A 55,274-nucleotide genomic window follows, 5' to 3' on the forward strand; every position below is an offset into this window, starting at 1 on the left:
CTGGCCCACGTCTTCCTGATCATGTGGGGCTACGCGGCGCAGGCCGGCAAGGGCCTCGGGGACGTCGTGGCGCAGACGGCCGACTCCGTGAACCAGCTCCCGGACATGGGCAAGGCGGCCATCGGCACCGGCCTGCTGGTCGTCATCGGGCTGCTGTCCATCGGCCCCGTCCGCCGCCGGATCCCGTACGACGCCTGGTACCACGTGCACCTGCTCACCTACGCGGCGGTGTTCCTGACCTTCTGGCACCAGCTGACCACCGGCAACGACTTCGCCGTCGAACCGGCCGCCAAGACCGTCTGGTACGCGCTGTACGGCTCGGTGACCGCGCTCGTGCTCTGGTACCGCGTGCTGACCCCCCTCCGGCTCAACCTGCGGCACCGGATGCGGGTGGAGGCGGTGATCGAGGAGACGCCCGGGATCGTGTCGGTGCTCATCGGCGGGCGCCGGCTGCACCGGATGGGCGCGGAGGCCGGGCAGTTCTTCCGCTGGCGGTTCCTGGCGCCGGGCATGCGGTTCAGCTCGCACCCGTACTCGCTGTCGGCGGCTCCCCGCCCGGACATGCTGCGGATCACCGTGAAGGCGATCGGCGACCACAGCGCGCGGCTCCGTGAGCTGACGCCCGGCACCCGGGTGTGGGCGGAGGGCCCGTACGGCGCCCTGACCGCACAGCGCCGCAGCCGCGGCAAGGTGCTGCTGGTGGCGGGCGGGGTGGGGATCACGCCGATGCGGGCGCTGTTCGAGACGCTGCCCGGCGCGTCGGGCGACATCACGCTGCTCTACCGGGCCAACAGCACCCACGACCTGGCGCTCTGGGACGAGCTGGCCAAAATCGCCGACGAGCGCGGCGCCCGGCTGATGTACGCGGTCAACAGCCCGGACGGGGAGCGCCCGGACATCTCGGCCGAGACCCTGGCCCGGAAGATCCCGGACGTCGAGCGCCACGACGTCTTCCTGTGCGGGCCGCCCGGCTTCGCGCAGTCGGTGTACGAGGCACTGCGCGGCGCGGGGGTCCCCGCTCGCCGTATCCACCACGAGTCGTTCGAGATGTGAGCGACGGACATCAGGAGTCCAGGACAGATGAGGAAAAGCCACCCCGTTCGGCGTGCCGTGCTCGCCGGGGCCGCCACCGTGTCCGGGATCGTGCTGCTGCTGTCGCTGAAACCGGCGTCCGACCCGGGCTCCGCCTCGGCGGCGGGCGGCGCGGTCCCGCCCGTGGCCGCGCAGTCGCCGCAGGGCGGCCGGGGCGCCGGGGCCGGCACGGTCACGGGTGACGCGGCCGGCACGCAGTACGGTCCCGTGCAGGTCCGGCTCACCGTGAGCGGCGGGAAGATCACCAAGGCCGAGGCCGTGCAGGCGCCCACGGGCGGGCAGAGCGACCGGGTCACCGCGGACGCGGTGCCCAAGCTCAACCGGGCGGCGGTCGCGGCCGGCAGCGCCGACATCGACGCGGTCTCGGGGGCCACCTACACCAGCGCCGGATACGTGAAGTCCCTCCAGTCGGCCCTGGACAAGGCGGCCGGGTCCGGCTCCGGCTCCGGAGCCGCCGAGGAGGGCTCGGGCACCGGCGCCGGGCAGGGCACACAGGTGCTCACCGGCGACGCCGCGCAGACCCAGTACGGGCCGGTGCAGGTCCGGGTCACGGTCAGCGGCGGCAGGATCACCGACGTCGAGACCCTCCGGGCGCCCAGGGGCGGCCGCAGCGACCAGGTCACCGCCGACGCCGTACCCCGGCTCGACCGGGCCGCCGTCGCCGCGGGCACCGCCGACATCGACGCGGTCTCCGGCGCCACCTACACCAGCGCCGGGTACAGGCAGTCCCTCCAGTCGGCGCTGGACCGGGCCGGTGGCTGACACCGGCGCCGGGTCCGCCGAGGCTCCCGCCGCGGTGCGCCACGTGGAGGAGGCGATGGGGACCGTCTTCTCCTTCGACGTCCGCGGCGGGGAACCCGCGGCCGTACGGGCGGCGCTGGACGAGGCGGTCGCCGGGCTGCACCGGGCCGACGAGGTGTTCAGCACCTACCGGGAGGGCAGCCAGATCTCCCGGCTGGCGCGCGGGGAGCTGACCGTCGCGGCGTGCGCGCCGGAGGTCGCCGAGGTGCTGGAGCTGGCGGCCGAGGCGGAGCGGGCGAGCGAGGGCTGGTTCAGCACGCGGTACGAGGGGCCGCTCGACCCGACGGGGATCGTCAAGGGCTGGGCCGTGGAGCGCGCCGCGCGGCGGATCGCGGCGGCGGGCGGTGCGAGCGGGGTCAGCGTCAACGGCGGCGGGGACGTACAGCTGCTCGGGACGCCGGGGGCGGCTCGACCGTGGCGGGTCGGGGTGTCGGACCCGCTGCGGCCGGGCGGGCTCGCGGCGGTCGTCTCGGCGGCGGGGGCGGCGGAGCTGGCCGTGGCGACGTCCGGTTCCGCCGAGCGCGGCGCGCATGTCGTCGACCCGCGCACCGGCCGCTCCGCGGTGACCGACCTGCTGTCCGTGACGGTGGTGGCGCCTCGGCTGACGTGGGCGGACTGCTGGGCGACGGCGGCGTTCGCGATGGGGGCGCGGGAGGGGCTGCGGTGGCTGGAGTCGCTGGAGGGCGTGGAGGCGTTGCTGATCACGGCGGGGGACGAGGTGCGGTGTACTGGAGGCCTGGCGGCGTGGCTGGGCTGAACCCGGTCCACGGGTGACCGGCGCCGCCGGGCAGACGTCCGTACGTGGGAGGAGCCCGGGATGGCGCAAGTGCGCGGTATCGAGGTCGTCGTGTGCGACGTGCTCGGCACGATGGTCGACGAACCGGGGGGACTGCGAACCGCGTTGCGCGAGGCCGTGCCCGGCGCCGACGAGGCGTCCGTCGACCGGTGGCTCACGGTGTGGCAGCAGCACGTCGAACACGAGATACGGCGCGTCAACGCCGGGGAGCGGCCGTACGCCGCCTCGGGGGTCCTGGACCGCGAGGCGGCGGAACGGGTCTCCAGGCACGCCGGGCTGACCGACGCGGACGCGGTCGCGCGGCTGGCCGGCGCGGGACGGCGCCTCGAGCCGTGGGACGACTCCGTCTCCGGGCTCGCGCGGCTGGCCGAGCGGTTCCCGGTCGTGGGCCTGTCCAACGCCTCCCGTGCGGCCCTGCTCCGCCTCAACGAGCACGCCGGGCTGCGCTGGCACCAGGCCCTGTCGGCCGAGGACGCCCGCGTGTACAAGCCGTCGCCGGAGGTCTACCGGCTCGCCCTCACCGCGGCGGGCTGCCCGCCCGAGCGGGTGCTGATGGTCGCCGCCCACGCCTGGGACCTCCGCGGTGCCCGGGACGCGGGGATGCGCACCGCCTACGTCGGACGCCCGGTCGGCGACCCGCCGACGCCCACGGACGCCTTCGACTGGGCCGTGGACGGTCTGGACGAGCTGGTCTCGGAGCTGACGGTGGGCTGACCGCCGGGTGGCGCCGTGCTCCCCGCTCAGCCCCCGTTCTGCGCCAACCGCAGCAAGTGGTCGGCCAGCGCCTGCCCACCCGCCGGCTCCCGGCTGATCAGCATCAGCGTGTCGTCGCCCGCGATCGTCCCCAGGATGTCGTGCAGCTCCGCCTGGTCGATCGCCGAGGCGAGGAACTGCGCCGCCCCGGGAGGCGTCCGCAGGACCACGAGGTTCGCCGACGCCTCCGCGGAGATCAGCAGCTCCGCCGAGAGCCGGCGCATCCGCTCCTCCTTGGCCGACTCCCCGAGCGGCGCCCGCGGCGTGCGGAAGCCGCCCTCGCTGGGCACCGCGTAGATGAGGTCGCCGTCGGTGTTGCGGATCTTCACCGCGTTCAGCTCGTCCAGGTCCCGGGAGAGCGTCGCCTGGGTGACGGTGAGCCCGTCGTCGGCGAGCAGCTTCGCCAGCTGGCTCTGCGAGCGCACCGCCTGCCGGTTGAGGATGTCCACGATCCGGCGGTGGCGTGCGGTGCGGGTCTGCGGCAGGGCGGGCCCCGCCGTCTGCTCGTGCTCCTGCGCGTGGCTCATCGTCGTCTCATTCTCCGGATCGTCCGTCCCCGTGGGCCGCGTCGGCGGCCTGGTCAAGGATGCCGGGCAGCGCCCCGAGGAACGCGTCGACCACGTCGTCGCCGAGGTTCAGCGCGGGCATGAGCCGTACGACATCGGGTGCGGGCGCGTTCACCAGGATTCCGGCGTCCTGAGCCGCCTGCTGCACCTGGGCGGCGAGCGGCTCGGTGAGCACGATACCCAGGAGCAGGCCGGCGCCCCGGACGTGGCCGATCAACGGGTGGCCCAGGCCCTCGATGTCACCGCGCAGTCGCTCGCTCTGCCGCTTGACGTTGTCCAGCAGTCCCTCGTCCTCGATGGTGTCGAGGACGGCGAGTCCGGCGGCGCAGGCGACCGGGTTGCCGCCGAAGGTCGTGCCGTGCTGGCCGGGCTGGAGCAGGTCGGCGGCGCGCCCGAAGGCGACCGTCGCGCCCAGCGGCAGTCCGCCGCCGAGCCCCTTGGCGAGGGTGACGACGTCCGGCAGGACGCCCTCGTGGGCCTGGTACTCGAACCAGTGCCCGGTCCGGCCGATGCCGGTCTGCACCTCGTCCAGGACGAGCAGCGCGCCGGTGGCGGCGGTGATGGCGCGGGCCGCCTTCAGATAGCCGGGGGGTGGCACGACGACGCCGTTCTCGCCCTGGATCGGCTCGATGACCACCAGGGCCGTCTCCTCGGTGACCGCCGCGGCCAGCGCCTGCGGGTCGCCGTACGGTACGTGCGTGACGTCGCCGGGCAGCGGCAGGAAGGGCTCCTGCTTGCCGGGCTGGCCGGTCAGCGCCAGGGCGCCCATGGTGCGGCCGTGGAAGCCGCCCTGGGTGGCGACCATGTGCGACCGGCCGGTCAGCCGGCCGATCTTGAAGGCGCCCTCGTTGGCCTCGGCGCCGGAGTTGCAGAAGTAGACCTTGCCCTCCCGGCCGAAGTGCCTCAGCAGCCGTTCGGCGAGGGCGACGGGCGGCTCGGCGATGAAGAGGTTGGAGACGTGGCCGAGGGAGGCGATCTGCCGGCTCACCGCGTCCACCACCGCCGGGTGGGCGTGGCCGAGCGCGTTGACCGCGATGCCGCCGACGAAGTCGAGGTACTCCTTGCCGTCGGCGTCCCAGAGCCGGGCGCCCTCGCCGCGCACCAGGGGCAGGCGCGGTGTGCCGTAGTTGTTCATGAGGGTGCCCTGCCACCGCTCGGTCAGCTCCGTGTTGCTCACGACTCCCCCTGTTCGTCCGGCACGACCATCGTGCCGATCCCCTCGTCGGTGAAGATCTCCAGCAGGATCGAGTGCTGGACCCGGCCGTCGATGACGCGGGCGGTGGTGACGCCGTTGCGTACGGCGTGCAGGCAGCCCTCCATCTTCGGCACCATGCCGGACGACAGGTCGGGCAGCAGTTTCTCCAGCTGGGTGGCGGTGAGGCGGCTGATCACCTCGTCGGAGTCCGGCCAGTCCTCGTAGAGGCCCTCCACGTCGGTGAGGACCATGAGAGTCTCGGCGCCGAGCGCCGCAGCGAGTGCCGCAGCCGCCGTATCAGCATTGACGTTGTAGACATGGTGGTCGTCCTGGGAGCGGGCGATGGACGAGACGACCGGGATGCGGCCGTCGGCCAGCAGTGCCTCGATGGCGCCGGTGTCGATCTCGGTGATGTCGCCGACCCGGCCGATGTCGACGAGCTCGCCGTCGATCTCGGGCTGGTGCTTGGTGGCGGTGAGGGTGTGCGCGTCCTCGCCGGTGAGGCCGACGGCGAGCGGTCCGTGCTGGTTGAGCAGCCCGACCAGCTCGCGCTGCACCTGCCCGGCCAGCACCATCCGTACGACGTCCATGGCGTCCTCGGTGGTGACGCGCAGGCCGGCCTTGAACTCGCTGACGATGCCGTGCTTGTCGAGGGCGGCGCTGATCTGCGGGCCGCCGCCGTGCACGACGACGGGCTTGAGACCGGCGTGCCGCAGGAAGACGACGTCCTGGGCGAAGGCGGCCTTGAGGTCCTCGTCGATCATGGCGTTGCCGCCGAACTTGATGACGACGGTCTTGCCGTGGTGCCGGGTCAGCCAGGGCAGCGCCTCGATGAGGATCTGGGCCTTGGGGAGCGCGGTGTGCTTCCGCGTGGGTCCGTTGCTCATGACGAGTACGCGCTGTTCTCGTGGACGTAGTCGGCGGTGAGGTCGTTGGTCCAGATGGTGGCCGTGGCGTCGCCCGCGGCGAGGTCGGCGACGATGTGCACCTCGCGGTAGCGCATGTCGACCAGCTCGCGGTCCTCGCCGACGCCGCCGTTCTTGCAGACCCAGACACCGTTGATGGCGACGTTGAGCCGGTCGGGCTCGAAGGCGGCGTCGGTGGTGCCGATCGCGGAGAGCACGCGGCCCCAGTTGGGGTCCTCGCCGTGGATGGCGCACTTGAGCAGGTTGTTGCGGGCGATGGTGCGGCCCACCTGGACGGCCTCGTCCTCGGTCGCCGCGTTCACGACCTCGACCTTGATGTCCTTGCTGGCGCCCTCGGCGTCGCGGATGAGCTGCTGCCCGAGGTCGTCGCAGACGGTGCGGACGGCCTCGGCGAAGGCGTCGTACTCCGGGGTGACGCCCGAGGCACCGGAGGCCAGCAGCAGCACCGTGTCGTTGGTGGACATGCAGCCGTCGGAGTCGACCCGGTCGAAGGTGACGCGGGTGGCGTCGCGCAGGGCGCGGTCCAGGGCCTCGGTCTCCAGGTCGGCGTCGGTGGTGATCACGACGAGCATGGTGGCGAGGCCGGGGGCGAGCATGCCCGCGCCCTTGGCCATGCCGCCGACGGTCCAGCCGTCCTTGGTCACGACCGACGTCTTGTGCACGGTGTCGGTGGTCTTGATGGCGATGGCGGCCTTCTCACCGCCGTGCTCGGAGAGCTGACCGGCGGCCGTCTCCACGCCCGGGAGCAGCTTGTCCATGGGCAGCAGCACGCCGATGAGCCCGGTGGAGCACACGGCGACCTGGCCCGCCCCGATCCCGAGCACCTCCGCGACCTTCTCGGCGGTGGCGTGCGTGTCCTGGAAGCCCTTGGGCCCGGTGCAGGCGTTGGCGCCGCCGGAGTTGAGCACCACGGCGGTCACCTCACCGCTCTTGAGGACCTGCTCGGACCACAGCACCGGCGCGGCCTTGACGCGGTTGGAGGTGAAGACGCCCGCGGCGGAGCGTCGGGGGCCGGTGTTGACCACGAGGGCCAGGTCGGGGTTGCCGCTCTCCTTGATCCCGGCGGTGATGCCCGCCGCCGTGTATCCCTTTGCTGCCGTCACACTCACGGCGCAACTCCGATCGTCGTCAGTCCGGTGGTCTCGTCGAGACCGAGGGCGATGTTCATGCTCTGGACGGCACCGCCCGCGGTGCCCTTGGCCAGGTTGTCGATGGCGCTGATGGCGATGATCCGGCCTGCGGCGGCGTCGTACGCGACCTGCACCTGGACGGCGTTCGAGCCGTACACGGAGGCGGTCGCGGGCCACTGCCCCTCGGGCAGCAGGTGCACGAACGGTTCGTCGGCGAGGGCCTTCTCGTAGGCGGCCCGCACCGTCTCGGCGGTGACCCCGGGCTTCGCCTTCGCGGTGCAGGTGGCGAGGATGCCGCGGGGCATCGGCGCGAGGGTCGGCGTGAAGGAGACGGTGACCGGTTCCCCCGCCACCGCGCCGAGGTTCTGGATCATCTCGGGGGTGTGCCGGTGGCCGCCGCCGACGCCGTACGGCGACATGGAGCCCATGACCTCGCTGCCGAGCAGGTGGGGCTTGGCCGCCTTGCCGGCGCCCGAGGTGCCGGAGGCGGCGACGATCACGGCCTCGGGCTCGGCCAGCGCCGCGGCGTACGCCGGGAAGAGGGCCAGGGACACGGCCGTGGGGTAGCAACCGGGCACCGCGATGCGCTTGGACCCCTCCAGCGCGGCGCGGGCACCCGGAAGTTCGGGGAGGCCGTAGGGCCAGGTGCCGGCGTGCGGCGAGCCGTAGAACGCCTCCCAGTCACCGGCGTCCTTGAGCCGGAAGTCGGCGCCCATGTCGACGACGAGGACGTCCGGCCCGAGCTGCTCGGCGACGGCGGCGGACTGCCCGTGCGGCAGCGCGAGGAAGACGACGTCGTGCCCCGCGAGGACATCCGCCGTGGTCGGCTCCAGGACCCGGTCGGCCAGCGGCAGCAGATGCGGCTGAAGCGCACCCAGCCGCTGCCCGGCGTTGGAGTTGCCGGTCAGGGCGCCGATCTCGACCTCGGGGTGGGTCAGGAGCAGACGCAGCAGCTCACCGCCCGCATACCCGCTCGCTCCGGCCACCGCCGCACGTACCGCCATGGGAAACCCTCCTCCTGGAGAGCATGACTATACGTTTCGATGCACGTTTATGCAACGCAGACGGCTGAGACCGTGGCAGCGCGCGGCGCTCCCCGTCTCCCTGTGCGCCCTCGCACTCCCCCTGTGTGGTTCGCCGCGGGGAACACCGACCGGTATCGCCTGGACTTCACCGCCGAGGAGGAGGTCGTCGAGGACATCCCGCTCTTCGGTGGCCGCGACTGGGCGGTCGCCGATCGCGGGACCCTGCTCCGCCGCGCGGTGGCCCAGTACACGGCGGCTCCGGCCGGCGCGGCGCTCGTCGTCCGGATCGCCCGGCGGCGCTCGAAGTACAACCAGGAGCTGCGTTCGTTGATTCGCCGCTGCCGCAGCACTACGCCTTGACGGCCTCCGCGATCCGCAGCGCCGCCTCGGCGGGCGTGAGGTGCGTGGTGTCGACGACCTCGGCCTCGGTGTGCAGCCAGGTGCGGGCCGCCTCGGCGTAGGGCTCGAGGTACTGGAGACGGAACGGCGAGTCCGGCCCCAGCACGGTGTCCCCCGCGATGCGTCCCCGCAGGGTCTCCTGGTCGGCGTGGAGGACGAAGTGCCGCACGGGAATGCCGTGCACGGCGAGGCCGCCCGCGATCTCCCTCCAGTACTCCTCGACCAGGACCGTCATCGGCATCACCAGGGTGCCGCCGGTGTAGTCGAGCACGTGCCGGGCGGTCTCGACGACGAGGGGCCGCCACGGCGCCCAGTGCTGGAAGTTGTCCGTGTCGGGCAGCCCCGGTGTGATGTCCATGAGCGTCTCGCCGACCTTCTCGGCGTCGAACACCCGGGAGTCCGGCAGCAGCCGCTGCACGAGCGCGGCGGTCGTCGTCTTGCCCGCACCGTGGGTTCCGTTGAGCCATACGATCATGCGTCCCCACGCTAGCCCGGACCGACGACACCGTGCGGTGGTTTCGTCGCCGGTCCGGGTCCCGTGCCGCCGGGCTACCGCTCTCTGATCCGCAGGAACGTCACCGAGTTCGCCGGGAAGGTGTACGTGAACTCGCTCGCCGCCCCCGAGAAGGTCGACGTCACCGGGGTCACCGGGGTGTCCGTCTCGGTGTTGACCGCGCCCTGGTCGGCGGCCAGCGTGGTGACGCGGGCCCTGGACACGACCTTGGCTCCGCCGAGGTCGACGGCGGTGCGGGCGGCCGTGTCCTGGGCGTTGACGACCTTGACGATCAGCTCGCCGGTGCGGTCGTCGCGCGTGACGGTCTGACGGAAGGGCTCGGCCGGCTTGTCGTCGGTGAAGCTGCCCCACTCCTCGCCGTCGAGGTAGAGCGTGACCTGGCGGCCCCGGACCTTGACGTCGATGTCGTAGGCGCGGCCCGTCTCGATCGACCCGGCCTTGGACAGGAGCGTCGACTTGCCGCCGTCGGAGGCCTGCTCGACCGCGGACTGGGTGTTGTTCCAGCCGCCCAGGTTCCACCAGTAGTAGGTGCCGGTGTCCTTGACGCCGAAGGCGACCAGGAAGCCCTCCTTTCCGGACTTCTTCGTGGCCTTCACATGCAGGTCGTAGTCGTGCCAGGCCGGGTCGCCCGCCGTGACCAGGGTGTTCTCGGCGGCCGGGTCCGTCTGGACGTACTGGCCGTCCTGGACGGTCCAGCTGCCGGTGCCCGAGTGGGTCCACCGCGAGGCGTCACCGGAGAAGTCGTCGGACAGGAGTGTCCGGCCGTCGGCCGAGGTCACCTTCACGTCGTCGTACGCCGCACTGGTCGCCCACGTCGACAGGCCGACGGCGCCGGTGAGGGGGCCGCTGACGGCGGGGGTGCCGGTGGCCTTCGAGGGGACGACGCGGTCGCCGGTGTTGTTCATGAAGAGTTTCTGGACCTCGTAGTTGGCCGAGCCCCAGGACGCGTGGTTGTTGAACCAGATCAGGTCCGGGCTCCACTGCACGTAGTCCTCGTTGGCGAGCAGCGGGGCGTAGGAGGCCAGCTTGACCACGTCGGCGTTGCGTTCCAGGCCGGTCATGAAGGCGGCCTCGGCGAGGGCGTTCTTCCAGGCGTTGCCCTGGGAGGCGTACTCGCCGAGGAAGACCTTGGGGCCGTTCCTGTCGTACGAGTCGTAGCGGTCGTTGTTCTGGAGGAACCACTGCGGGCTGTTGTAGTAGTGCTCGTCGACCATGGCGACGCCGGCGTCGCGGTTGAGCTGCCACGCGGTGTCGAAGACGGCGCCGGAGTCGTCCGGGCCGGAGTTGGAGACGACGGTGATGTCCGGGTACTTCGCCTCGATGGCGGCGCGGAACCGCTCGAAGCGGGCGAAGAACTCCTTCGGGAGGTTCTCCTCGTTGCCGACCTCCAGGTGGGTGAGGTGGAAGGGTTTGGGGTGCCCCATCTCGGCGCGCTTGGCGCCCCACTCGCTGGTGCGGGGGCCGTTGGCGAACTCGATGAGGTCCAGGGTGTCCTGGATGTGCCGCTTCAGCAGGGCGTCGTCGTCGACGGCCTTGTTCTGGCCGCAGCCGGTGACCAGGGCGGGGACGACGGGCAGCGGCATGGCGCCGATGTCCTCGGCGAAGCGGAAGTACTCGTAGTAGCCGAGGCCGTAGCTCTGGTTGTAGCCCCAGAAGTTGGCGTTGGTGGCGCGCTCCTCTACGGGGCCGATGGTGTCCTTCCACTGGTAGGAGCGCTTGCGCTGCCAGCCGGAGTCCGCGCTGTAGTCCGCCATGGAGCCGGTGTTGACCAGGCAGCCGCCGGGGAAGCGCAGGAAGCCGGGGTGCAGGGCCTCGATCTTCTCGGCGAGGTCCTTGCGCAGGCCGCCCGGCTGGTGCCGGTAGGTGTCGCGGGGGAAGAGGGACACCATGTCGAGGGCGGCGGGCGCGGTGGTGGTGACGGCGAGGCGGCCGCGGTTGCTGGTGCGGGTCGCGGTGAAGGTGGCGGTGTACTTGCGCCACTTCCCCCGCGCGGCCACCTCGCGCACCTTCGCGAGGGTGCCCGCGGTGTCCCGGAGGGCGACGGTGAGGGTGGTGCCGCTCTCGGCGCGGGCCCAGACCGAGAAGTCGTACCTCTCGCCCTTCTCCACCCGGATGCCGGTGTTGTAGCCCGCGTTGGTGACGGTGGAACCGGCGGCCAGGGAGAGGTAGGCGCGGTTGCGCTCGTTGAGGCGGCCCCCGTCGTTCACCACCTCGGCGGTGCCGTCGGCCGCCCACGCGGTGAGCGGGGTGTACGAGGCGTTGTCGGCGGTGGAGTACTCGAAGGACCGGTTCTGCACCAGCTCGGCGTACAGGCCGCCGTCGGCGGCGCGGTTGATGTCCTCGTAGAAGACGCCGTACATGGTGTCGTCGATGGTGGGGCCCTGGGCGGACGGGTCGACGGTGATCGTGTAGTCGGCGACGGCCTCGGCGTGCGCCGGGGAGGGCAGCAGGGCCGAGGCCGTCAGGAGGGCGGTGACGCTGAGACCGAGTCTCCAGCGGGTGCGTGACATGGATACTCCGCGGCTCTCACTAGAAGTCGTTCGAGATATCGGACATTGGTCAGCACTTCGAACGGCAAGATAGGGAGGGGGTGGCGGCGCGTCAATGGGTCGCGCGGCAACGAGTGGGCCGGAGCGGGAAAGCGAGTGGAAATGGGCGAGTTGTGGCCGGTGCCCGACGTACTGGCGTACCTCGCGGGGCGCTGGCGCACCGAGCGCTCGGTGCGGGATCTGGCCGGCGGTCTGGAGGGCCGGTTCGAGGGCCTCACGTCGTTCGACGCGCTCGACGGCGGCGGACTGATCGGCCGCGAGTCGGGCGCCTTCACCTGGCAGGGTGTGACCCGGCCCGCCGAGCGCACGCTGCGCTACGAGCCGGGGAGCGCGCCGGGCCGCGTGGACGTCTGCTTCGCGGACGGCCGCCCCTTCCACGGCCTGGACCTGACCTCGGGACACCACGTGGCCGACCATCCGTGCGCCGCCGACCTCTACCGGGGCGAGTTCACCGTCCGGGGCCCGGACCGCTGGCGGACCGTGTGGCGGGTGGGCGGCCCGGCCAAGGACCTGCTGCTCACAACGGATTACCTTCGCGAAACGCCGAATGCGTAGCACCCTGGTCCGGCGCGCCGTCGAAACGTAGGCTCCAGCGGCCCGCGCGGCCCGTCACGGTGGCCGCCGACAACGGGCGGACGTCCAGGTTCCAGTACGTCCCGGGCGGCGCCTTCAGTACGTAGACCAGCGCGGCCCGGATCACCGAGGGCTCGGCCACGGCGACGATCCGGTCGCCGTCCTCGCCGGGACGGGTGTCCAGCCAGCCGCCGACCCGGGTGATGAAGGCCAGCAGCGACTCCCCGCCGTGCGGCGCCGACCGCGGATCGGCGAGCCAGGCGTCCACGGCCCCCGGCTCGCGGGCCATCGCCTCACCGAGTGTCAGCCCGCGCCACCGGCCCATGTCGCAGTCCCGCAGGGCGAGTTGGACGAGCGGGGCGCAGCCGAGGGCGTCTCCGGTGGCGCGGCTGCGGGGCGTGGGTGAGCAGTAGCGCAACTCGGCCGCCGCCAGCGGCAGCAGACCTCCCGCGGCGCGCAGCGCCTCGTCCCAGCCGGCCCGGTCCAGCGGCCGGTCGTCGTCGAAGCGCTCCGCCAGCAGCGGTGAGCTGCGCGCAGCCGCGACGAACGTGACCCGAAGCGCCATGCGGTGATGGTGGGGTGCGGAGGTGTCCAGGTCAAGGGGTGTTACCTATGGTTCACGCAGAGTGCGCCGCGACTCACCGGCCGAGGACGAACGCCATCAGTACGCGTTGTGGACAGCCAGGGGTGCACGCGCCCCGCCGCCGTCAGCCGCCCCACGCCTCCAGGCAGGCGGTGCGCAGACGTCGTACTCCTTCCGTGATCTCCCCGACGTTCGCGACGGCCGCGAAGCTCAGCCGGAAGTGGGCGGCCGGGGGTTCGGCGCTGAAGTACGGGCGGCCCGGCGTGATCGCGACGCCCGCGCGCAGGGCGGCCGAGGTCAGGGCGCTCTCGTCGGCGCCCTCCGGCAGGCGCGGCCACAGGTGGTAGCCGCCGGAGGGGATGTGGGCCAGGGAGATCTCGGGGAGCTGCAGACGCAGCGCGGAGGTCATGGCGTCCCGGCGGGCCCTCAACTCCGCGGAGACCGCGCGCAGATGGCGCGGCCAGGCGGGCGACCCGACGAGTTCCAGCGCCGCCTCCTGGAGCGGCCGGGGCACGAAGAAGGTGTCGACGATCTGGATGGCGCGCAGGCGTTCGAGGACCGGCCCGTGCGCGGCCAGGGCGCTCACCCGGAAGCTGGGCGAGGTCGCCTTCGTCAGCGAGCCGACGTGGACGACGACGCCGTCCGGGTCGTCGGCGGCGAGCGGGGCGGGCAGCGGGCCGGCGTCCTCGTGCACGAGGCGGCGCACGAAGTCGTCCTCCACGACGAAGGCACCGGCCGCCCGCGCGATGCTCAGCACCTCCCCGCGCCGCTCGGGGGCGAGCACGGCGCCGGTCGGGTTCTGGAACAGGGGCTGGCAGACGAAGACACGGGCGCCGGTGGCGCGGAAGGCGTCGGCGAGCAGGGCGGGCCGTACGCCGTCGGCGTCCACGGGGACGGGCACCGGGCGCAGGCCGGCCGCCCGCGCGATGGCCAGCATGCCGGGATAGGTCGGGGACTCGACGAGGACGGGGGTGCCGGGCGGGGCGAGCGCGCGCAGGGCGGTGGCCAGCGCGGACTGGCCGCCCGCGGTGATCAGCACCTCGGCCGCCGTGATGGCCCCGCCGATGCCGCGCGCGAACCACTCCCGCAGCTCCGGCAGCCCTTCCATCGGCGGCCGCCCCCAGGCGCCCGGCCGCCGCCCGGCCCGGGCCAGGGCCGCCGCCATCGCCCGCTCCGGCTGCAGGGACGGGTGCAGGTAGCCGCCGTTGAACTCCACGACACCGGGTGGCGGGGCGGCCAGCGAGACCAGCACCCCGGAGGCGTCCACCGAGCGCGGTACGAGGTCGGCGGCGCCGTCGGCGCTGAGCGCGACCTCCTGCCAGGAGGTGTCCCCGGCGGGTGCTGCCGAGGGGCGCGGCCGGGCCCGGAAGGCACCGGCGCCGGGCCGGGTGACGACCAGCCCCTCGGCGGCCAGCTGGGCCAGGGCCCGGGAGACCGTCACGGGGCTCACCCGGAACCGGTCGACGAGGGCCCGGCTGGACGGGAGCTTTCCGCCGGGCGAGTAGCGGTCCAACTCCCGCCGCAACACGGTCACCAGGTCAGCGACGCTGCTACGCTCTTGCATGAGAGCACAGAGTAGCGCTACCGCGTCGCCTCGGATAGCAGTCGGCGCCGCGAGCACGACGCCCCCCGGCGCCTCCTTCGGTACCGTCCTGGCCGCCCTGGGTGTCGTCGCCTTCTCCCTCACCTTCCCGGCCACCGCCTGGGGGCTGGAGGGCTTCGGCCCCTGGTCCCTGATCGCCGTGCGCAGCATCCTGGCCGCCGCGGTCGCCGGTGCCTGTCTGGTGGCCCTGCGGGTGGCGCCGCCCGAGCGGCGGCACTGGCTGGGCCTCGCGGTGGTCGGCGCCGGGGTGGTCCTCGGCTTCCCCCTGCTCACGACGCTGGCCCTGCAGACGTCGACCACCGCGCACGCCGCCGTGGTGGTGGGGCTGCTCCCGCTGACCACCGCGCTGCTGTCCGCCCTGCGCGTCGGCACCCGCCCCTCGCGCACCTTCTGGATCGCGGCCCTGGCGGGTGCGGCGGCGGTGATCGCCTTCACGGTGCAGCAGAGCGGCGGCGCGCTGACCTCGGCCGACGCCTATCTCTTCGGGGCGCTGCTGGTGTGCGCGGCCGGTTACACGGAGGGCGGCCGACTGGCCCGTCAGATGCCGGGGTGGCAGGTCATCGGCTGGGCGCTGGTGCTGTGTCTGCCGCTGACGGTGCCGATGGCGGCGGTGGCGCTGTCGTTCGAGCCGGTGCACCTGACGGCGCACAGTGTGACCGGGCTGCTGTGGGTGGCGATCGGGTCGCAGTTCCTCGGCCTGGTCGTCTGGTACCGGGGCATGGCGGCGATCGGCATCCCGAAGGCCAGCCAGTTGCAGCTGGCCCAGCCGCTGCTCACACTGGTGTGGTCGGTACTTCTCCTGGGCGAGCACCTGCCGGTGGCCGCTCCGCTGACGGCCGCGGCGGTACTGGTGTGCATCGCGGTCACCCAGCGGGCCAGGGGTTAGACCCGGTCACAGACCTTTAGATCCTGCCCTCGGGCGGCACACGGGTGAGGAGGCCTCACGGATGCACGCAACCAAGGGCGACCAGCTGGTCCAGCACGGCCGGGTGGTCGGTGAGCACGACAAGGTCGCGGAGATCGTCGAAGTCATGGGCGCCAAGGGCACTCCCCCGTATCGGGTCCGGTTCGAGGACGGGCACGAGGCCGTGTGCTCGCCCGGCCCCGACTCGGAGATCCGGCACAGGGAGACCCAGCTGTAGCCCGGCCGCACACCGGGGCCTAGCGGCTCAGCGCGGGGCGGTGGCCGGCTGCGCGTAGTGGTCGGCGGCCACCCGCGCCATCGCGCCCCCGCGGTCCTCGGCGACGTCCTTCGCGGAGAAGTAGACGTGCCCGCGGACCTCGGGGTAGCGCGCGGCCAGCGTGAGGTGGCGGGACAGCTCGGCCGGGTCCTGCCAGGCGGCGGGCTGCGCCGGGTCCCCGGACTTGTACAGCGCCTCGCCCACGTACAGCTGGGTGCGGCTGCCCTTGGCCACCTCGGCCCACCAGGGCAGCAGCTTCGCGTAGTCGGCGCCGTCCAGGCCGATGTTCCAGTACAGCTGCGGCACGACGTAGTCGATCCAGCCCTCGCGCACCCACTTGCGGGTGTCCGCGTACAGGTCGTCGTACGTCTGCACGCCCGCCCGGGTGTCGGAGCCGCGCTCGTCGGTGGCGGCGTTGCGCCACACGCCGAAGGGGCTGACGCCGAAGCGGGCGGCCGGCCTGACCTCCTTGACGCGCTGTGCGGTCTCGCGCACCAGCCGGTCGATGTTGTCCCGGCGCCAGTCGGCCTTCGTGGCGAAGCCGGTGCCGAACGTGCCGAAGGTCCCGCCGTCGTCGAAGCTCTGGCCCGCCACCGGATAGGGGTAGAAGTAGTCGTCGAAGTGGACCCCGTCCACCGCGTACTTCGCCACCGCGTCCATGATCGCGTCCTGCACGAAGGCCCGGACCTCGGGCAGCCCCGGGTTGTAGTAGAGCTGCCCGCCGTACGGCACCACCCATCCGGGGTTCTTGCGCGCCGGGTGGGAGGAGACCAGGTGGGCCGGGTCGTCGTGGGTGGCGACGCGGTACGGGTTGAACCAGGCGTGCAGCTGAAGGCCGCGGGCGTGGGCCTCCGTCACGGCCGTGCCCAGCGGGTCCCAGCCCGGGTCGCGGCCCTGGCTGCCGGACAGGTACTGCGACCACGGCTCGTGCGCCGAGGGCCACAGCGCGTCGGCCGTCGGGCGCACCTGGAGGATCACCGTGTTGAGGCCGTGCCGGACCGCGTTGTCGAGGTGCTCGACCAGCTCCGCGCGCTGCTCGGCGGCGCGCAGCCCCGCGCGGGTGGGCCAGTCGCGGTTGGCCACGGTGGCCAGCCACATCCCGCGCATCCCGGCGGCGGCCCTGCGCGAGGCCGCCGGCGCGGCGGGGCCCTGGCCGGTGGACGCCGCGGACGCCCCCGATGCCCCGGATACCGCCGTGAACGCCGACAACGCCGCCACCGTGAAGGCACGGCGCGAGACACCGCCCATGGGAAGACCTCCTGAACGCTGTGGATCCGTACGGTCACGGATCGTGTACGGGGCCTCAGCATGCCCGACCCGGGAGACGGATCCGTGACCATTCGGGGGTAACGTGCTCGATCGGAGCAGGCGACGGGGACCCCGGCATGCCTGCTGCCAGCCGTGGAGTCAGCGAAAGGGACGATGTGACCGGCATCTCGGGAGATATCGCACGCGTCGGCGTGGTGGGCTGCGGTCAGATGGGGGCGGGCATCGCCGAGGTGTGCGCCCGCTCGGGTCTGGAGGTGATGGTCGCCGAGACCACCGGCGAGGCCCTGGAGATCGGCCGCACCCGGCTGTACAACTCGCTGACCAAGGCGGCCGAGCGCGGCAAGATCACCGAGGAGGAGCGGGACGCCACGCAGGCGCGCCTCAGCTTCACCACCGACCTCGGCGAGTTCGCCGACCGTGATCTGGTGATCGAGGCGGTCGTCGAGAACGAGCAGGTCAAGACCGAGATCTTCCAGGTGCTCGACCAGGTCGTGACCCGGCCGGACGCGATCCTGGCCTCCAACACCTCCTCGATCCCGCTGGTGAAGCTGGCGGTCGCCACCTCGCGGCCCGACCACGTCATCGGCATCCACTTCTTCAACCCGGCCCCGGTGCAGCAGCTGGTCGAGCTGATCCCGGCGCTCACCACCTCCGAGGGCACGCTCAGCCGGGCCCAGCTGTTCACCGAGAAGGTGCTGGGCAAGCACGCGATCCGTGCCCAGGACCGCTCCGGTTTCGTGGTCAACGCGCTGCTGATCCCCTACCTGCTCTCCGCGATCCGGATGTTCGAGTCCGGCATCGCCAGCCGCGAGGACATCGACAACGGCATGGAGATGGGCTGCGCCCACCCGATGGGCCCGCTGAAGCTGGCCGACCTGATCGGCCTGGACACGGTCGCCTCGGTGGCGTACTCGATGTACGAGGAGTACAAGGAGCCGCTGTACGCCGCTCCCCCGCTGCTCCAGCGCATGGTCGACGCGGGCCGCCTCGGCCGCAAGACAAGCTCGGGCTTCTACGCCTACGGCTGATCGCGCCCGAGCCTGAGGTGGTGCAGCAGGAGCAACGCGGCCGCCATGTTGGCGGCCGGGACCTCCCCGCGGGCGACGAGGTCGGGTACGAGCTTGAGGGGCACCCATTCCCGGCGGTCCGACTCGAAGTCGTCCACGGGGTGTCCGACGTACGTGCCCTCGTCGCTGAAGTAGATGTGGTGCCGGGCGTCGGTGAGGCCGTTGGAGGGCTCCACGCTCATCAGGTGGTGCAGCGGTCCCGGCCGCCAGCCGGTCTCCTCCTCCAGTTCCCTGGCCGCCGCCGCCGCGATGTCCTCGCCGTCCTCGACGACGCCGGCCGCGAGTTCCCAGCCCCAGCTGTCGGTGATGAAACGGTGCCGCCACAGCAGGAGGACCTCGCCCGCCTCGTTCACGACCGTGGCCACGGCCACGGGACGCATGCGTATCAGGAAGTGGTCGAGGTGCCGCCCGTCCGGTAGCGCGACATCGGCCAGATTGACGCTGAACCAGCGATTTGAGTACACATTCTGTTCGCTCTGTTTCGTCCACTGCACGGTTCTGCCACCTTTCTTTGAGTAGGTGGCAATATCGCAGCAGCAGCGTTCCGGCAGCAGGCGTACGACGGCCGCTCACGGCGCAGGGGTGGGCGCGGGGTCCGTGCGGACGGGCCGCCTACAGCGGTACGCGCAGGGCCCCGTCGATGAGTTCGGCCGCCTCGGCCGTGCCCGCGCAACCGCTGCTCACCAGGTGCTCGCGCACCGCGCGCAGTCGGTCGCGCAGCCGCTGGGACTCCATTCCCCGGGCCTGCTCGGCCATCCGCACGGCCGTCGCCACCGCCTTGTCGGCGTTGCCCTGGCGCAGCTCGATCGTGCTGAGCATGGCGAGCCGGTGCACGCGTCCCCGGTCGTGCGCCGGGGTGTCGACGGCGGCCGCCGCGTGCTCCCCGGCCGCCGCGAGTTCACCGAGGCTCAGCAGCGCCTCCGCCACCTGGACGTTGACCAGTCCGGGCTGGACGTAGCCGGTCTCGTCGGGCTCGTACCCGCGCCGGATGCGCTCGGCGGCCTGCTCGGCCCGGCGGATGCAGGCCAGCGCGCCGCTGCCGTCACCCAGGTGCGCGTACGCCTTCGCCTGCATCGCGTACAGGTCGGAGGCGAGCGCCGGGGTGATGTGCCGTCCGGCGGCCCGCAGCGCGGCCTCGGCGAAGGCGACGGCCTGCCGGTACTCCCGCATGAACAGCGCCTGGTTGACCAGCAGCGCGATGACGTAGGCACCGAGCCCCCGGTCGCCGCTGGCCTTGGCGAGCCGCAGCGCCTGGTGGAAGTAGCGCTGCGCGAGGCCGTGCGCGTCGGAGTCGTACGCGCAGATCCCGGCCACCGCCACCAGGCCCCCGGTGGCCCGGTGCAGCTGGCGCCCGGTGGCGTCGGTGTAGCTGCCGCGCAGCAGCGGCGCGGCCTCGGAGTTGAGGAAGCCGACGATGCGGGCGCGGGTCGCGATGCCGCCGGCCTTGCGGTACATCTGCTCGTAGTGCGTGCGGGCGCAGCGCACCATCTCCAGGTCGGCCGCGGTGACCCGGTGCCGCCCGCCGCGGGAGACGTCGGTGTCCTCGGGCGGGTTCTCCCACTCCCACACCGGCATCACGGCGGGCGTGCCGGTGAGCGCGGGGGCGCCGAGGATGTGCGGGCGCTGCTGCTGGTCGGAGCGCCACAGGGCGGTCGCGCGCTCCACGAACCCGGACAGCGAGCCGGTGTTCGCGGCGGCGGGTTCGCCGGGCACGCCGAGGCCGATGTCGTCGAGGGTGACGGGGCGGTGCAGCCGGGACGCGAGGACCTCGCAGATCAGGTCGGGCACCTGGCCCCGCGGCCGCTGCCCCTTCAACCACCGTGCGACGGCGGTGTGTTCGTACCTCAGTGCGAGCCCGCGCGCTCGTCCCGCCTGGTTGACGTGCGCGGCCAGTCCCGCGTGCGAGATGCCGGCCTCGTCGAGAACCGCGTCGAGCAGGGTGTTGGGCTGCATGGGTGCCCCCCGGTGAATCGGTGCCGACAGCGTAGTGCGTCGGTCCTCACACGGGGTGTGAACGCAGTGCGCGCATCCGCAGCGTGTGCGCGCTGTCGCGGAGAGTTCCGGGCCGGTTGACTGAAGGGCCTCGAAAGAGGCCGGCCGGGCCGCCGGCTCCCCCTCGTACAGTGCGGCGGCCCGTATCCACGCCGTCCGCCCGGCTGCCTGCCCGACACTCCGTGGCGGGGCGGACGGCTCCGCCGGCCGGAGAGGCGGTCAAACGCCGTTCAGGTGATGCCCCAGGGGCGCGGGGAACCGCGCGACCAGCCACCGACTGCCCGCAGCCGCCGACCGGCAGAAACCCCACGCCCCTCGGGCGAACGAACCGCTAACTGCGCAGCACCGCTCCGACCCGCTCACCCGCGAGGGCCACCGCCGCATCCCGCGCAGCCGACGCCTCGTCGACCGTCAGCGTCCGGTCCCCCGCGCGAAAGCGCAACGCGTACGCCAGGGACTTGCGCCCCTCACCCAGTTGCTCCGCGTTGTCGTACACGTCGAACAGCCGGATGGACTCCAGCAGTTCACCCGCGCCCTCGCGCAGCGCCGCCTCGACGTCCGCCGCCGGGACGAACGCGTCGACCACCAGGGCGACGTCCTGCGTCGCGACCGGGAAGGTCGAGATGCCCGGCGCCTGCGGGGTGTCGTCGCCGATCCGTGCCACGGCGTCGAGGTCCAGCTCCATGGCGCAGGTGCGCGCGGGCAGACCCAGCGTCTTCAGGACCCGCGGGTGCAGCTCACCCGCGTGCCCGATCACGCGCTCCTCGCCGTCCACGGTGACCGTCAGCTCGGCGCAGCGGCCCGGGTGCCAGGGGCCGTACTGGCCCTTGCGGACGCCCAGTTCGGCGCCGGCCTCGCGGGCGACGGTGCGGGCGGCCTCGACCGCGTCGGCCCAGTCGGCCGGGCGGCCCTTGCCCCACCAGCCGGCCTGCTCGCGGGCGCCGGTCAGGACCACGGCGACGTGCCGGGGCTGGTCGGGCAGCGCGGCGTCCAGCGCGGCGAGGTCGTCCTCGCTGGGGCGCCGGTCGACGGGCAGGTCGGCGGCGATCCGCTGTTCGTCGCGCGGGTGGAAGACCAGGCCGGTCTCGAAGAGCGCCAGGTCGTGCGCGCCACGGCCGTCGTTGCGGCGCAGCGCGCCCAGCAGGCCGGGCAGCAGCGAGGTCCGCAGCGCGGGCTCCTCGTCGCTGAGCGGGTTGACCAGCTTGACGACGCGGCGGGCCGGGTCGTCGGCGTCGAGACCGAGCTGGTCGAAGACCTGCTCGCCGACGAACGGGTAGTTCAGCGCCTCGACGTACCCGGCACCGGCCAGGGCCCGCCCGACGCGGCGGTGCAGCCGCTGCCGGGAGGTGAGGCCGCGGCCCGCCGGGGGCCTGGGCAGAGTGGAGGGCAGGTTCTCGTAGCCCTCCAGACGGATGACCTCTTCGGCCAGGTCGTTCGGGTCGGTGAGGTCGGGCCGCCAGGACGGCACGGTGACGAGCAGCTCGTCCTGGCCGTAGACGTCGCAGCCCACCTCCTGGAGGCGGCGTACGACGGTCTCGCGGCCGTACTCCACACCCGCGACCTTGTCCGGGTGGTCGGCCGGGACGCTGATGGTGTGCGGTGCGGACGGAGCGCTGATCTCCGTGACCCCGGACTCGGCGGTGCCGCCCGCGAGCAGCACCAGCAGGTCGACGGTGCGCTGCGCGGCAGCGGCCGCGGCCTGCGGGTCCACGCCGCGCTCGAAGCGGCGGGACGCCTCCGAGGACAGCTTGTGGCGGCGGGCGGTGCGCGCGATGGACACCTGGTCGAAGTGGGCGGCCTCGATGACCACGTCACTCGTCGCGTTCCCACCGTTTTCGGCGGCGTCGGTGTCAGCGATCTCCGTGTTGGCGCCGCCCATGACACCGGCGAGGCCGATGGGGCCGCGGTCGTCGGTGATGACCAGGTCCTCGGCGTGCAGCTTCCGCTCGGTGCCGTCGAGGGTGACGATCTTCTCGCCCTCCTGGGCCCGGCGCACGCCGATGGTGCCCTGGACCCGTGAGCGGTCGTAGGCGTGCAGAGGCTGGCCCAGCTCCATCATCACGTAGTTGGTGACGTCGACGGCGAGCGAGATCGGACGCATGCCGACCTTCTGGAGCCGCCGCTGGAGCCAGATCGGGGAGCGGGCCTCGGCGCTGAGGCCGGTCACGGTGCGGGCGGTGAAGCGGTCGCAGCCGGTGGGGTCGGCGATCTTCACCGGGTAGCCGTAGGCGTTCGGACCGGGCACGTCGAGCAGGGCCGGGTCGCGCAGCGGCAGGCCGTAGGCGATGGCGGCCTCGCGGGCGACGCCGCGGATGGACAGGCAGTCGCCGCGGTTGGCGGTGACGGCGATGTCCAGCACCTCGTCGACCAGTTCCAGCAGCTCGATGGCGTCCTTGCCGACCTCGGTCTCCGGCGGCAGCACGATGATGCCGTGCGTGCCGTCGTCGCCCATGCCCAGCTCGTCGCTGGAGCAGATCATGCCGTGGGACGTCTTGCCGTAGGTCTTGCGGGCGGAGATCGAGAAGCCGCCGGGCAGGGTGGCACCGGGCAGGACCACGACGACCTTGTCGCCCACGGCGAAGTTCCGGGCGCCGCAGACGATCTCCTGCGGCTCACCGGTGCCGTTGGCCTGCCCCACATCGACGGTGCAGAAGCGGATCGGCTTCTTGAAGCCCTCCAGCTCCTCGATGGTCAGCACCTGGCCGACGACGAGGGGGCCCTTGAGGTCGGCGCCCAGGTGCTCGACGGTCTCGACCTCCAGGCCGGCCGAAATCAGCTTGGCCTGCACGTCGCGGCCGGTCTCGGTGGCCGGCAGGTCGACGTACTCCCGCAGCCAGGAAAGCGGGACCCGCATCAGATCTCCATCCCGAACGGCCGGGTGAACCGGACGTCACCCTCGACCATGTCTCGCATGTCCTCGACGTTGTGGCGGAACATCAGCATCCGCTCGATGCCGAACCCGAAGGCGAAGCCGCTGTACTTCTCCGGGTCGACGCCGCAGGCGGTGAGCACCCGCGGGTTGACCATGCCGCAGCCGCCCAGCTCGATCCAGCCCTCGCTGGAGCAGGTGCGGCAGGGCCGGTCGGGGTTGCCGACGGACGCGCCCTTGCAGACGTAGCAGAGCATGTCCATCTCGGCGGACGGCTCGGTGAAGGGGAAGAAGTTCGGCCGCAGCCGGGTCTTCATCTCCGCGCCGAACAGCGACTGGACCATGTGGTCCAGGGTGCCCTTGAGGTCCGCCATGGTCAGGCCCTCGTCGACGGCGAGCAGCTCGACCTGGTGGAAGACGGGGGTGTGCGTGGCGTCCAGCTCGTCGGTGCGGTACACCCGGCCGGGGCAGATCACGTAGACCGGCAGCTCGCGCTCCAGCGCGGAGCGGATCTGCACGGGCGAGGTGTGGGTGCGCAGCACGACGCCGGACTCGGAGCCGCCGTCGGGGCCTTGGACGAAGAAGGTGTCGGCCTCGCCGCGGGCGGGGTGGTCCGGGCCGATGTTGAGGGCGTCGAAGTTGAACCACTCGGCCTCGGCCTCGGGGCCCTCGGCGACCTCGTAGCCCATGGCGACGAAGATGTCCTCGATGCGCTCGGAGAGCGTGGTGAGCGGGTGGCGGGCGCCGGCCGGGACCCGGTCGTAGGGCAGCGTGACGTCCACGGCCTCCTCGACCAGGACCCGCGCGTCACGCTCGGCCTCCAGCTCCTCCTGGCGGGCGGCCAGCGCCTTGTTCACGGCACCGCGGGCCATGCCGACGCGCTTGCCGGCCTCGGCCTTGGCCTGCGGGGGCAGGGCGCCGATCTCGCGGTTGGCCAGCGCCAACGGGGAGGTGCCGCCGGTGTGGGCGACCTTGGCCTCCTGGAGCGCGTCGAGGGAGTCCGCGGCGGCGAAGGCGGCGAGCGCCTCGTCCCGCATGCGCTCGATCTCTTCCGGTTTCAACGCCTCGACCTCGACTGGGTCGTACGACTTATTCGGTGCCGACATCTCTTCCCGTGCTTCCGATTGGCTGGCTGGGACGCCCCGTCTACGGTCCTCAGGCGGCGCGGAGACGCTTCGTCGACGCTTCGTCTGCGGATCTGGACGCAAAGGTGCCAAAGACCGAGTCTAACGGGGCTGTGGAACGCGGATTACGCCCGTGGGGTCCGTCGGCCGTCTCAGGTGCTTGTCAGCTGAGGTACGCCGGTGCCGCCACGGGCAACGTAAATCGGAACTCGGCGCCGCCGCCGGGGGCGCGGCCGACCGTGATGGTGCCGCCGTGGGCCTCGACGATGCCCTTGACGATGTACAGCCCGAGGCCGGTGCCACCGCGCTTGCTGCCCCGCCAGAAGCGGGTGAAGACACGGTTCATGGATTCCTCCGGGATGCCCGCCCCCTCGTCGCTCACCGTGACCGACGTGCCGGTGTCCTCCCCCTCGCGGGGCGACGCCGTGGGCGTGACGTCAATGGTGACGGTTCCCTCGCCGTGCCGCACGGCATTTTCCAGCAGGTTGCTCAGCACCTGGTCGACCTTGTCGGGGTCGGCCCACAGGTCCGGCAGCGGCTGCGCGAGGCGGAGCAGGAACCGGTCGGCCGACTGGCCGGCGGCGACGTACGCCTGGATGTGCCGGCCGACGGCGGCGCCGATGTCGACGGGCTGGCGGCGCACCTCCAGGCGGCCGGAGTCGATCCGGGAGATGTCGAGCAGCTCGGCGATGAGCCGGGTGACGCGGTCGGCGTCGGCGTCGACGGTCTCCAGCATCAGCCGCTTCTGGTCGTCGGTGAACCTCTCCCACTTGGCCAGCAGGGTGGCCGTGAAGCCCTTGACGGAGGTGAGGGGGGAGCGCAGTTCGTGGGCGACGGTGGCGATCAGCTCGGCGTGGCTGCGCTCGGTGCGGCGGCGGGCCTCGGTGTCGCGCAGGGTGACGACGACGCGGTGGACGGGACCGAGGCGTTCGGTGCGCACGTAGCGGGCGGTGACCAGGACTTCCCGGCCGCCGGGGAGCAGCAGGTTGCGCTCGGGCTGGCCGACCCGGATGGCGAGGCCGTCGTAGGGGTCGGTGAGCTGCCACCAGCGGCGGCCCTCCAGGTCCTCCAGCGGCAGGGCGCTGTCCAGAGGCCGGCCGAGGGCTTCGGCGGCGGGGGTGGCCGTGATGCGGACGGCGGCCGCGTTGAAACAGACCACCCGGCCGTGCTCGTCCGCGACGACCAGGCCGTCGGGCAGCTGGTCCGGGTCGATGCCGAGGTCGGCGAGATCGCCGGGCGTGCGGGGCGCGGGCGGACGTGGCACCTGGCGTGCTCCCCGTGCGCTGCTCGTGCCGACGCTCATCCCCGTACCCCACCTCTCAACCGCGCAGGGGCCTTGAGCTGGTCACCCTACTAGCTCTCGGTGACGGAGCGGCACCCTCCGGCGGCACGCTGTGCACGCGCCGACGCGTAGAGACATACGGCGGCGGCGGTCGCGAGGTTCAGACTCTCCGCCTTCCCGTGGATCGGAACGCGCAGGACGGCGTCGGTGAGGGCGCGGGTCTCCTCCGGGAGCCCCCAGGCCTCGTTGCCGAACACCCAGGCGGTGGGTCCGCCCATGGTGCCGGCGTCCAGCTCGGCGTCGAGGTCGTGCTCCCCCGCCCCGTCGGCGGCGAGGACCCGGACCCCGGCGTCCCTGAGCCCGGCGACGGCGCGCTCGACGGGCACCCCGACGGCGACCGGCAGGTGGAACAGGGAGCCGACGGAGGCGCGTACGGCCTTGGGGTTGTACAGGTCGACGGAGGCGTCGGTGAGCACGACCGCCTCGGCCCCGGCGGCATCGGCGCAGCGCAGCACGGTGCCGGCGTTGCCGGGGTCCCGGACGTGGGCGAGCACGGCGACGAGCTTGGGGCGGGCGGCGAGGATCTCCTCGAACGGCGTGTCCAGGAACCGGCAGACCCCGACCAGCCCCTGCGGGGTGACGGTGGTGGAGATGTCCTCGATCACCGCGTCGGCGGCGAGGTGCACCCGGGCACCGACGTCACGGGCGGCCCCGACGATGTCGGCGTACCGCTCCGCGGCCTCGACGGTGGCGAACAGCTCGACCAGCGTCTCCCCGTACCCGGCGGCCTCCCGCACGGCCTGCGGCCCCTCGGCGAGGAACAGCCGCTCCTTCCCCCGAAAGTTCCGCTTCCCCAGCCGCCGCGCGGCGACGACACGGGGAGACCGGGGGGAGATCAGCTCGGGGGCGGCGGGGCGCACGTTTCTCACCTTCACAACTAAATCAACGCGGGCTGAAGCGCCCCTTCAGGGGCGCGGGGAACTGCGCGACAAGCCACAACGGACCCGCAGCCGAAAGCGAACGGGCGGGCGGCAACCGAAGGGACCCGCAGGCTCCAGGCCTGCGGGTCCCTTCGACAACCGGCTAAAGCCAGCGCAGCGTCACGCCGCCTTCGGCGCGTTCACATCGCTCGGCAGCGCCTTCTGCGCGACCTCGACGAGCGCGGCGAACGCGTTCGGGTCGTTGACGGCCAGCTCGGCGAGGATCTTGCGGTCGACCTCGACGTTGGCGGCCTTCAGGCCCTGGATGAAGCGGTTGTACGTGATGCCGTTGGCGCGGGCAGCGGCGTTGATGCGCTGGATCCACAGCTGGCGGAAGTCACCCTTGCGCTTCTTGCGGTCGTTGTAGTTGTAGACCAGCGAGTGGGTGACCTGCTCCTTGGCCTTGCGGTACAGGCGCGAACGCTGACCGCGGTAGCCGGAGGCCTGCTCGAGGATCGCCCGGCGCTTCTTGTGGGCGTTGACTGCCCGCTTGACGCGTGCCACTTGTTAACTCCTTGTAGCGGGGCCGCGGTGATCCTCACGCGGCCCGGTATCGATTGGGTCCCGGTCCTGCCGTACGGCGCTCAGTGGCGCCCGTACGTCACTTGCCGAGAAGCTTCTTGATCTTCGCGGCGTCGCCCGGGGCCATCTCGGCGTTGCCGGTGAGGCGACGCGTCACGCGGGACGACTTGTGCTCGAGCAGGTGGCGCTTGCCGGCGCGCTCACGGAGCACCTTGCCGGAGCCGGTGATCTTGAAGCGCTTGCTGGCACCGCTGTGCGACTTGTTCTTCGGCATAGCGCCGTTCTCTCCTCGTCGGTGGCGCTCCGGTGCCCGGTCGTGAAACCGGGCACGGTGGGAGCGTCGCTCTTGTATCGGTCTGTGTCCTGGGGACTGGCGGTCCCCCGGGGTCACGCTTCGGCGGGTGCCTCGGCCGGGGCCTCGGCGTCCTCGATGTCGTCGGCCTCCGCGGCGTTCTGCGACTTGCCGGGGTTGGCCTTCGCGTCCGCCTTGCGGGCTTCCTGCGCCTGGCGGGCCTCGGCCATCGCCTCGGTCTTCTTCTTGTGCGGACCGAGGACCATGATCATGTTTCGGCCGTCCTGCTTGGGATTCGACTCGATGAAGCCGAGGTCCTGGACGTCCTCCGCGAGCCGCTGCAGCAGTCGGTAGCCGAGCTCCGGCCGGGACTGCTCACGACCGCGGAACATGATCGTGATCTTGACCTTGTCGCCCTGCTTGAGGAACCGGACGACGTGACCCTTCTTGGTGTCATAGTCGTGCGGGTCGATCTTCGGCCGGAGCTTCATCTCCTTGATGACCGTGTGCGCCTGGTTCTTGCGCGCTTCACGGGCCTTCATGGCCGACTCGTACTTGAACTTCCCGTAGTCCATGAGCTTGCACACGGGCGGACGGGCGTTCGCCGCGACCTCGACGAGGTCGAGGTCGTACTCCTGCGCAAGCTCCAGGGCCTTGGCAAGCGGGACAATCCCGACCTGCTCGCCGCTGGGACCGACAAGTCGCACCTCGGGAACGCGAATCCGGTCGTTGATGCGGGGCTCGGCGCTGATGGATCCTCCTCGGTAGCACCACGCGACGGTCTGGCGGACAGCCGCGTAACGTCTGTGTTCGATAGACCTAACCGCGCCGGCACACAAAAAATGCCCCGGACGATCACAGGCGGGGCTCCTCGAACTGCTACCGGAGCACCGCCGCGATGGCCGCGGGGCGCGATTTCGGGCTGGTCACCGCCGTGGGACGGGACCGCCTGACCGGTGACCCGCCGTCCGCAGGACGGCCAGGTGGGAGTTCGGAGCCTCCACTTGTGGGCCGGATCCGCTGCCGTGGGCGTGCGTGTCCGACCGGTCGTTACACAAGGTTAGCAGCTCGGCGGGGGAAGGGCTAACCGAGTCCGAGTGGGGCCCGCTCCCCCACTGCGCCTATCGTGTGCGGCATGAGTGAGACCCCTGCTGAATCCTCGGCGAATCCCGATTTCGACGCCATGACCCGCGACATCGCCGAGGTCCCCGCGGTCGAGGTGATCGTGACGGTCGCCGTCAACCTGATGAGCGCCGCCGCCGTGAAGCTGGGCCTGACGGAGGAGGGCGAGGACCACAAGGACCTGGACGAGGCCCGCAAGCTGGTGCACGCGCTGGCCGGTCTGCTGGACGCGACGGCGACCGAGATCAGCTCGTTCCACGCGGCGCCGCTGCGCGACGGTCTGAAGTCGCTCCAGCTGGCCTTCCGCGAGGCCTCGCTGGTCCCGGACGAGCCGGGCCAGGGTCCGGGCGAGAAGTACACGGGCGCGGTCTACGGCTGACCGCCGCCCGCTGACCCGGAGCAGCTATCCCCGCACGTACAAGGGCTCGCCAGGCGGCGCCGCCCCGGCCGGCAGCAGTGCCAGGTCGAGGCCGCGCACCAGGCGGGCCCTCAGCGTGTCGTCGGCGGCCAGCCGCTCGGCGACGGCGCGGGCGGCCTTCGCCGCGTCGGCGGCCGGGTCCAGGACCAGGGCCAGCGTGCCGTCGGCCCGTCCCGGTCCGAGGTGGGCGCGGAGCACGGCGGGCTCGTCGGCCAGGGCGGCGCGCACGGCCCCGGCCACCGCCGGGTCCGCGAGCGGGTCGGTCGTCGTACGCCCCTCGGCCAGTGCCAGCAGCACCGGTCCGGTCAGCTCGAACGGCACCGGTCCGGCCAGGTCCAGTACGACGGTGTCCGCCTTCTCGTGCGCGGCGGCCTGCAGCGCCTGGTGCACGGGTACGGCGACGGGGCGGGCCGCGGGGTCCCAGCGGGCGAGCGACTCGGTGGACGTGAAGGCGGGCAGCGCGGTGCGGCCGCCTGCCTTCAGGGTCGGTACGGCCATGTCGCTGGTCTTCTCGCGGCGCAGCCCGTTCTCGTCCTCCTCCACCTCACCGAGCACGGCGACGACGGGTACGAGCAGCCGGGCGCCCTTGAGCGCTTCCAGGACCGGACCCACGGCGGCGCGGTCCTCGGCCCAGGCGGCGAGCGCCGCGCTCAGCCGGGGGTCGGCGGAGCCGTCGTCGTCGGAGAAGGCGGAGTCGGGGATGTTCTTGTTCGCCACGGTCCCGACCCTATCGGGGGGCTCGTACGACGCTCCTCACCGGTCTCCCGGGGTCCGCTGACCCGGAGGCCACCGGGGCGGTGTACCGGCAGGGTCACGCACGCCCGGACGTGGGCGGCGCCGTATCGTCGTCGGCCTCGGCACCCTCGGGCGGGGAGGCAGCGGTGGAGACGGTCGAGCCGGTGGTGGACGGCGACGCGCGACTGGCCGCGGCCATGGCGTCGGTGACGGTGCCGGACGGCGCCGAGGTGTCGGTGGCGGTCCTCGACCCGGACTCGGGCGAGGGCGCCTCGCACGGCACGGGCGCCTTCGACACGGCGAGCATCGTCAAGGTGGACATCCTGGCGGCGCTGCTGCTGAGGGCGCAGGACGCGGGGCGTTCACTCACCGCGTCGGAGAAGGCGTACGCCACCGCGATGATCGAGGACAGTGACAACGACTCGGCGTCGGCGCTGTGGCGGGCGATCGGGGCGGCCGACGGGCTCGACGCCGCGAACGAACGCTTCGGGCTGACCGGCACCGCGGGCGGCGACGGCCCGCTGTGGGGCCTGACCCGGACCACGGCCGCAGATCAGGTCACGCTGCTGCGGCAGGTGTTCGTGGCGGACGGCTCGGCGCTGAGCGAGGCCTCGCGGACGTATGTGCGCGGGCTGATGGAGCGGATCGCGGACGGTCAGCGGTGGGGCGTGTCGGCGGCGGCCGACGCGGCCGGTGGCACCGCCGGTTCGGCGTGGGCGCTGAAGAACGGCTGGCTGCGGCGCGGCACCACCGGGCTGTGGGTCGCCAACAGCATCGGGCGGGTGGTGAGCGGCGGCCACGGCTACCTGGTGGCGGTGGTGTCGCGGGGCAGCGGGACGCAGGCGGAGGGAATCGCGCTGACCGAGGCGGCGGCACGGGCGGCGGTGTCCGTGTTCACAGACACCGCCTAGGGGCTGGTCCGCCCCCGGGGTGCGCTCCGGGTGGTCAGAAGTCCTCGTGGCGTTCGCGGCGGCCGCGCCACAGCACCACGGCCGCGACCACCAGGACGCCGCCCGCACTGCCGGCCAGCGGGCCGGCCCAGGCCGAGGTGTCGTCGTCGGAGGCGGGGGCGTCCGGTCCCGGGCCGAAGTACTCCTCGCCGTACGCCGCCGACTTGAGCCCCGCCGGCTTGAGCCGTCCCGCCGCCTCGATGGCGGCGGCCGGGTCGACGAAGCCGAAGCCGCGGGAGTCGTCGCGGCCCTCGGCCGGGGCGTTGCGGGCGGTGTCCTCCAGGACGGACTTGACCTGGGCCGGGGTGAGGTCCGGGTGGGCCGCCTTCACCAGGGCGGCGGCCCCGGAGACGAAGGCGGAGGCGGCGCTGGTGCCCCAGCCCTCGTAGTAGCGGTGGTCGGGGTCGGCGATGATCACGTCGACGCCGGGGGCGCTGACCGTGGCGTACCAGCGGCGGGTGGAGAAGGCGGCGCGGGTGCCGTAGCGGTCGACGGCGGTCGCGGCGATCACGCCCGGGTAGGCGGCCGGGTAGGAGATGTGGTCGCCCTTCTCGCCGCCGTTCCCGGCCGAGGCGACGACGATCACGCCCTGTTTCAGGGCGTACTGGATGGCCTCGTCCTCGGCGGGCTCCGGGTGGGCGGAGGCGGAGTCGTCGCCCAGGGAGAGGTTGATGATGTCGGCGCCGTGGTCGGCGGCCCAGCGGATGCCCTCGGCCAGGGCGTTGCCGCGGGTCTTGCGGGCCTTGGCGCGGGAGGGGTCGCCGTCCTCCAGGATCACGCGCAGGGGCAGGATCCTGGCCTCCGGGGCGATGCCCATGACGCCCTCGGTGTTGCCGGTGCCGTGTCCGTGGCCGGCGATGATCCCGGCCATGGCGGTGCCGTGCCGGGCCCAGGAGCGGTCACCCTCGCTCGCGCCGAAGCCGACCAGGTCCTTGCCGGGGAGGACGTTGCCGGTCAGGTCGGGGTGGTCGGCCTCGACGCCGGTGTCCAGGACGGCGACGGTGACGCCCGCGCCCCTGGTGGTGCGCCACGCCTGCTCGGTGTGCATGGCGTCCAGGGCCCACTGCTGGGCGCGGATGCCGTCGGCGTGCGCGGCGGGGGCCGGGACCAGGACGAGGGCGGCGGCGAGGAAGAGGCCCAGGGCCCCTGTCCTGCGGCGGATGTCTGCGGGGGTCACGACGGGTGCTCCGTGGGCGCGCCGACGTTCTTGCGCAGGACGCGTTCGACGCGGTCGGCGAGGCCCTGCGCCTCGTGGCCGAGACCGGCCTGGGCGGGCGCCGAGGCGGCGCCGGACTCGATGGCCTCCTCGGCGGGTTCGGGCTCGTCGACGGTGCGGCCGTCGGCCCAGCCGGACACGGCGTAGACGACGACGGGGGCGTCGGTGAGGACGGAGACGGTCCAGGAGGCCCGCTGCGGTGCGCCGAAGCCCGCGGCGACCGTGTCCTTCGCGGCGTACGGCAGGGGCAAGAGGTCGTCCCGGCGGCCGAGGCGCTCCTTCTCGAACCGGTCCGCCAGCGCGGTCATGGCGGCGGCGTCGGCCTTGGTGAAGAGCAGGCCGACGGTGGTGACGTAGCTCTGGGTGGCGTCGGTGTAGGTGGCGCGCAACAGGCGCGAGCAGCCGACCGGGTCGAGCACCTTGGCGAGGAGCCGGTCGAAGGCGCCGGCGCAGTCGCCGTCCGGGGCGACGGCGACCCGTGTCCAGGTGCGGTCGGCTCCGCCGGGGCCCGCGCCCTTGCCCTGGACGGTGGGCGGGAACAGCTGGTCGACGGGCACGCTGTGCCACAGGTCCCCGGCCTCGGTGTACGCGCTGCGCGCGCCGTCGTCCCCGGTGTCCCCGGCGAGCCAGCTGCCGGTGACGGCTCCGGTGAGGAGCCCCACGCCGAGGACGAGGCAGACGGCGGCGGCGACGGCCTGCGGTCGGGGACGCCCGCCGAGCGGACGCGGCCGGGCCTGTGCGTCGTACCCCTCGGGCTCGCCGAACGAGACCCTGGGTCGCGTGTCGATCGGGCTGCTCCAGGAGAAGGCGGGGTCGGGTGCGGCGGGGACGGCGGGGCGGTCCGCCGGGCCGGAGGACGGGGTGGGTTCCGGGCGAGCCACGGGTTCCCGTTTCGGCTCCGGTTCCGTTTCCGCCGGGACCGGGCGCAGGCGCGCGGTCGTCTCGGCCGGGGTCTCCCCGGGAGCGCCGGGCCGGCGGGGCGGCGTCCGCGGTGCGCCACCGGCGGGCGGGGCGTCACGGCCGGCGGTCGGCGCGGTGTCGGGGAAGCGGGCGGAGGCGCGGGGTGGCGGCGCGGCGTCGGCGGACCGGGGGTCGCCGAGCCGGAAGCGCGGGTAGCGGGTGCGGACACCGGAGTCCCCGGGGGTGGACGCATCGGTGTCCCGCCGCACCCCGGGCTGCACGTCCCCGCCGCGCTCCGCCGCGGGCGCCCGCGCCGGGCGGGGCGGAACGCCGGGACGGGGCGGAGCGCCCGGGGGCGGCGGCGTCGGCGGACGGGACGCGCCCGCCTGACCCGCGGCCGCAACGAAACCCGGCGCGGCGTCGGGACGAGAAGCAGGCTGCGGACCGGGCGCGGGCTCCGGACGCGGCGGCGTCGCCGGGCGGGCCGGGGGCTCCATCCGGGGTGAGGTGGACCGGGGAGCGGCGTCGGGCCGCCCCGGCGCGGACGACGGACCGGGCACGGGCCCGGGGCGCGACGGTGTCGGCGCGGGCTCGGGGGTCGGGGGCGTCGTAGGGCGGGGTGGGGTCTCGGGGGGCGGCGGGAAGGAGGCGCGGCGCGCTTCCGTGCTCATGCACCCCCCGTTTCCCCGGGCCCGGCCCGTCTCTCCGACACGGGCCCAAGACGGTGGTCCCGACCGTGGTCGTCTCCTGCCCGGCCCGGCGCGGAACCCTTCCGTCCCGGGCACGCATACCCGCTCGGGAGGACCACCATCCCGGCGCGGCCGCCAGGGCCCTGCCGCCGGGGTGGGGCCCGCCGTGCGTGCGCGTCACTCTACGGCGTGACCCCGCCCGAAGGGGAACCAGTCCGCACGCCCGCGGCATTGGCCCGGATCGTCCCCCTACCCTGCGGTAATCCTGTCTGGCAGGCTGCGTCCATGACTGCGCGCGCCGCCGACCGGGCCCGTTACGACCGGGCCACCGCCCATCTGGACGCCCCTGTGGCGATCGTGGACCTGGAGGCCTTCGACGCCAACGCGGACGACCTGGTCCGCCGGGCCGGTGGGAAGCCGATCCGGGTCGCCAGCAAGTCCGTACGCTGTCGTGCGCTGCTGGAACGGGCCCTGGCCAGGGACGGTTTCGCGGGCGTCATGTCGTTCACGCTGGCCGAGTCCCTGTGGCTGGCGCGCTCCGGTTTCGAGGACGTGCTGCTCGCCTATCCGTCGGCGGACCGGGCCGGGTACGCCGAGCTGACCGCCGACCCCAAGCTCGCCTCCGCCGTGACGGTGATGGTCGACGACGTGGCGCAGCTGGACCTCGTCGACGCCGCGCGGGACGGCGACGGCGGCCGGGAAGTCGTGCGAGTGTGCCTGGAGTTGGACACCTCGCTGAAGTTGTTCGGGGGCCGGGTGCGGGTCGGGGCCCGGCGCTCGCCGCTGCACTCCCCCGCCGAGGTCGCCGACCTGGCCCGCGCGGTGGCCCGCCGGCCCGGGTTCGAGGTCGTCGGCATCATGGCGTACGAGGGGCATGTCGCCGGGGTCGGCGACGCGGTGGCGGGGCGTCCGGTCCGGTCGCGTGCCGTGCGGCTGATGCAGGCCGCCGCCCGCCGGGAACTGGCCGAGCGGCGGGCGGCCGTGGTGCGGGCGGTGCGGGCCGTGGTGCCCGGCCTGGAGTTCGTCAACGGCGGTGGCACGGGCAGCGTGCAGCACACCGCCGCCGAGGACGCGGTGACGGAGATCGCTGCCGGTTCCGGGCTGTACGTGCCGCGGTTGTTCGACAACTACACGTCGTTCAGCGGTCGTCCGGCGGCGCTGTTCGCCCAGCCCGTCGTACGGCGTCCGGGGGTCGGGGTCGTGACCGTGCTCGGCGGCGGGTATCCGGCCTCGGGCGCGCCCGGTCCCGACCGGCTGCCGGTGCCGTACCTGCCCGAGGGGCTGCGCTACGACCCCCAGGAGGGCCCGGGCGAGGTGCAGACGCCGCTGCTGGGCTCGCCCGCCGACGACCTGCTGATCGGCGACAAGGTGTGGTTCCGGCACGCGAAGGCCGGGGAGCTGTGCGAGCGGTTCGACGCGCTGCACCTGGTGGAGGGGGACGCGGTGACGGCGACGGTGCCGACGTACCGGGGCGAGGGGCGCACCTTCCTGTAGAGCGGACGCGCTGGGCCGGGGTCAGTCCGTCGGGCCGATGCCGCTGCCCACGCCGCCGCCGGTGTCCGCGTCGCCGATCGGCCGGATGCCCTTGGTGATCCGGTCCATGTCCGCCAGGGGCGGTCCGTCCTCGCCGGCGTCGAAGACGTAGCGGACGAGGATCGGGGACTCGGTGCCGACGGTGGACGGGAAGACCATCGACTGCACGTAACCGCCGGGCCCCTTCGCCGTCTTCACCCGCCAGCGCACGTAGTACCCGGCGCGTCCGGCGACCGCGACGGGACCGGACGCCACCTCCTCGTGGGACTCGATGCCGCCGAAGGGCTTGTTGCCGATCAGGTCGCGGTCGTAGGCGTCGTCGGCCGCCTCCTCGACGTCCTGCTGGGCGAGGACCTTCGGGGAGGACTCGGCGTTCGCCGTGACGGTGCGGGAGACGACGAGGCCGTGCCGGCACACGCTGCCGTCGGCGGGGCAGTCGTAGGTGCCGTCGGTGGTCATCATGACGTCGTCCTCGGCGACGTGCTTGGGCGGGACCCAGCCGTCCGGCAGCGGGAAGGTGATGCCGTTGAGCTGGTCCTCGACCAGGGCCGGGTCGTCGGCGGAGGGCTCGGAGGTGCTGGGTGAGGGGGACGGCGGATCGCTCACCGGCGCGGGGCCGGTGGCGGTCGCCGTGACCGGCGGGGTCTGCGTCCGCGGGCTGCCGCCGTCGTCCTCCCGCAGGACGAACACGCCGGTGACGATCGCCGCGACCAGCACGGCCGCGGCGGCGGTGAGGGCGACGGCCTTCCCGCGTCCGCCGGTGCCCGTCCCCGGCCCGGGGGCCGGGGCGCCCACCGCCGGCCCGTACCCGACGGGTTCGGGGGCGCGGCGGTGCTCCGTCCAGGCGGTGCCGTCCCACCACCGTTCCTGGTGCGGGGCCGACGGGTCGCGGTACCAGCCGGGCGGCGGCGTCATGCTCATCCCGGCACTGTAGGACGCCGCGCGCGGTGTTCTACAGCGGTGTGACGTACGCCCCGGAGATCCCGCCGTCCACCAGGAAGTCCGTGGCGTTGACGAAGGAGGAGTCGTCGCTGGCCAGGAAGGCGACGGCGGCGGCGATCTCCTCGGCCTCGGCGAACCGCCCCACCGGAATGTGCACGAGACGGCGTGCGGCCCGCTCCGGGTCCTTGGCGAACAGCTCCTGGAGGAGCGGGGTGTTGACCGGTCCCGGGCACAGCGCGTTGACGCGGATGCCCTCCCGCGCGAACTGCACGCCCAGTTCCCGGGACATGGCGAGGACGCCGCCCTTGGAGGCGGTGTACGAGATCTGCGAGGTGGCCGCGCCCATCCGGGCCACGAAGGACGCGGTGTTGATGATGGAGCCGCGGCCCTGGCGGCGCATGTAGGGGATGGCGGCCTTGCAGCACAGGTAGACGGAGGTGAGGTTGACCTCCTGGACGCGCTTCCACGCCTCCAGGCCGGTCTCCAGGATGGAGTCGTCGTCGGGCGGCGAGATGCCGGCGTTGTTGAACGCGACGTCGACGCTGCCGTAGGTGTCGTACGCCGCCGCGAACAGCGCCTCGACCTGCTCGGGGTCGGTGACGTCGGTCTTGACGAAGAGGCCGCCGGTCTCCTCGGCCGCGGCCTTGCCCCGGGTCTCGTCCACGTCGCCGCAGACGACGTGGGCGCCCTCGGCGGCCAGCCGGCGGACGGTGGCGAGGCCGATGCCGCTGCCCGCCCCGGTGACCACGGCGGTGCGGCCGACCAGACGGCGGCAGATGATGTCCCCGGTCGTGTGTGGCTCGGTCATGAGTGGCTAGGCCTCCGTGCTGATGAAGACGTTCTTGGTCTCGGTGAACGCGGCCAGCGCGTCCGGGCCCAGTTCGCGGCCGAGGCCGGACTGCTTGAACCCGCCGAACGGTGTCCAGTAGCGGACGCTGGCGTGGGAGTTGACGGACAGGTTCCCGGCGCGCACCGCGCCCGACACGCGCAGGGCGCGGCCGACGTCCCGGGTCCACAGCGAGCCGGACAGCCCGTAGTCGGTGGCATTGGCCAGGCGGATCGCGTCGGCCTCGTCCGCGAAGGGCAGGACGACGGCGACGGGTCCGAAGACCTCCTCGACGGCAACGCGCGCGTGCGGGTCGACGCCGGTGAGGACGGTGGGCGGGAACCAGAAACCGGGGCCGCCCTCGGGTGCCTTGCCGCGGATGCCGGCGGCGTCGGCGGGGACGTGGGAGCGGACGCGCTCCAGCTGGGCGCGGGAGATCAGCGGACCCATCCCGGTGCTCTCGTCGGCCGGGTCGCCGACGCGGACGGCCTCGATCGCGGGGGCGAGGAGTTCCAGGAAACGGTCGTACACGGACCGCTGGACGAGGATGCGGGTGCGGGCGCAGCAGTCCTGGCCGGCGTTGTCCAGGAAGGACATGGGCGTGGCGGCAGCGGCGGCCTCGATGTCCGCGTCGGCGAAGACGATGTTGGGGCTCTTGCCGCCGAGTTCGAGGGTGACGGGCTTGAGGAGTGCCGCGCCCTTGGCGGACACCTGTCGGCCGACGGCCGTGGAGCCGGTGAAGACGATCTTGGCGACGCCCGGGTGCTCGACGAGCGCGTCCCCGGCGACGGGCCCGTGCCCGGGCAGCACCTGGAACAGGCCCTCGGGAAGGCCCGCGTCCAGGGCGAGTGCGGCCAGGCGGAGGGCGGTGAGCGGGGTCGTCTCGGCGGGCTTGAGGAGGACCGCGTTGCCCGCCGCGAGCGCCGGTGCGGTGGCCCAGGCCGCGATCGGCATCGGGAAGTTCCAGGGGGCGATGACGCCGACGACGCCGAGCGGTTCGAGGAGCGTGACGTCCAGGCCGCCGGCCACCGGGATCTGGCGTCCGGTGAGCCGCTCCACTCCGCCGGCGGCGTAGTCGAGCAGGTCACGGACGTTGCCGGCCTCCCAGCGGGCGTTGCCGAGGAGGTGCCCCGCCTGGCGGACCTCCAGGCGGGCCAGCTCCTCCAGGTGCTCGTCGACGGTGGCGGCGAAGCGGCGCAGCAGCCGGGCCCGGTCGCCGGGGGCGAGGGCGGCCCAGGCGGTCTGGGCCCGTGCGGCGCGGGCGACGGCGGCGTCCACGTCGGCCGCGGAGGCGGCGGGGACGGTGGCGACGACCTCTTCGGTGGTGGGATTCAGTACCCGTAGCTCGTCGGGGAGTTTCTCGGACAACCGGTGCCTCACATGCGTTCGAAGGAGCGGCGCAGTTCCCAGTCCGTGACGGCGGCGTCGTACGCGTCCAGTTCGACGCGCGCCATGTTGCGGTAGTGGGCGACGACCTCGTCCCCGAAGGCGGCCTTGGCGAGGGTGCTGTTCTCCCACAGCTCGGCGGCCTCGCGCAGGGTGGTGGGGACGTGCTCGTAGTCGGCGGCGTAGGCGTTGCCGGGGCAGGGGTCGGGCAGCTCCAGCCCCTGCTCGATGCCGTGCAGTCCGGCGGCGACCAGGCCGGCCACCGCGAGGTACGGATTGACGTCGCCGCCGGGGAGCCGGTTCTCGAAGCGGAGCGAGCGGCCGTGGCCGACGACGCGCAGGGCGCAGGTGCGGTTGTCGTGGCCCCAGGCGACGGCGGTGGGGGCGAAGGAGCCGGGCTGGAAGCGCTTGTAGGAGTTGATGTGCGGGGCGTAGAGGAGGGAGAACTCGCGCAGCGCCACCAGTTGTCCGGCGAGGAAGTGCCGCATGACCTCGGACATGTCGGCCCCGTCGGCCATCGCGTTGCGGCCGTCGGCGTCGGCGAGCGAGAGGTGGATGTGGCAGGAGTTGCCCTCGCGCTCGTTGTACTTGGCCATGAAGGTGAGGGACATGCCCTCCTGGGCGGCGATCTCCTTGGCGCCGGTCTTGTAGACCGCGTGCTGGTCGCAGGTGACCAGGGCCTCGTCGTAGCGGAAGGCGATCTCGTGCTGGCCGGGGTTGCACTCGCCCTTGGCGGACTCGACGGTGAGGCCGGCGCCGGCCATCTCGTTGCGGATGCGGCGCAGCAGGGGTTCGACGCGGCCGGTGCCGAGCACCGAGTAGTCGACGTTGTACTGGTTGGCCGGGGTCAGGCCGCGGTAGCCCGCGTCCCAGGCGTGTTCGTAGGTGTCGCGGAAGACGATGAACTCCAGCTCGGTGCCGACCTGCGCGGTGTACCCGTGCCCGGCGAGCCGTTCCAGCTGGCGGCGCAGGATCTGGCGGGGCGCGGCGAGCACCGGGGAGCCGTCCTCCCAGGCGAGGTCGGCGACGACCATCGCGGTGCCCTCGTTCCAGGGCAGCCGGCGCAGGGTGGCCGGGTCGGCGTGCATGGCGAAGTCGCCGTAGCCGCGGTCCCAGGAGGACATGGCGTAGCCGTCGACGGTGTTCATGTCGGCGTCGACGGCGAGGAGGTAGTTGCAGCCCTCGGTGCCGTGTTCCAGGACTTCGTCGAGGAAGAACCGCGCGGCGAACCGCTTGCCCTGGAGGCGGCCCTGCATGTCGGGGAAGGCCAGGACGACGGTGTCGATGTCACCGGCGGCGACGAGGGCGTGCAGTTCCTCGACCCCGAGCGGGGGTGTGCGGTCTGCCACGGGGAGAGCCTCCTTCTGGCCGGGAGCCATAAGGTATTGCCGGGAACCTTTGGTTGGGAAGGGGGCGCGGCGGCGTGCGGGAGGAATCCGCCGGGGGTGCCGGGAGCGTGACGGACCGGCTGGCGCCGGTGCTGCGACCGGTGCGGGCCGGGAACGGCTTCGAGGAGGCGCTGGAGCAGATCCTCCAGGTCGTCCGGCTGGGCCTGGTGGCGGGGGGCGAGCGGCTGCCGGCCGAGCGGGAGCTGGCGGAGCGGCTGGGGATCAGCCGGGTGACGCTGCGCGAGGTGCTGCGGGTGCTCCAGGAGCAGGGGTTGGTCGAGGCGCGGCGGGGGCGCTACGGCGGGACGTTCGTGCTGCCCCGCACGGACGCGGGCGGCCAGGACGAGCTGCGGCGCCGGGTGGCGGGGGTGGACATCGAGGACGTGCTGCGTTTCCGGGAGGTGCTGGAGGTGGGCGCGGCCGGGCTGTGCGCGGCGCACGGGCTGTCGGACCCGGGGGCGGCGCGGCTGCGCGAGGCGCTGGCCGGTACGCGGGAGGCGCCGCTGGCGCAGTACCGGCGGCTGGACACGATGCTGCACCTCACCCTGGCGGAGCTGTGCGGTTCACCGGCGCTGGCGGCGCAGTACGCGGCGGTCCGCGCCACCCTCAACGACCTGCTGGACTGCATCCCGCTGCTGGTGCGCAACCTGGAGCACTCCCAGCGCCAGCACGCGGCGCTGGTGGAGGCGGTGCTCGACGGGGACGCGGACGGGGCGCGGGAGATCGCGCGGGAGCACTGCGCGGGGACGGCGGCGCTGCTGCGCGGGTTCCTGACCTGAGCGCCTTGCCGGGGGCGCACGCTCCGGCAAAGGTATGGATACGGTTCATTGCCTGGAGGACGGATGGCCGACCGGCCGCTGATCGGTGTCAGTACGTATCTGGAGTCCGGCGCGCGCTGGGGCGTGTGGGAGCTGGAGGCGGTGCTGCTGCCGGCCGGGTATCCGCGGCTGGTGCAGCGGGCGGGCGGGCTGGCCGCGATGCTCCCGCCGGACGCGCCGGAGCACGCCGCCGCGGCCGTCGCCCGCCTCGACGGGCTGGTGATCGCGGGCGGCCCGGACGTGGAGCCGGTGCGTTACGGCGCCGAGCCCGATCCGCGCACCGGCCCGCCGGCCCGGGCCCGGGACACGTGGGAGCTGGCGCTCATCGAGGCGGCCCTGGCCGCGGGCGTCCCGCTGCTGGGCGTCTGCCGGGGCATGCAGTTGCTCAACGTCGCCCTGGGCGGCACCCTCGTCCAGCACATCGAGGGGCACGCGGAGGTGGTCGGCGTGTTCGGCGGCCACCCGGTCCGGCCGGTGCCGGGGACGCTGTACGCCGGTGCCGTACCGGAGGAGGCGTTCGTGCCGACGTACCACCACCAGGCGGTGGACCGGCTCGGCACCGGCCTGATCGCGTCGGCCCACGCGGCGGACGGCACCGTGGAGGCCGTCGAACTGCCCTCCGCCCCCGGCTGGGTCCTGGGCGTCCAGTGGCACCCGGAGATGGGCGAGGACGCACGCGTGATGCGAGCACTGGTGGACGCGTCACGACCGGGCTGAGGCCCCCCCGACGGCATGCCGCCACCAGGCCACGGGCCGGATCCACGCGGGCCGGGCGGCGACGGAGGCCGCCGTGGGGGGCCGTGGGAGCCGCCCTCCGGCCCCGGTGGATGCCGCACGGGCGGGCTCGGTTGCCGCTGGTCGCCTCACGAGCAGGCCGAGCGCACCCGATGGCATACCCGCCAGGCGACCGACCGGATCGACACCACCCCGATCACGGCGGTCCACGCGGACGCCACAGCGACGGCCGTAGGGACGCCTTCCGGTGCCGATGGACGCGGGGCGGCCTGGCTTCAGCAGCCGCCGCGCCGGTGCGACCGGCGCCGGGCGGCCCGTTCGCGCGTCTACGCCCGGGTCAGGGAGAGCAGTTGGCGGGCCGGTCCGGTGGGGCGGTGGCCGGTGGGCCACACCGCTCGCAGGTCGCGGGCGAGGACGACGTCCGCCACGGGGACGCTCACCAGGCGCCGGGTGGTCAGTTCCTCGCCGACGGCGAGTTCGCTGAGGACGGAGGGGCCGGCGCCGCCCACCGCGGCCGCCTTCACCGCCGTGGTCGAGGACAGCTCGATCAGCGGGCGGGCCAGGCCGCCCAGCGCCGCGTCCAGGACCTGCCGGGTGCCCGAGCCCTTCTCCCGCAGGATCAGCGGCGTGGCCGCCAGCTCCGCCGCTTCCAGCGGGCGCCTGCGGCGGGCCCAGGGGTGACCCGGCGCGGTCACCACGATGAGCCGGTCGTGGCCGATGACCGCGGAGTCGAGGCCGGTCGGCACACTCACCCCCTCCACGAAGCCGAGGTCGGCCTCGTCGGCCAGCAGCCGCTCCGCCACCGCCGCCGAGTTGCCCGCGAGCAGCGACACCGCCGTGTCCGGCAGCTGGGTGCGCAGCGCGACCAGCCAGCCCGGCAGCAGGTACTCGGCGATGGTCATGCTCGCCGCGACCCGCAGCCGCGAGTCCCGCCGGTCGCGCAGCGCCTGCGCGCCGGCGTCGAACGCCTCGGCGGCCTCCACGATCCGCCGCGCCCAGTCCGTGACCAGCGCCCCCGCGTCGGTGAGCCGGGAACCGCGCGGCGAGCGGTCCACCAGGGCGACGCCCAGCTGCCGTTCCATCGAGCGGACGCGGCTGCTGGCGGCCGGCTGGGTGATGCCCAGCTCGCGCGCCGCCCCGCCGAGACTGCCCAGGCGCGCCACCGCCAGCAGCAGTTCCATCGCACCGAGGTCCGGCACCCGGTGTGCCAGCGAACCCGCCGCGTGCCGCGCCCGGGTGTCGCGCCCGCCCTCCACGGCGCCCGTGCCGATGCCCGTGCCGTCGCCCCTACTGCTGCCCGTACCCCTGCTCATAACTCCAGCTTATGCCCTCATAGAGACATGGTCCCTGGTCAGGGGCTTCGCCCGTCGGGACGGTGGAGCCATGGTCACCGCAGCCCAGCACCGCCCTCCCGCGTCCTCCCCCTGCCCCGCCGTCGGGCCGGCCGTCCGGCGGGTCCCGGCCGTGCGCCATCTCGGACCCAACTGGTACGCCTGCGTCATGGGCACCGCCATCGTCGGTACGGCGGGAGCCGCGCTCCCCGGGCACGTGCCCGGCCTGCGGGCCGTCTGCACCGCGGTCTGGGCCCTGTCCCTCCTCCTGCTGGCGGTGCTGCTGGCCGCCCGGTCCCTGCACTGGCGCCACCATCGCGACCAGGCCCGCGCCCACCTCCTGGACCCGGCCGCGGCCCCGTTCTACGGCTGTCTGTCGATGGCCCTGCTGGCGGTCGGCGGCGGCGCCCTGACCCTCGGCCGGGACTGGACCGGCACGTCGGCCGCGGTCGCCCTGGACACCGTGCTGTTCACCGCCGGTACGGTGATCGGGCTCGCGGCGGCGGTCGCCGTGCCGTACCTGATGGCCGTACGCCACCGCGTCGAGCCGGGGCAGGCCAGCCCGGTGTGGCTGCTGCCGCTGGTCGCACCGATGGTGTCCGCCGCCGTCGGCCCGCTGCTCGTCCCGCACCTCCCGCCGGGGCAGCCCCGCCAGACGCTGCTCCTTGCCTGCGTCGCGATGTTCGGCGTGAGCCTGTTCGCGACCCTGGTGACGCTCCCGGTCATCTTCGGCAGGCTGCTCACCGGCGGCCCGCTGCCGCTCGCGCTCACTCCGTCGCTGTTCCTCGTCCTCGGCCCGCTCGGGCAGTCGACGACCGCCGTGGGGAAGTTCGCGGACGTGGCGCCGGGCGTCCTGCCGGGGCCGTACGCCGAGGGCTTCTCGGTCTTCGCCGTGCTGTACGGCGTGCCCGTGACGGGCTTCGCCCTGATGTGGCTGGCGTTCGCCGTCGCGCACGTCGCGCGGGCCCGCCGGGAGGGCATGCGCTTCTCGATGACGTGGTGGTCCTTCACCTTCCCGGTGGGCACCTGTGTCACCGGCGCGGAGGCGCTGGCCCGGGAGACGGGGCTGGTCGTCTACGACGGGCTCGCCGTCGCCCTGTACGCCCTGCTCGTCGCCGCCTGGACCGTCGCCGCCGTGCAGACCGCCCGGGGCCTGCTCAGCGGCGGGCTGCTCGCAGGGCCGCGGCCAGCGCCCGGGGCGCCCGGGCCAGTGACGGCCCGTACCACGTGAGGCACCGTCCGTCGACGAGGGCGCAGGGCAGGCCGGGGAAGGCTTCCGGGCCGTCGTCGGCGGTGAAGCGGTACGGCTCGTCCGGCAGCACCACGACGTCCGGGCGGGCCGCCCGCAGCTCGTCCAACGGGACCTTCGGATAGCGCTCGGCATGGCCGGCGTACAGGTGGTCGACGCCGAGGCGGGCCAGGACGTCCCCAGCGAAGGTGTCCCGGCCCAGCACCATCCAGGGCCTGCGCCAGACGGGCACGACGGCCGTGACGCGCCGCCCGGGGACGGGCGGGTCCGCCCAGGCGGCCTGCGCCTCGTCCAGCCAGCGGGGCCGGGAGGGCGCGCCGCAGGCGGTCAGCACCCGGTCCAGTTCGGCGACGGCCTGCGGGACGGTGCGCACCTCGGTCACCAGCACCTCGACACCCGCCGCGCGCAGGGCGTCGAGGTCGGGGGCGCGGTTCTCCTCCTCGTTGGCGACGACCAGGTCGGGGGCGAGGGAGAGGATCCGCTCGGTCTGCGGGTTCTTGGTGCCGCCGACGCGGACGACGTCGAGGGCGGCCGGGTGGGTGCACCAGTCGGTGGCACCGACCAGGGCGCCCGGCACCGTACGGGCCACCGCCTCGGTCAGCGACGGCACCAGCGAGACCACCCTCACCGGCGCGGCCTCACCGGCGGGGCCCTTCCCGGACCGCCTCGATGTGCTCGGCGACGGCGACGACGATCAGCCGGGTGTCCGGCACGGTGGCCCGCCAGCGGTGCCGCACCCCACCGGTGAGGTACAGCGTGTCGCCGCGCCCGAGGCGGTAGGCGCGGCCCTCGGCCTCGATCTCCACGGCACCCTCGGCGACGAACATCAACTGGTCGTTGCGGAACTGCAGTTCCCGGCCGGCGTCGTGGTCGCCGGTGAACTCCAAGGCGTGCATCTGGTGGTGCCCGCGCACCAGGGACCGCACCCTGGGTGCCAGCTCGGGGTCGGGGTCCTCGGCACGGACCACGTCGACGCTGCAGGCGGGGTCGGCCGCGGCGAGCAGCTCCACGGCGGTGGTGCGCAGGGCGTCGGCCACCTTCTCCAGGGAGGTCTGGCTGGGCCGCGCCCGGTCGTTCTCGATCTGGCTCAGGAAGGGCACGGACAGGCCGCTGCGCTCGGACACCACGGCGAGGGTGAGTTCGAGGTCCCGGCGCCGCCGCCGTACGGCCGCGCCGACCCGGAGGTGCTGATCCTTGTGGTCGCCCATCGCTCCGGCTCCCTCCTCCACCCGTCGTCCTGATGAGTTCTCTGCACCCTACGCATGTTCGGCAAACCGTTTCATGCGGCCGTCACATCGATGTCACGGTGCGGTGGCCGCGACCTCACGTTTCTCGCCATCGCCGGACGGGTCCGCGCGCCCTACGGGTTCAAGGCGTGGACGGTCCCGCATGTTCCCGCCAGCCGTTCGCGCCCCCGGTCGGGGATGCTCAGGCCGGGGCCTGGCGCTCCGTGGTTGGCCGAATTCCTGCGGTGTCCGGTCCGGGAACGACCCGAGGGGTGGGCCCGGCGGCGCGCCGTCAGGAGACGCCGCCGGGCCCACCCCTCGGGGTGACCGTCAAGGAGCGGTACCGCGCCGCTACGGGGTCATCCGGCCCACCATGTCCGGGTGGTCCTTCAGCCAGGCCGCGACGGCTTCTTCTTCCTTGCCCTGGCCGCGGTCCTTGATCTCGGCCTCCAGGCTGCCCAGCTCGTCCTCGCTCATCTTGAAGTTCTTGATCCACTTCGTGAGCTGCGGGTACTGCTCGGGGAAGTCCTTGCTGGAGATGGTCCGGATCGTGTTGCCCTCGCCGAAGGCCTTCTTCGGGTCCTTCAGCTTGGTCAGCTCGTAGTCGCTGTAGGCCCAGTGCGGCGACCACAGGGTGACCGCGACCGGCTCCTTCTTGGCGAGGGCGCGCTTGAGCTCGGCCAGCATGGCGGGCGTGGAGCCGTCGACGACCTCGTACTCGTCCTGAAGACCGTAGCCCGGCAGGACCTCGTTCTTCAGCAGCTGCATCTCACCGGTGCCGGGCTCGATGCCGATGATCTTCCCGTCGAAGAGGTCGCTCTTGCCCTTGAGGTCCGCGAGGGACTTGACGTCCTTCACGTACGAGGGGACGGCGATCTCCAGGGAGGTCGGCTCGTACCAGGTGCCCAGGTCGGTGAGGTTGTCCTTGTGCTTGTTCCAGTAGTTGCTCTGGGCGTAGGGCAGCCATGCGTCGAAGTTGAGGTCGATGCCTCCGGAGGCCAGGCCGGTGTAGACCGGGCCGACGTCCATCTGCTTCAGGTTCATCTTGTAGCCGCGGCGCTCGAGGACGTTCTTCCACAGGTAGGTGACGGCGACGTCCTCCTCCCAGGGGAACCAGGCCACGTCGAGGGCCTGCTTGGCCTCGGCGGGGGTCCCGCCGCTGCCGCCCTCGACGGGGGCGAGCTTGTCGACGACGCCCGGGTTGGCCTTGAGCCAGGTGCGGACGGCGTCCTGCTGCCGGCCCTTGCCGGCCTTGTTGATCTCGGCCTCGAGGCTGGTGAGCTGCTTCTCCGTCATGGAGAAGTCCTTCAGCCACTTGGCCACGACCGGGTTGTCGTCCGAGAAGCCCTTGCGGGACAGCGAGTGCACGCCGTCGCCCTTGCCCCAGGCGCCCTTGGGGTCCTTCAGCTTCTTGAGCTTGTAGTCGTTGTACGCCCAGTGCGGGGACCACAGCGTGGTGACGATCGGTTCCTGCTTGCTGTAGGCCCGCTTCAGCTCGGCCAGCATCGCCGGCGTGGAGCTGTCGACGACCTTGTACTCCTTGTCGAGGCCGTACTCCTTGAGGACCTTGCTCTTGAGCAGGTTCATCTCACCGGCGCTGGGCTCGATGCCGGTGATCTTCCCGCCGAAGAGGCCGGCCTTGCCCTTGAGGTCCTCGAGGGAGTTGACGTCCTTCATGTACGCCGGGACGGTCAGCTCCAGCGACGTCTGGTCGTACCAGGAGCCGAGGTCCTCGAGCTGCTTGCCGTACTTCTTCCAGTACTGCTCGTGCGTCGTGGGCAGCCACGAGTCGGTCTGGAAGTCGATGTTGCCCTGGGCGAGCGCGGTGTAGAGCGGGCCGGCCTCGAACTGCTTGGCCTCCACCTCGAAGCCGCGCTGTTCGAGGATCTCCTTCCACAGGAACGTGGAGGCGACGCCCTCGTCCCAGGGGATGTAGCCGATGGAGACCTTCTTGCCGTTGCCGACGTTGCTGCCGCCGCCCGCCGTGTCGGCGTCGTCGGAGCTGCCGCCGAACATGCCCATGCCGCCGGCCACCAGGGCGAGGATCACGATGCCGATCACGGCGACCTGCGGCTGGGGGCGGTAGGACCAGATCTTCAGGCCCTTGGCGGCGCGGGCCTTGGCCGCGGCGCGGCGGCCCAGCGGGGAGACGTGCGTGCCCAGCGCGCTGGTCATGCGGTCCAGGTAGATCGCCAGGATCACGATGGCGACACCGGCCTCGGCGCCGAGGCCGACGTTGAGCTGGCCGATGGACTCCATGACGTCGCCGCCGAGGCCGCCGGTGCCGACCATGCCGGCGATCGCGGCCATGGACAGGCCGAGCATGATGACCTGGTTGACGCCCGCCATCACGGTGGGCAGCGCCAGCGGGAGCTGGACGCGCAGCAGGGTGTTGCGGGGCGTGGTGCCGAACGCCTCCGCCGCCTCGACCAGTTCCTTGTCGACCTGGCGGATGCCCAGCTCGGTCATGCGGACGCCGGGGGCGAGGGCGAAGATCAGGGTGGCCACGATGCCCGGGGCGGAACCGGTCCCGAAGAACAGGATCGCCGGGATCAGGTAGATCATCGCGGGCAGCGTCTGCATGAAGTCCAGGACCGGCCGGACGAAGGCGCTCACCCGGTCCGAGCGGGCCGCCCAGATGCCCACCGGTACCGAGATGACCAGGGCGATGATCGTGGCGACCAGCAGGAGCGCCAGGGTGACCATCGCGTTCTCCCACAGACCGAGGGAGTCGATGAAGGCGAAGCCGACGAAGGAGAGGACACCGGCGACGGTGCCGCGCAGCCAGAAGGCCAGCACGGCGAAGATGCCGGCGAGCAGCAGCGGCTCGGGGGCCTGGAGGAGGGCGTTGATGCCGTCGTAGGCGCCGGTGAAGACGCTCTTGAAGAAGGTGAAGAGCCAGGAGACGTTGTCGAGCAGCCAGTCGACGCTGCTGTTGACCCAGTCACCGAGGGGAATCCTAGGCACGGCTGATCACCTTCTCGCCGCCCTTGTCCCGCGGGCTGTCGCAGACGCCGGGGGCGACGTCGTCCTCGTCGCCGAGGAAGCCGATGAGCCGCTGGGCCGGCACGACGCCGACCAGTCGGCGGTCACCGTCGACCACCGCCACCGCGTGGGGCACGCGGGCGCTGATCGCGCACAGCTCGGAGAACGGCGTCTCGGGCGTGGCGGTCTCGCAGGCGCAGTCCGCCTCGTCGCCGCGCACGTCGGTCTCCATGACGGCGCCGGCGGTCAGGACGCGGGAGCGGTCGACGTCCTTGGTGAAGGAGGCGACGTAGTCGTTGGCGGGACGTATCAGGATGTCCTGCGCGGTGCCTATCTGCACGATCCGGCCGTCGCGCATCATGGCGATGCGGTCGCCCAGGCGCATGGCCTCGTTGAGGTCGTGGGTGATGAAGACGATGGTCTTCTTCAGGGTCTTCTGCAGGTCGAGCAGCTGGTCCTGCATGTCGCGGCGGATCAGCGGGTCGAGGGCGCTGAAGGACTCGTCCATCAGCAGCAGGTCGGCGTCGGTGGCGAGCGCGCGGGCCAGGCCGACCCGCTGCTGCATGCCGCCGGACAGCTCGTCGGGCCAGGACTTCTCCCAGCCGGCCAGGCCGCACAGGGCGAGCGCCTCGTCGGCGCGGCGTTCGCGCTCGGCGCGGGGCACGCCCTGCACTTCGAGACCGTAGGCAGCGTTGTCACGGACGCTGCGGTGGGGGAAGAGCGCGAAGTGCTGGAAGACCATGCTGATCTTCATGGAACGGACCATGCGCAGCTCGCGGTCGCTGAGCGCGGTGAGGTCCTGGCCCCCGAAGCGGACGTGCCCGGCGGTCGGCTCCGACAGACCGTTGAGCATGCGCAGCAGCGTGGACTTGCCTGATCCGGACAGTCCCATGACCACGAAGATCTCGCCGGGCTCCACGGTGAAGGACGCGTCGATGACGGCGGCGGTGGTGCCGTCGGCGCGCAGTTCCTCCCGGACGTCCCCCTGGTCCTTGCGAACGTCTTCCTGGCGCAGTCGTTCGACCGCCTGGTCCGGTTTCCTGCCGAAGACCTTGTACAGGTTCTCGGCCTCTAGTCTGGCTGACACGCTTACCTCTTGGCTCGGGGGCAGGGGCAGGGCCCAAAGCTCCCCTAACAGTTGAATGCATCAACCAGCTTCGGCCCGGGTGCGCGCCTGCCCCGATCCTTATGCCCCAAACATATGAGTGATTCAGTTCACAGCCCTCCATCCCTCACCCGCCTCACCTGCGGCATGATGCGAGGCGTGACCGGACGACTGATGCTTCTCGACACCGCCTCCCTCTACTTCCGCGCCTACTTCGGCGTGCCGGACTCGGTACGGGCGCCCGACGGCACGCCGGTGAACGCCGTGCGCGGGCTGCTGGACTTCATCGACCGCCTGGTGAGGGACCACCGGCCCGACCACCTGGTGGCCTGCATGGACGCCGACTGGCGACCGCACTGGCGGGTGGAGCTGATCCCCTCCTACAAGGCGCACCGGGTGGCCGAGGAACGCCCGGCGGGCCCCGACGAGGAGGAGGTGCCCGACACCCTGTCCCCGCAGGTGCCGGTCATCGAGGCGGTCCTCGACGCGCTCGGCATCGCCCGCGTCGGTGTGCCGGGATACGAGGCGGACGACGTCATCGGCACCTACACGGCGCGGGCCACGGGCCCGGTGGACATCGTCACCGGCGACCGCGACCTCTACCAGCTGGTCGACGACGCCCGCGGCGTGCGCGTGCTCTACCCGGTCAAGGGCGTCGGCACGCTGAACCTCGTCGACGAGGCCGCGCTGCGCGAGAAGTACGGCGTCGACGGCGGCGGGTACGCCGATCTGGCCCTGCTGCGCGGCGACCCGAGCGACGGCCTGCCCGGCGTGCCCGGCATCGGCGAGAAGACGGCGGCGAAGCTGCTCGCCGAGTTCGGGGACCTGGCCGGGATCCAGGCCGCCGTCGACGACCCGAAGGCGAAGCTCACCCCCACGCAGCGCAAGCGGCTGACCGAGGCCGGGCCGTATCTCGCGGTGGCCCCGAAGGTCGTCCGGGTGGCGGACGACGTGCCGCTGCCGGACACCGGCACGGCGCTGCCGCACGGACCGCGCGACGCCGAGGCGCTGGACGCGCTGGCGGCCCGCTGGGGGCTGGGCGGGTCGCTGCAGCGGCTGCTGACCACGCTCACCGCCTGAGCGGCGGCACGCGGCGCCCCTTTCCCTGAGCCGCACGCCGGGCCGGGATGCTAGCTTAGGTATACCTAACTCAGGAGCAGGGAGGCCGTCATGGCAGACCGTCCGGCACGCAAGCCGCGCAAGCCGCACACCGCGCAGGTCGTCCGCACCGAGCGGCTGACCCCGCACATGCAGCGCGTGGTGCTCGGCGGCGAGGGGCTCTCCGCGTTCGCGGCGGACACCTGCACCGACCACTATGTGAAGCTGCTCTTCCCCTCCGGGGGCGCGACCTACCCGGAGCCCTTCGACATGGAGCGGATCCGCGAGGAGTTCCCCCGCGAGCAGTGGCCGGTGACCCGGACGTACACCGTCCGCCACTGGGACGCCGAGCAACGCGAGATGACGCTGGACTTCGTCATCCACGGCGACGAGGGACTGGCCGGGCCCTGGGCGAAGCGGGTGCGGCCCGGCGAGGAGATCCACTTCATGGGCCCCGGCGGCGCCTACGCCCCCGACCCCGCCGCCGACTGGCACCTGCTCGCCGGTGACGAGAGCGCGCTGCCCGCGATCGCCCGCTCCCTGGAGGCGCTGCCCGACGGCGCCCGCGCGTTCGCCTTCGTCGAGATCGAGGGGCCCGAGGAGGAGCAGAAGATCGACTCCGACGTGGAGGTGGTCTGGCTGCACCGCGCCGGCCGTCCGGTCGGGCAGGCCCTGGTCGAGGCCGTGCGCGCGCTGGAGTTCCCCGAGGGCAGGCTGCACGCCTTCGTCCACGGCGAGGCGGCCTGCGTGAAGGACCTGCGGCGGTACCTGCGGCTGGAGCGCGAGGTCCCCCGCGAGGACCTGTCCATCTCCGGCTACTGGCGACTCGGCCACAACGAGGACGGCTGGCAGGCCTCCAAGCGCGAGTGGAACGCCCGCATCGAGGCCGAGCAGGAGGGCGCAACGGCGGCGTAACGCCTTTGCCGGCCCACGACCCCACCCACGGCGGCCACGCACACCGACGCCCAGCGGGCGACGCGGGCCCCGCGTCCGTCAGTCGCCTCGTACGCGGGCGTGCAGGTGCATGTCGTGCCAGCCGTCGGCGTGGAGGAGGGCGCTGCGCTTGGTGCCCTCCAGGGCGAAGCCCGTCTTTTCGGCGACGCGGCACGAGGCCTCGTTGGCCACGGCGTGCGAGAGTTCCAGGCGCTGGAAGCCGATCTCGTCCAGGGCCCAGTGGGCGAGGGTGCGGGTGGCCCGCGCGGCGACGCCCCGGCCGCGGGCGCCCGCCGTCGTCCAGTAGGCGACCTCGGCCACCCCGTCACCGAGCACCACCTCCCGCAGCGCGACCCGGCCGAGCAGCCGGTCGTCCGCCGCGTCGGCGACCGCCCACTGCACGTTGCGCTCACCTTTCCAGGCCCGTTGCCACTCGGTGATCCAGCCCCGCACCTCCTCCTCGGAGTCGGCGGCCCGCACGTGCCAGTGACGCAGCACCGGGTCCTGGAAGGCGGCGTGCACGGCAGGTGCGTCCTCGGTGCGCCAGGGGCGCAGCACCAGGCCGTCGCCGGTGTGGAGCGTGGGCTGCGGGGTGCGGGAGAGGGTGCCGGCGGCGAGGACCGGGCTGGTGAGGTAGGGCATGGGCGGCATCCTGCCAAGCGGGGCGGCCTGCGGCCCAGCGGATTTCCGGGGCGATTGCCACCTCCTCGGCCCACCGCCGCAGGTCACCGCCTCGTACGCTGGCAGGTGATGAGACGCCGTACCCCTCCCCCGCCCTCGCCCCTGCCGCAGCGCGACGGCATCGACGCGGTACGGGTGCGGCTGCCCGCTGACGGGCCGTGGGCCACGGTGCGGGAGCATCTGACGGAGCGGCTGTCGGGCGCGGGCGCCGGTGTGGTCGACGGCATGTTCGACGCCGGACTGTTCGTCGGGGCGGACGGGCGCCCCGTGCCGGGCGACGCGCCGTACGAGCCGGGCATGTTCGTGTGGTTCCACCGCGAGCTGCCCGCCGAGGTTCCGGTGCCCTTCCCGCTGGAGGTCGTGTACCGCGACGAGCACATCGTCGTCGTGGACAAGCCGCACTTCCTGGCCACCACCCCGCGAGGCGGCCACGTCACGCAGACCGCGCTGGCACGGCTGCGCCGGGAGCTGGGCGTCCCGGCGCTCGGCGCCGCGCACCGCCTGGACCGGCTCACGGCTGGGCTGGTCCTGTTCACCGTGCGCCCCGAGGAACGCGGCGCCTACCAGGGCCTCTTCGCCGAACGGCGGGTGCGCAAGGAGTACGAGGCCGTCGCCCCGTACGACCCGGCGCTCGCCCTCCCCCGCACGATCCGCAGCCGGATCCTCAAGGAGCGCGGGGTGCTCGCCGCCCGCGAGGTCGACGGCGAGCCGAACGCCGTGACCCGCGTCGAACTGCTCGCGCACCGGCCCGACCGCGGACTCGGCCGGTACCGGCTGGTTCCCGGCACCGGCCAGACGCACCAGCTGCGCGTGCACATGAACGCGCTCGGCGTGCCGATCCTCGGCGACCCCCTCTACCCCGAGGTGGCCGCCCCCGTGCCGGCCGGTGACTTCCGGCGCCCGCTGCAACTGCTCGCGCGGGAGCTGGCGTTCACCGATCCGGTCACGGGGCGCGCGCACCGCTTCCGCAGCGGCCGGTCCCTCGGCGCCTGGACGGCGTACGAGGACTGGGCGGCGCGGGAGGTGCCGTAGGCGGACGGGGGTCGGCCGGCCGTCAGTAGCCGCGCCACCAGCGCAGGAAACGCTGCCAGGCACCGCGGGGAGGAGCCTGGTCCGCTCCCGTCGCCTGCTGGGGCTCGGCGGCCGTCACCGACACGGGCTGCGGCGGCTGGGACGGAAGCGGCGGCTGCGTCTGCTCTTCCGGCTGCGAGAGGCCGACGTGCCAGGCGGCGCGCCGTGCCGGGGCGGGGGCGTGGCTCGGCTGCTCCATGATGTCCTGCTGTGCCCTGGGCTCGAACCGCACCGGCAGTTCCACCAGGTGCCGCGAGGCGATCGACGACCGCCACCGCAGTTCGTCCTCGTCGCAGTCGAGCTGGACGTCGGGCAGCCGCATCAGCAGTGCGTCGATGCCGGCGTCGGCGATGGCCCGCCCGATGTCCTGCCCGGGGCACTCGTGCGGGCCGCCGCCGAAGGCGAGGTGGGCGCGGTTGCCCATCATGTCGGCGCTCAGGTCCGGACGGATGCGCGGGTCGACGTTGCCCGGCGCGATGCCGAGCAGCAGGCCGTCGCCGGCGCGGATGCGCTGACCGCCGAGTTCCGTCTCCTGCTTGGCGAAGTAGGCGAAGACGGTGCTGAAGGGCGGTTCGTCCCACAGGGACTGCTCGACCGCCTGGGGGACCGTCATCTGCCCTCCGCTGAGCTGGGCGCGGAAGCCCGGGTCGGTGAGGACCACGCGCAGCACGTTGGCGATGAGGTTGACGGTCGCCTCGTAGGCGGCCAGCAGGACCACCCGCAGGTGTTCGCGCACCTCGTCGTCGGTGAGCCCGGCCGGGTGGGTGACCAGGCGGCCGGCGATGTCGTCGGCCGGTTCGGACCGGCGGGCGGCGGTGAGCCGCCCCAGTGCCTCCATGACGTAGGCGTGGCTGGCGATCGCCGTCTCGGTGCCCTTGAGGGTGTCCCGGGCCGCCTCCACCAGCCGGTCGTTGTACTCCTCGGGCATGCCGAGCAGGTGGCACATCACGCCCATCGGCAGGTGCTCGGCGAACTGGCTGACGAGGTCGGCGCGGCCCTCCTCGCAGAAGCGGTTGACGATGCGCTGGGTGTAGCGCTTGATGTGCCGGCGCAGTTCCCGGTAGTCGAGGTCGGACATGGCGCTGGTGACCGCGCCGCGCAGCCGCTTGTGCTCGTCGCCCTCGGCGTGGGAGCAGATGGGCTGCCAGGCGATGTGCGGCATCAACGGGTGGTCGGGCTTGACCATGCCCTCGTTGAGCGGGGTCCAGATCCGGCTGTCGCGGCAGAACTGGGACGGGGTGCTCACCATGTGCAGGTTCTCGGCGTGCCCGAGGACCACCCATACGGGTACGTCGTCGTGGAGCAGCGCGGGCGCCACCGGCCCGTGCTGTTCGCGGAGCCTCTCGTACAGCTCCTCCAGGTCGTCCGCCGCGTGCAGCCGGTGCAGTCCACCCGGCCCGAGGCCGTGGGCGGGGCAGCCGGGCGGTGGTTCGAGCAGGGGTTCGCCCGTTCCGGTCGGGGAGTGGCGTTCAGGCGTCACAGTCTCGCTCCGCAAACAAGAGGTGTGGTCACGTCAAAGGGGGTCTGGGGCGGGCGCGCGGGTCAGGTGAGCGCGCCCTTCATGGCGAGGGCGTGCAGGAAGCGCATCAGGGTCATCAGGACGTCCCGGCTGGAGGCCCGGCGCCGCACGTCGCAGTCGAGGATGGGGATCTCCTCGGGCAGGTCGAGCGCGGTGCGCAGTTCCGCGACGGGGTAACGGGGCGCGTCGGGGAAGGTGTTGACGGCGACGACGAAGGGCACGCCGCGCTCCTCCAGGCGTCCCATCACGTCGAAGCTGACCTCCAGCCGGCGGGTGTCGACCAGGACGACCGCGCCGAGGGCGCCTTCGAACAGGCCGTTCCACAGGAACCAGAAGCGCTCCTGGCCGGGCGTGCCGAAGAGGTACAGCACCAGTTCGTCGGTGATGCTGATGCGGCCGAAGTCCATGGCGACCGTGGTGGCCGTCTTGGAGGGGGAGCCGTAGTTGTCGTCGACGCCGATGCCGGCCTGGGTCATCGTCTCCTCGGTGGTCAGCGGTCTGATCTCGCTGACCGAGCCGACCATGGTGGTCTTGCCGACCCCGAAGCCGCCGACGATGACGATTTTCACGGCGGCCTCGGCCGTGTGCGGCAGCCGGTCCTCGGTCCGTGGGCCCGGGATCGTGTCAGAGCTTTTGAAGTCCATGCATCACCGCTTCGAGGAGATTTCGGTCGGCGACCTTCTGGCGGACGATCGGGGCGCGGGCCTGCACCAGTTCCGACGCCAGCAGGTCGGTGAGCAGCACGGTCACCACACTGAACGGCAGGCTCAGGTAGGCCGACAGCTCCGCCACGGACAGGGGCGCGGCGCACAGCCGCAGCAGGGCGGCCTGTTCCGGTGTGGCGGACACCGGGGGATCGGCGCGGGCCACGATCAGGGTGACGAGGTCGATGTCGGCGCGTTCGCCGCCTCCCTCCCCGCCGATGACGAAGAGCCGCTCGGGGTTGCGGAGCTCGCCCTCCTTGGCGGGCGCGCCGGAAGGGGCCGGCGCGGCGGAAGGGGCGGGCGCGGCGGGCCGGTCCGGCCCGGGGGATCGCCTCTGGCGCCTGGGAGGAGTCATACGGTCTGCCCGTTGCGCCGTGCGGGACTGGTCAGATGGGGGCCGATCCGGGCGACCAGATCGGCCATGCTCAGGCCCATCCGGCCGGGTTCGCAGCGGACGTCGGAGAGCACCGCGAGATAGGCGTTGGGGCCGGCGGCCATCAGGTAGAAGTAGCCGCCGTTCATCTCGATGAGCACCATCTTCATGTCGCCGTCGCTGGTGGGGATCTCCTGGCTGACGGCGCTGGCCAGGCTCTGCAGGCCCGCGCAGGCGGCGGCGACCCGGTCGGCGGCG

54 protein-coding genes (2 of these 54 cut by a window edge) are annotated in these 55,274 nt (G+C 73.0%); 18 read left to right on the forward strand and 36 right to left on the reverse strand.

Annotation, left to right across the window (positions count from 1 at the left end):
- The 4 genes in view from ACZ56V_RS27095 to ACZ56V_RS27110 are tightly spaced (at most 60 nt apart) and all read left to right on the forward strand, a layout consistent with a single transcriptional unit that may run on beyond the window.
- On the forward strand, positions 1-1,053 hold the 3' portion of the coding sequence (locus tag ACZ56V_RS27095) for a ferredoxin reductase family protein (RefSeq protein ID WP_467381950.1). 330 nt of this gene lie to the left of the window's left edge; 1,053 of the gene's 1,383 nt are visible here — the last part of the coding sequence; the start codon falls outside the window, past its left edge; its stop codon occupies positions 1,051-1,053.
- A gap of 27 nt (positions 1,054-1,080) precedes the next feature.
- Positions 1,081-1,854, forward strand: a complete 774-nt coding sequence (locus ACZ56V_RS27100) for an FMN-binding protein (RefSeq protein ID WP_467381952.1) — start codon at positions 1,081-1,083, stop codon at positions 1,852-1,854.
- 55 nt (positions 1,855-1,909) lie between these two features.
- On the forward strand, positions 1,910-2,650 hold the full coding sequence (locus tag ACZ56V_RS27105; protein WP_468946073.1) for an FAD:protein FMN transferase: 741 nt from the start codon (positions 1,910-1,912) through the stop codon (positions 2,648-2,650).
- A 60-nt stretch (positions 2,651-2,710) separates the two neighbouring features.
- Entirely contained in the window at positions 2,711-3,403 is a 693-nt protein-coding gene (locus tag ACZ56V_RS27110; protein WP_468945817.1) for a haloacid dehalogenase type II, read from the forward strand.
- Positions 3,404-3,429: 26 nt separating this feature from the next.
- Here the strand turns inward: ACZ56V_RS27110 and ACZ56V_RS27115 are convergent, their stop codons facing one another.
- The 5 genes from ACZ56V_RS27115 to argC are packed head-to-tail and all read right to left on the reverse strand — an operon-like array spanning position 3,430 to position 8,263.
- On the reverse strand, positions 3,430-3,969 hold the full coding sequence (locus tag ACZ56V_RS27115; protein ID WP_007447727.1) for an arginine repressor: 540 nt from the start codon (positions 3,967-3,969) through the stop codon (positions 3,430-3,432).
- A gap of 7 nt (positions 3,970-3,976) precedes the next feature.
- A complete protein-coding gene (locus tag ACZ56V_RS27120; RefSeq protein WP_398917260.1) occupies positions 3,977-5,185 on the reverse strand; it encodes an acetylornithine transaminase in 1,209 nt (402 codons plus the stop codon).
- Positions 5,182-6,090 (reverse strand): acetylglutamate kinase, encoded by a 909-nt coding sequence (gene argB / locus ACZ56V_RS27125; RefSeq protein ID WP_468945821.1) that lies wholly within the window; start codon positions 6,088-6,090, stop codon positions 5,182-5,184. Before argB ends, ACZ56V_RS27120 begins: the two co-directional genes overlap by 4 nt.
- On the reverse strand, positions 6,087-7,238 hold the full coding sequence (argJ, locus tag ACZ56V_RS27130) for a bifunctional glutamate N-acetyltransferase/amino-acid acetyltransferase ArgJ (protein WP_468945824.1): 1,152 nt from the start codon (positions 7,236-7,238) through the stop codon (positions 6,087-6,089). The genes argB and argJ overlap by 4 nt, the downstream gene beginning before the upstream one ends.
- Positions 7,235-8,263 (reverse strand): N-acetyl-gamma-glutamyl-phosphate reductase, encoded by a 1,029-nt coding sequence (argC, locus tag ACZ56V_RS27135; RefSeq protein WP_104633891.1) that lies wholly within the window; start codon positions 8,261-8,263, stop codon positions 7,235-7,237. The genes argJ and argC overlap by 4 nt, the downstream gene beginning before the upstream one ends.
- Positions 8,264-8,386: 123 nt before the next feature.
- On the opposite strand from argC, the gene ACZ56V_RS27140 reads away from it, so the two are divergent.
- Complete coding sequence (locus ACZ56V_RS27140) at positions 8,387-8,644, forward strand: hypothetical protein (protein ID WP_468945827.1); 258 nt, start codon at positions 8,387-8,389, stop codon at positions 8,642-8,644.
- On the opposite strand, the gene ACZ56V_RS27145 is transcribed toward ACZ56V_RS27140, so the two are convergent.
- Both ACZ56V_RS27145 and ACZ56V_RS27150 read right to left on the reverse strand, forming a co-directional pair.
- Complete coding sequence (locus ACZ56V_RS27145; RefSeq protein WP_468945829.1) at positions 8,634-9,158, reverse strand: P-loop nucleotide/nucleoside kinase family protein; 525 nt, start codon at positions 9,156-9,158, stop codon at positions 8,634-8,636. The genes ACZ56V_RS27140 and ACZ56V_RS27145 overlap by 11 nt on opposite strands.
- A gap of 74 nt (positions 9,159-9,232) precedes the next feature.
- Complete coding sequence (locus ACZ56V_RS27150) at positions 9,233-11,707, reverse strand: alpha-L-arabinofuranosidase C-terminal domain-containing protein (protein WP_467381958.1); 2,475 nt, start codon at positions 11,705-11,707, stop codon at positions 9,233-9,235.
- Positions 11,708-11,848: 141 nt separating this feature from the next.
- On the opposite strand from ACZ56V_RS27150, the gene ACZ56V_RS27155 reads away from it, so the two are divergent.
- Positions 11,849-12,301, forward strand: a complete 453-nt coding sequence (locus ACZ56V_RS27155) for a DUF6314 family protein (protein ID WP_398917270.1) — start codon at positions 11,849-11,851, stop codon at positions 12,299-12,301.
- On the opposite strand, the gene ACZ56V_RS27160 is transcribed toward ACZ56V_RS27155, so the two are convergent.
- Both ACZ56V_RS27160 and ACZ56V_RS27165 read right to left on the reverse strand, forming a co-directional pair.
- Complete coding sequence (locus tag ACZ56V_RS27160) at positions 12,264-12,884, reverse strand: histidine phosphatase family protein (RefSeq protein ID WP_398917272.1); 621 nt, start codon at positions 12,882-12,884, stop codon at positions 12,264-12,266. The genes ACZ56V_RS27155 and ACZ56V_RS27160 overlap by 38 nt on opposite strands.
- 142 nt (positions 12,885-13,026) lie before the next feature.
- Complete coding sequence (locus tag ACZ56V_RS27165; RefSeq protein ID WP_398917274.1) at positions 13,027-14,466, reverse strand: PLP-dependent aminotransferase family protein; 1,440 nt, start codon at positions 14,464-14,466, stop codon at positions 13,027-13,029.
- On the opposite strand from ACZ56V_RS27165, the gene ACZ56V_RS27170 reads away from it, so the two are divergent.
- Positions 14,465-15,391, forward strand: a complete 927-nt coding sequence (locus ACZ56V_RS27170) for a DMT family transporter (protein WP_468945834.1) — start codon at positions 14,465-14,467, stop codon at positions 15,389-15,391. The genes ACZ56V_RS27165 and ACZ56V_RS27170 overlap by 2 nt on opposite strands.
- Positions 15,392-15,452: 61 nt before the next feature.
- Positions 15,453-15,647 carry a DUF1918 domain-containing protein gene (locus ACZ56V_RS27175; protein WP_356366033.1) on the forward strand — a complete coding sequence of 65 codons (195 nt, stop codon included), beginning with the start codon at positions 15,453-15,455 and terminating at the stop codon, positions 15,645-15,647.
- 27 nt (positions 15,648-15,674) lie between these two features.
- On the opposite strand, the gene ACZ56V_RS27180 is transcribed toward ACZ56V_RS27175, so the two are convergent.
- On the reverse strand, positions 15,675-16,934 hold the full coding sequence (locus ACZ56V_RS27180; RefSeq protein ID WP_398917278.1) for a glycoside hydrolase family 10 protein: 1,260 nt from the start codon (positions 16,932-16,934) through the stop codon (positions 15,675-15,677).
- A 137-nt stretch (positions 16,935-17,071) separates the two neighbouring features.
- On the opposite strand from ACZ56V_RS27180, the gene ACZ56V_RS27185 reads away from it, so the two are divergent.
- Positions 17,072-17,983 carry a 3-hydroxybutyryl-CoA dehydrogenase gene (locus ACZ56V_RS27185; RefSeq protein ID WP_398917280.1) on the forward strand — a complete coding sequence of 304 codons (912 nt, stop codon included), beginning with the start codon at positions 17,072-17,074 and terminating at the stop codon, positions 17,981-17,983.
- On the opposite strand, the gene ACZ56V_RS27190 is transcribed toward ACZ56V_RS27185, so the two are convergent.
- The 9 genes from ACZ56V_RS27190 to infC form a co-directional block, all read right to left on the reverse strand.
- Complete coding sequence (locus tag ACZ56V_RS27190; protein ID WP_356366039.1) at positions 17,974-18,516, reverse strand: NUDIX domain-containing protein; 543 nt, start codon at positions 18,514-18,516, stop codon at positions 17,974-17,976. The two genes, ACZ56V_RS27185 and ACZ56V_RS27190, sit on opposite strands and share 10 nt — an antisense overlap.
- 118 nt (positions 18,517-18,634) lie before the next feature.
- The gene (locus tag ACZ56V_RS27195; RefSeq protein ID WP_398917283.1) at positions 18,635-19,975 is read right to left on the reverse strand and encodes a transcriptional regulator; all 1,341 of its coding nucleotides are present in this window, start codon (positions 19,973-19,975) and stop codon (positions 18,635-18,637) included.
- 370 nt (positions 19,976-20,345) lie between these two features.
- Positions 20,346-22,868: a phenylalanine--tRNA ligase subunit beta gene (pheT, locus tag ACZ56V_RS27200; RefSeq protein ID WP_468945841.1), complete on the reverse strand. Its 2,523-nt coding sequence runs from the start codon at positions 22,866-22,868 to the stop codon at positions 20,346-20,348.
- On the reverse strand, positions 22,868-23,989 hold the full coding sequence (pheS, locus tag ACZ56V_RS27205; protein ID WP_356366045.1) for a phenylalanine--tRNA ligase subunit alpha: 1,122 nt from the start codon (positions 23,987-23,989) through the stop codon (positions 22,868-22,870). The genes pheT and pheS overlap by 1 nt, the downstream gene beginning before the upstream one ends.
- Before the next feature lie 181 nt (positions 23,990-24,170).
- On the reverse strand, positions 24,171-25,310 hold the full coding sequence (locus ACZ56V_RS27210) for a sensor histidine kinase (protein WP_398917288.1): 1,140 nt from the start codon (positions 25,308-25,310) through the stop codon (positions 24,171-24,173).
- 50 nt (positions 25,311-25,360) lie between these two features.
- Positions 25,361-26,209: a TrmH family RNA methyltransferase gene (locus ACZ56V_RS27215; RefSeq protein WP_468945846.1), complete on the reverse strand. Its 849-nt coding sequence runs from the start codon at positions 26,207-26,209 to the stop codon at positions 25,361-25,363.
- A gap of 180 nt (positions 26,210-26,389) precedes the next feature.
- Positions 26,390-26,773 (reverse strand): 50S ribosomal protein L20, encoded by a 384-nt coding sequence (gene rplT / locus ACZ56V_RS27220; RefSeq protein ID WP_003977226.1) that lies wholly within the window; start codon positions 26,771-26,773, stop codon positions 26,390-26,392.
- 97 nt (positions 26,774-26,870) lie between these two features.
- Positions 26,871-27,065, reverse strand: a complete 195-nt coding sequence (gene rpmI, locus ACZ56V_RS27225; protein ID WP_003977225.1) for a 50S ribosomal protein L35 — start codon at positions 27,063-27,065, stop codon at positions 26,871-26,873.
- Positions 27,066-27,178: 113 nt separating this feature from the next.
- Positions 27,179-27,835: a translation initiation factor IF-3 gene (gene infC, locus ACZ56V_RS27230; RefSeq protein ID WP_104633929.1), complete on the reverse strand. Its 657-nt coding sequence runs from the start codon at positions 27,833-27,835 to the stop codon at positions 27,179-27,181.
- 383 nt (positions 27,836-28,218) lie between these two features.
- Here infC and ACZ56V_RS27235 point away from each other — a divergent pair, with 383 nt between their 5' ends.
- A complete protein-coding gene (locus tag ACZ56V_RS27235; RefSeq protein WP_115741251.1) occupies positions 28,219-28,584 on the forward strand; it encodes a DUF1844 domain-containing protein in 366 nt (121 codons plus the stop codon).
- Positions 28,585-28,608: 24 nt separating this feature from the next.
- Here ACZ56V_RS27235 and ACZ56V_RS27240 read toward each other — a convergent pair whose 3' ends face one another.
- Entirely contained in the window at positions 28,609-29,340 is a 732-nt protein-coding gene (locus ACZ56V_RS27240; protein WP_398917293.1) for an SseB family protein, read from the reverse strand.
- An 80-nt stretch (positions 29,341-29,420) separates the two neighbouring features.
- Here ACZ56V_RS27240 and ACZ56V_RS27245 point away from each other — a divergent pair, with 80 nt between their 5' ends.
- Positions 29,421-30,269 (forward strand): serine hydrolase, encoded by an 849-nt coding sequence (locus ACZ56V_RS27245; protein WP_467381975.1) that lies wholly within the window; start codon positions 29,421-29,423, stop codon positions 30,267-30,269.
- A 34-nt stretch (positions 30,270-30,303) separates the two neighbouring features.
- Here ACZ56V_RS27245 and mycP read toward each other — a convergent pair whose 3' ends face one another.
- Together mycP and ACZ56V_RS27255 are read right to left on the reverse strand one after the other, a co-directional pair.
- Entirely contained in the window at positions 30,304-31,485 is a 1,182-nt protein-coding gene (gene mycP / locus ACZ56V_RS27250) for a type VII secretion-associated serine protease mycosin (RefSeq protein WP_468945850.1), read from the reverse strand.
- Positions 31,482-32,312 carry a hypothetical protein gene (locus ACZ56V_RS27255; RefSeq protein WP_468946075.1) on the reverse strand — a complete coding sequence of 277 codons (831 nt, stop codon included), beginning with the start codon at positions 32,310-32,312 and terminating at the stop codon, positions 31,482-31,484. Before ACZ56V_RS27255 ends, mycP begins: the two co-directional genes overlap by 4 nt.
- 1,086 nt (positions 32,313-33,398) lie before the next feature.
- On the opposite strand from ACZ56V_RS27255, the gene ACZ56V_RS27260 reads away from it, so the two are divergent.
- Positions 33,399-34,607 carry an amino acid deaminase/aldolase gene (locus tag ACZ56V_RS27260; RefSeq protein ID WP_398917298.1) on the forward strand — a complete coding sequence of 403 codons (1,209 nt, stop codon included), beginning with the start codon at positions 33,399-33,401 and terminating at the stop codon, positions 34,605-34,607.
- 21 nt (positions 34,608-34,628) lie between these two features.
- On the opposite strand, the gene ACZ56V_RS27265 is transcribed toward ACZ56V_RS27260, so the two are convergent.
- The 4 genes from ACZ56V_RS27265 to glnA4 are packed head-to-tail and all read right to left on the reverse strand — an operon-like array spanning position 34,629 to position 39,149.
- Positions 34,629-35,561 carry a DUF2510 domain-containing protein gene (locus ACZ56V_RS27265; RefSeq protein ID WP_467382052.1) on the reverse strand — a complete coding sequence of 311 codons (933 nt, stop codon included), beginning with the start codon at positions 35,559-35,561 and terminating at the stop codon, positions 34,629-34,631.
- A 37-nt stretch (positions 35,562-35,598) separates the two neighbouring features.
- Entirely contained in the window at positions 35,599-36,396 is a 798-nt protein-coding gene (locus ACZ56V_RS27270) for a 3-oxoacyl-ACP reductase (protein ID WP_104633822.1), read from the reverse strand.
- Positions 36,397-36,402: 6 nt separating this feature from the next.
- On the reverse strand, positions 36,403-37,782 hold the full coding sequence (locus tag ACZ56V_RS27275; RefSeq protein ID WP_468945854.1) for an aldehyde dehydrogenase family protein: 1,380 nt from the start codon (positions 37,780-37,782) through the stop codon (positions 36,403-36,405).
- Positions 37,783-37,790: 8 nt separating this feature from the next.
- The gene (gene glnA4, locus ACZ56V_RS27280; protein WP_398917301.1) at positions 37,791-39,149 is read right to left on the reverse strand and encodes a gamma-glutamylethanolamide synthetase GlnA4; all 1,359 of its coding nucleotides are present in this window, start codon (positions 39,147-39,149) and stop codon (positions 37,791-37,793) included.
- A 74-nt stretch (positions 39,150-39,223) separates the two neighbouring features.
- On the opposite strand from glnA4, the gene ACZ56V_RS27285 reads away from it, so the two are divergent.
- Positions 39,224-39,967: a FadR/GntR family transcriptional regulator gene (locus ACZ56V_RS27285; RefSeq protein WP_467381984.1), complete on the forward strand. Its 744-nt coding sequence runs from the start codon at positions 39,224-39,226 to the stop codon at positions 39,965-39,967.
- Between the two features lie 63 nt (positions 39,968-40,030).
- Positions 40,031-40,723 carry a gamma-glutamyl-gamma-aminobutyrate hydrolase family protein gene (locus ACZ56V_RS27290; protein ID WP_398917304.1) on the forward strand — a complete coding sequence of 231 codons (693 nt, stop codon included), beginning with the start codon at positions 40,031-40,033 and terminating at the stop codon, positions 40,721-40,723.
- 344 nt (positions 40,724-41,067) lie between these two features.
- Here ACZ56V_RS27290 and ACZ56V_RS27295 read toward each other — a convergent pair whose 3' ends face one another.
- Positions 41,068-42,054: a LysR family transcriptional regulator gene (locus ACZ56V_RS27295; protein ID WP_398917306.1), complete on the reverse strand. Its 987-nt coding sequence runs from the start codon at positions 42,052-42,054 to the stop codon at positions 41,068-41,070.
- A 70-nt stretch (positions 42,055-42,124) separates the two neighbouring features.
- Here ACZ56V_RS27295 and ACZ56V_RS27300 point away from each other — a divergent pair, with 70 nt between their 5' ends.
- Positions 42,125-43,303, forward strand: a complete 1,179-nt coding sequence (locus ACZ56V_RS27300) for a TDT family transporter (protein WP_468945859.1) — start codon at positions 42,125-42,127, stop codon at positions 43,301-43,303.
- On the opposite strand, the gene ACZ56V_RS27305 is transcribed toward ACZ56V_RS27300, so the two are convergent.
- The 4 genes from ACZ56V_RS27305 to ACZ56V_RS27320 form a co-directional block, all read right to left on the reverse strand.
- Positions 43,230-43,949 (reverse strand): helical backbone metal receptor, encoded by a 720-nt coding sequence (locus ACZ56V_RS27305; RefSeq protein ID WP_398917310.1) that lies wholly within the window; start codon positions 43,947-43,949, stop codon positions 43,230-43,232. The genes ACZ56V_RS27300 and ACZ56V_RS27305 overlap by 74 nt on opposite strands.
- 10 nt (positions 43,950-43,959) lie before the next feature.
- Complete coding sequence (locus ACZ56V_RS27310) at positions 43,960-44,529, reverse strand: helix-turn-helix domain-containing protein (RefSeq protein ID WP_104633829.1); 570 nt, start codon at positions 44,527-44,529, stop codon at positions 43,960-43,962.
- A gap of 369 nt (positions 44,530-44,898) precedes the next feature.
- Positions 44,899-47,514 carry an ABC transporter permease/substrate binding protein gene (locus tag ACZ56V_RS27315; protein WP_468945864.1) on the reverse strand — a complete coding sequence of 872 codons (2,616 nt, stop codon included), beginning with the start codon at positions 47,512-47,514 and terminating at the stop codon, positions 44,899-44,901.
- Positions 47,507-48,619, reverse strand: a complete 1,113-nt coding sequence (locus ACZ56V_RS27320) for a glycine betaine/L-proline ABC transporter ATP-binding protein (protein WP_398917315.1) — start codon at positions 48,617-48,619, stop codon at positions 47,507-47,509. The genes ACZ56V_RS27315 and ACZ56V_RS27320 overlap by 8 nt, the downstream gene beginning before the upstream one ends.
- 192 nt (positions 48,620-48,811) lie before the next feature.
- Between ACZ56V_RS27320 and ACZ56V_RS27325 the strand changes: the two genes are divergently transcribed.
- A complete protein-coding gene (locus ACZ56V_RS27325) occupies positions 48,812-49,717 on the forward strand; it encodes a 5'-3' exonuclease (protein ID WP_398917364.1) in 906 nt (301 codons plus the stop codon).
- Positions 49,718-49,807: 90 nt separating this feature from the next.
- Entirely contained in the window at positions 49,808-50,650 is an 843-nt protein-coding gene (locus ACZ56V_RS27330) for a siderophore-interacting protein (protein WP_468945867.1), read from the forward strand.
- A 78-nt stretch (positions 50,651-50,728) separates the two neighbouring features.
- Here ACZ56V_RS27330 and ACZ56V_RS27335 read toward each other — a convergent pair whose 3' ends face one another.
- Positions 50,729-51,310 carry a GNAT family N-acetyltransferase gene (locus ACZ56V_RS27335; protein ID WP_398917319.1) on the reverse strand — a complete coding sequence of 194 codons (582 nt, stop codon included), beginning with the start codon at positions 51,308-51,310 and terminating at the stop codon, positions 50,729-50,731.
- A 108-nt stretch (positions 51,311-51,418) separates the two neighbouring features.
- Between ACZ56V_RS27335 and ACZ56V_RS27340 the strand changes: the two genes are divergently transcribed.
- Positions 51,419-52,381, forward strand: coding sequence for an RluA family pseudouridine synthase (locus ACZ56V_RS27340; RefSeq protein WP_467381993.1), 963 nt, complete (start codon positions 51,419-51,421; stop codon positions 52,379-52,381).
- A gap of 22 nt (positions 52,382-52,403) precedes the next feature.
- Here the strand turns inward: ACZ56V_RS27340 and ACZ56V_RS27345 are convergent, their stop codons facing one another.
- The 4 genes from ACZ56V_RS27345 to ACZ56V_RS27360 all read right to left on the reverse strand — a co-directional run.
- Positions 52,404-53,900: a cytochrome P450 gene (locus ACZ56V_RS27345; protein ID WP_468945871.1), complete on the reverse strand. Its 1,497-nt coding sequence runs from the start codon at positions 53,898-53,900 to the stop codon at positions 52,404-52,406.
- A 62-nt stretch (positions 53,901-53,962) separates the two neighbouring features.
- Positions 53,963-54,583 carry a GTP-binding protein gene (locus tag ACZ56V_RS27350; protein ID WP_356368947.1) on the reverse strand — a complete coding sequence of 207 codons (621 nt, stop codon included), beginning with the start codon at positions 54,581-54,583 and terminating at the stop codon, positions 53,963-53,965.
- Positions 54,564-54,998 (reverse strand): DUF742 domain-containing protein, encoded by a 435-nt coding sequence (locus tag ACZ56V_RS27355; protein WP_398917325.1) that lies wholly within the window; start codon positions 54,996-54,998, stop codon positions 54,564-54,566. Before ACZ56V_RS27355 ends, ACZ56V_RS27350 begins: the two co-directional genes overlap by 20 nt.
- On the reverse strand, positions 54,995-55,274 hold the 3' portion of the coding sequence (locus ACZ56V_RS27360; protein ID WP_167308645.1) for a roadblock/LC7 domain-containing protein. 98 nt of this gene lie beyond the right edge of the window; 280 of the gene's 378 nt are visible here — the last part of the coding sequence; the start codon falls outside the window, past its right edge; its stop codon occupies positions 54,995-54,997. Before ACZ56V_RS27360 ends, ACZ56V_RS27355 begins: the two co-directional genes overlap by 4 nt.

It is taken from the genome of Streptomyces sp. NPDC034099 (genome assembly GCF_055575415.1).

Coding starts and splice junctions, on each gene's coding strand:
- ACZ56V_RS27100 (WP_467381952.1), top strand. CDS start 1,081: ATGAGGAAAAGCCACCCCGTTCGGCGTGCCGTGCTCGCCGGGGCCGCC.
- ACZ56V_RS27105 (WP_468946073.1), top strand. CDS start 1,910: ATGGGGACCGTCTTCTCCTTCGACGTCCGCGGCGGGGAACCCGCGGCC.
- ACZ56V_RS27110 (WP_468945817.1), top strand. CDS start 2,711: ATGGCGCAAGTGCGCGGTATCGAGGTCGTCGTGTGCGACGTGCTCGGC.
- ACZ56V_RS27115 (WP_007447727.1), bottom strand. CDS start 3,969: ATGAGCCACGCGCAGGAGCACGAGCAGACGGCGGGGCCCGCCCTGCCG.
- argB (WP_468945821.1), bottom strand. CDS start 6,090: ATGAGCAACGGACCCACGCGGAAGCACACCGCGCTCCCCAAGGCCCAG.
- argC (WP_104633891.1), bottom strand. CDS start 8,263: ATGGCGGTACGTGCGGCGGTGGCCGGAGCGAGCGGGTATGCGGGCGGT.
- ACZ56V_RS27145 (WP_468945829.1), bottom strand. CDS start 9,158: ATGATCGTATGGCTCAACGGAACCCACGGTGCGGGCAAGACGACGACC.
- ACZ56V_RS27150 (WP_467381958.1), bottom strand. CDS start 11,707: ATGTCACGCACCCGCTGGAGACTCGGTCTCAGCGTCACCGCCCTCCTG.
- ACZ56V_RS27155 (WP_398917270.1), top strand. CDS start 11,849: ATGGGCGAGTTGTGGCCGGTGCCCGACGTACTGGCGTACCTCGCGGGG.
- ACZ56V_RS27160 (WP_398917272.1), bottom strand. CDS start 12,884: ATGGCGCTTCGGGTCACGTTCGTCGCGGCTGCGCGCAGCTCACCGCTG.
- ACZ56V_RS27170 (WP_468945834.1), top strand. CDS start 14,465: ATGAGAGCACAGAGTAGCGCTACCGCGTCGCCTCGGATAGCAGTCGGC.
- ACZ56V_RS27165 (WP_398917274.1), bottom strand. CDS start 14,466: ATGCAAGAGCGTAGCAGCGTCGCTGACCTGGTGACCGTGTTGCGGCGG.
- ACZ56V_RS27175 (WP_356366033.1), top strand. CDS start 15,453: ATGCACGCAACCAAGGGCGACCAGCTGGTCCAGCACGGCCGGGTGGTC.
- ACZ56V_RS27180 (WP_398917278.1), bottom strand. CDS start 16,934: ATGGGCGGTGTCTCGCGCCGTGCCTTCACGGTGGCGGCGTTGTCGGCG.
- ACZ56V_RS27185 (WP_398917280.1), top strand. CDS start 17,072: ATGCCTGCTGCCAGCCGTGGAGTCAGCGAAAGGGACGATGTGACCGGC.
- ACZ56V_RS27195 (WP_398917283.1), bottom strand. CDS start 19,975: ATGCAGCCCAACACCCTGCTCGACGCGGTTCTCGACGAGGCCGGCATC.
- pheT (WP_468945841.1), bottom strand. CDS start 22,868: ATGCGGGTCCCGCTTTCCTGGCTGCGGGAGTACGTCGACCTGCCGGCC.
- pheS (WP_356366045.1), bottom strand. CDS start 23,989: ATGTCGGCACCGAATAAGTCGTACGACCCAGTCGAGGTCGAGGCGTTG.
- ACZ56V_RS27210 (WP_398917288.1), bottom strand. CDS start 25,310: ATGAGCGTCGGCACGAGCAGCGCACGGGGAGCACGCCAGGTGCCACGT.
- rpmI (WP_003977225.1), bottom strand. CDS start 27,065: ATGCCGAAGAACAAGTCGCACAGCGGTGCCAGCAAGCGCTTCAAGATC.
- ACZ56V_RS27235 (WP_115741251.1), top strand. CDS start 28,219: ATGAGTGAGACCCCTGCTGAATCCTCGGCGAATCCCGATTTCGACGCC.
- ACZ56V_RS27260 (WP_398917298.1), top strand. CDS start 33,399: ATGACTGCGCGCGCCGCCGACCGGGCCCGTTACGACCGGGCCACCGCC.
- ACZ56V_RS27265 (WP_467382052.1), bottom strand. CDS start 35,561: ATGACGCCGCCGCCCGGCTGGTACCGCGACCCGTCGGCCCCGCACCAG.
- ACZ56V_RS27270 (WP_104633822.1), bottom strand. CDS start 36,396: ATGACCGAGCCACACACGACCGGGGACATCATCTGCCGCCGTCTGGTC.
- ACZ56V_RS27290 (WP_398917304.1), top strand. CDS start 40,031: ATGGCCGACCGGCCGCTGATCGGTGTCAGTACGTATCTGGAGTCCGGC.
- ACZ56V_RS27295 (WP_398917306.1), bottom strand. CDS start 42,054: ATGAGCAGGGGTACGGGCAGCAGTAGGGGCGACGGCACGGGCATCGGC.
- ACZ56V_RS27300 (WP_468945859.1), top strand. CDS start 42,125: ATGGTCACCGCAGCCCAGCACCGCCCTCCCGCGTCCTCCCCCTGCCCC.
- ACZ56V_RS27310 (WP_104633829.1), bottom strand. CDS start 44,529: ATGGGCGACCACAAGGATCAGCACCTCCGGGTCGGCGCGGCCGTACGG.
- ACZ56V_RS27325 (WP_398917364.1), top strand. CDS start 48,812: ATGCTTCTCGACACCGCCTCCCTCTACTTCCGCGCCTACTTCGGCGTG.
- ACZ56V_RS27330 (WP_468945867.1), top strand. CDS start 49,808: ATGGCAGACCGTCCGGCACGCAAGCCGCGCAAGCCGCACACCGCGCAG.
- ACZ56V_RS27335 (WP_398917319.1), bottom strand. CDS start 51,310: ATGCCCTACCTCACCAGCCCGGTCCTCGCCGCCGGCACCCTCTCCCGC.
- ACZ56V_RS27340 (WP_467381993.1), top strand. CDS start 51,419: ATGAGACGCCGTACCCCTCCCCCGCCCTCGCCCCTGCCGCAGCGCGAC.
- ACZ56V_RS27350 (WP_356368947.1), bottom strand. CDS start 54,583: ATGGACTTCAAAAGCTCTGACACGATCCCGGGCCCACGGACCGAGGAC.
- ACZ56V_RS27355 (WP_398917325.1), bottom strand. CDS start 54,998: ATGACTCCTCCCAGGCGCCAGAGGCGATCCCCCGGGCCGGACCGGCCC.